Origin of the sequence: Bifidobacterium sp. SO1, from assembly GCF_018555335.1 — a bacterium.
Classification (GTDB): Bacteria; Actinomycetota; Actinomycetes; order Actinomycetales; family Bifidobacteriaceae; genus Bifidobacterium; species Bifidobacterium simiiventris.
The window spans coordinates 1-57671 of sequence record NZ_JAFEJR010000011.1 but is presented as its reverse complement, the minus strand read 5'-3'; the positions used below and the strand labels follow the sequence as shown (position 1 = coordinate 57671).

Sequence of the window (57671 nt, the reverse complement as noted above, 5' to 3'; positions counted from 1 at the left end):
GCTTGACGATGCGCGAGCGCCGCAACAACGGAAACACGCGCGGCGGCTCGAGCGACGCGATCGTCCCGTATCGCGGACGGCGTATCGGCGCAGCCGGAGCAAGACACTCGTACACCTTGGTCGTGCGCCGTTCCTGAAACAGCATCTGGTACGCCCCGCGCAACGCCGGATCACGCACGAACACGACCACACCGGCCGTGAGCCGGTCCAACCGGTGCGCCGGCACGATATCCGGCTCGCCATACCGCTCGCGCAACCGGATCAACGCCGTCTCGCGATACCACATGCCGCGCGGCGTGACGGCAAGAAAATGCGGCTTGTCGATCACAACGATCCCCGCATCCTCGTACAGCACATCAAAGTCAAACGGAATCCGCGGCTCGTCCGTCACCCAGCGATGATGCTGCGTCATTGATCACCCGACTTTCCACAGTTCCAGCGGTGACCGGGAGCGGCCGGGATATGCGTCGCTCAGCCCGGAGCGTGTCGAGCAACATATATGCCAGCCGGCACCGGACCACGCCGGAACTATCTTGCGGCTGAACCGCTACTCCACCGTGACGGACTTGGCGAGGTTGCGGGGCTTGTCGACGTCGTAGCCCTTGAGCTTGGCCATGTCCATCGCGAACAGCTGCAACGGCACCACGTCGACGAGCGGGCTCATCAGCGTCGGGCACTGCGGCCGCCAGAACACGACGTCCGCGTAACGCTCCACGTCCGGGTCGCCCTCTTCGGCCACAGCGATGATGAACGCACCGCGCGCCTTGACCTCCTCGATGCCGGAGATCACCTTGGCATGCAGCACGTTGCGGCCACGTTCGGGCGGCACGATGAACACGATCGGCTCGCCTTCGTCCACGAGCGCGATCGGGCCGTGCTTGAGCTCGCCGGCCGCGAATCCTTCCGTGAACGTGTACGCGATCTCCTTGAGTTTCAGCGCGCCTTCCATCGCCACCGGGTAGCCGACGTGGCGGCCGAGGAACAGGAACGACTTCGCGTTCACCATCTGCTCGGCGGCTTTCTGCACGGCCTTGGTCTGCGTGTCGAGGATCCACTGGATCTTGCGCGGCATGGCCTTGAGCGCGTCGAGCGTGGCGTGGATCTCGTCGCGGAACATCGCGCCCTTGACCTGCGCGAGGTACAGGCCGAGCACGTAGGCGGCGGTGATCTGCGCGACGAACGCCTTGGTGGAGGCGACGGCGACTTCGGGGCCGGCGTGCGTGTAGAGCACGGCGTCGGATTCGCGCGGGATGGACGCGCCCTGCGTGTTGCAGATCGCGAGCACCTTGGAACCCTGTTCGCGGGCGTGGCGCAGGGCCATGAGCGTGTCCATCGTCTCACCGGACTGCGAGATCGCGACGACGAGCGTGCGCGGGGTCAGGATCGGGTCGCGGTAGCGGAACTCGTGCGCGAGCTCGACCTCGACCGGGATGCGCACCCAGTGTTCGATCGCGTACTTGGCGACCATGCCGGCGTATGCCGCGGTGCCGCACGCGATGACGATGATCTTGTCGATCGCCTTGAAGTCATGCTCCTCGATGCGCACCTCGTCGAGGTTCAGGTCGCCGTGCTTGTCGAGACGGCCGAGCAGCGTGCGCTGGACGGCGGCCGGATCCTCGTGGATCTCCTTGTCCATGAACGAGTCCCAGCCGCCTTTTTCGGCCGCGGACGCATCCCAGTCGACGGTGTACGTCTTCGGATCGTCGATCACGTTGCCGTCGAAATCGGTGACGATCACCTTGGCGGCGGAGACGCACACGGCCTGGTCCTGGTCGACTTCGAGCGCGCGCTTCGTGTACGCGACGAACGCGGCCACGTCGGAGCCGAGGAAGTTCTCGCCGTCGCCAAGTCCGACGACCAGCGGCGAATCGTGGCGTGCGCCGACGACGATGTCCGGCTGGCGGCAGTCGGTGGCGAGGATCGTGAACGCGCCTTCGAGCATGCGCGCCAGACGGCGCACGGCCTTGAACAGGTCGGGCTTGCCGTCCTCCGCGATGATCGCATCCACGATCTTGCCGAGCAGTTTCGCGGCGACCTCGGTGTCGGTGCTCGACGCGAACCGGTAGCCTTCGGCCTGCAGATCGAGGCGCAGCTGGGAGGCGTTTTCGATGATGCCGTTGTGGATGATCGCGACCTTGCCGTCCGCGCTGGTATGCGGGTGCGCGTTCACGTCGGACGGTTCGCCGTTGGTGGCCCAGCGCGTGTGCCCGATGCCGACCGTGGCGAGCGGCATCGGATTGCGTTCGATGTCCTCGACGAGGTTGGCGAGGCGGCCGGCCTTCTTGCGCACGGCGACCTGCTCCATGCCGGGGGCGCTCAGGGCCACGCCAGCCGAATCATATCCGCGGTATTCGAGGCGCTTCAAGCCCTGCAAGCACACTTCCAAGGGCTTGCCGCACGCGGTTTCAACGTTTCCTGCATATCCAACGATTCCACACATAGCCCACTACCCTACCGGACGCATGTTGCAACGCGAAACCGCAACCCGCCACATTCACGCGTTCGGCGCAATGGCCGGTCGCACGCGTCATCTGCAGCGGATTCGTCCGCGTCCCGTCAACCACCGAAACAATGGAATCCCCCGCGGCGTACCATGAGGCGCGTGAGTACTGTGCGTATGCGGAATGTGTTGGGGAATGCGGGCACGCAGCTGCGCGACGCCGTGCGGACGGCGTGGTCGACGACGGTGGATGCGTTGCGGGTGCGGACGGCGATGACGGTCGCTATGTGGGTGTCGAATCTGCTGGTGATGGCGATGCCGTCGTTGCAGGTGTGGCTGATCCGTTGGGTGACCGGGCCGGCCGGACTGGCCGGATCGCCGTCGGACGTGCGCGTCGGTGCGGTGATCCTGCTGCTGACGTTGGGTGCGGTGGTGATCGCCGTCTCGTACGAGGTCACGTCGCGTATCCGCGAACTGCTCGTGATCCCGTTGGGCGCGGAATACCGCACGCGCCTGACCCACGCGTTGACCGACATCACGCCCGCGCAGACGCTCGACCGCGCTCTGAACGACCGTATCCGCGCCGCACGCGACGCGATTCCGTACAACATCGCCAATCACTCGTCCAACGCGACCGTCGTCGTGGGCGCCGTGTTCTCCATGATCATGCTCGCCGCGTCTCTGTGGACCACCAGTCCGGTCGCCGCCGTCCTGCTCGGCGCGGCGATCATCCCCGAACTCGTCGCGCAGGCCGCCAACGCGCAGCTCGGCAGCGATCTGTGGCCCTTGCAGGGCAAGTATTCGCGCCGTGCCGCCTATCTCGAGCAGATGCAGGATTATCCGCCGACCAGCACCGAACTGGCCGCCACGCGCGGCTCGTTCTCCATTCCCGAACAGGCGCACGACAGTTACACAGCCATGAGCGGCCTGTGGCGGCGCATCTCCCTGCAGGCATTGCGCGGTGCGGGATTGAGCGCCCTCGCGTTCGCCGTGCTCGCGGGCGGCGCGTTCGCGACGATCATCATCCATGACCACGCCGCACTCACCACGGTCGCGGCCGCCGTGGTCGGCGTGATCACCGCACTGTCGATCACGCGCAGCACGGGCGACGCGTTCGGCGAACTCATGAGCTCCACGCCGATGGTCCTCGCCTACCAGCAGCTCATGGACACGCTGCGGGCGAATCCGACGATTCCCGAAACGCATGGGCCGGTCGGCGTGCGTGCGGAACACGTCACGTACCGGTATCCGGCCGCGGATGATGCGGAAGACAACGGCGATGACGGCAACGTCAGCGACGACGGCACGAACGGCAACGATGCGACGCTGTCCGGCGCGGCAGACACGCCCGCTCACCCCGCGTTGGACGATATCTCGCTCGACATCGCGCCGGGATCGATCGTCGCGCTCGTCGGCGAGAACGGCTCAGGCAAGACGACATTGGCGAAGGTCATCGCCGGCATCCTAGAACCCGGCTCCGGCACGGTCACCCTGCCCCAACCGCACGATTCCACTGTCACGACAGCATTGGGACGGCTCGGCGCGACCAGCATGACGTTCCAGGACTTCACCCGGCTCGAGGTCACCGTGCGCGAGTTCATCGACCCGGCCGGACGGAAAACGGACCGGCAACTCTGGGACGGACTCGCCCGCGCCCATGCGGACACGACCATCGCCGACCAGCCGAACGGGCTGGACACCCAGCTCGGCGCGCAATGGGGCGGCATCGGCCTGTCCGGCGGCCAATGGCAACGACTCACCCTAGCCCGCACGGTCCTGTCCGACCAGCCGCTGTGGATACTGGACGAGCCGACCGCAGCCGTGGACGCGACCGCCGAAGCCGCGATCTACCACGATCTGACCGCCAACCGGCCGAAAGGCACCACGGTGATCGTCATCAGCCATCGGCCGCATGTGCTGGTCCATATGGACCGGATCGTCGTGCTTGATCGCGGCCGCATCGCCGAAACCGGCACGTACGACCAGCTCATCGCGGGTCACGGCATGTTCAGCCGACTGGCGCACGACAGTCTGGAATAGTCGCCTCTATCCGTACGTTGCTGCAGCATCGGCAGCACAACCGTACGTTCATACACCCTATCCGTACGTTTTCGCAGCAGCTTCAGCAGAAACGTACGGAGAAGGCCGCCCGGCGTACGGTTTCGCAGATGACTGTGGCGAAACCGTACGCCGGACGGCCTGTGAGGGTGATCGGCGACCTTCTACAGCACGTGCTGCAGGAAGTCCTTGAACCGGGGTTCGGTGGGGTGGTCGATGATGTCGGGACCGCCCTGTTCTACGACCACACCGCCGTCCATGAAGACAACCTGATCGGCGACCTCGCGGGCGAAGCCGATCTCGTGCGTGACGACGATCATCGTCATGCCCTCCTTGGCGAGCGAAAGCATCACGTTGAGCACCTCGCCGACCAGCTCCGGGTCGAGCGCCGAGGTCGGCTCGTCGAACAGCATGATCTCGGGCTTCATGGCGAGCGCGCGGGCGATGGCGACACGCTGCTGCTGGCCGCCGGACAGTTCGGACGGATAGTAGTCGAGCCGCTCCCCCAGTCCGACGCGCTGCAGTTCCGCCTTCGCCAGTTCGCGCGCCTCGGCCTTGCTCATGTGCTTGACGTGCACGGGCGCTTCCATCACATTTTCGATGGCGGTCATGTGCGGGAACAGGTTGAACCGCTGGAACACCATGCCGAGCTTGGAACGCTGCGCGGCCACGGCCTTGTCGTCCAGGGTCTGCCAGATCTCGCGGCCGTCGGCGTCCGTGCGACCGGTGCGCTTGTAGCCGATCAGCTCGCCGTCGACTTCGATCTCGCCGCCGGTCAGCGTTTCAAGCTGGTTGATCAGGCGCAGGAATGTGGATTTGCCCGAGCCGGAGGGGCCCAGGATCACGGTGACGGTGCCGGGCATGACGGTCATGTCGACGCCCTTCAGCACATGCAACGAGCCGAACGCCTTATGCACGCCGGTGGCCTTGACGGCCGGGACGACACCGGAGACAGTGCCCGTGGAAGTCGTAATGTTATCGGTCATCTCAAATACCACTCCCTCGGCTCACGCGGTCATGCCGGTGAAGCCGGCCTCGTTGATCTTATTCACGTCGTCCTTCGGCTCGCCTTCGGTCTTGCCGGGCAGCGGCGGCTGCTTGCCGCGCGTGCCCATCGCGCGCGCGTCGAAGCCCTTGCCGAAGTGCTTTTCGATGCGCGACTGGATGACCATCAGGATCGACGTGATGAGCAGGTACCAGAAGCAGGCCACGAGCAGCAGCGGAATCGGCTTGTAGATGCGGTTCGCGATCGCGCCGGTGGCGAACTGCAGTTCGAGCGTGAACGGGACGGCGGTGACGAGCGACGTGGTCTTGAGCATGCCGATCGTCTCGTTGCCGGTAGGCGGGATGATGATGCGCATGGCCTGCGGCAGGATGATGCGGCGCATGATGAGCGAACGCTTCATGCCGAGGGCCTGCGCGGCCTCGGTCTGGCCCGGGTCGACCGCCTCAAGGCCGGCGCGCACGATTTCGGACAGGTATGCGGCCTCGTTCAGGGCCAGGCCGATCCATGCGGCGTTGAACGCGGTGATCACATCCTGCGAGTTCACGCTCCAGAACGCGATGTCGGTGAACGGGATACCGAGGCTGAGCTTGGGCACGAGCACGGCGAACAGGCCCCAGAACACGAGCTGCGTGTACACAGGGGTGCCGCGGAAGAACCAGATGAAGAACCAGCTGACGCCGCGCAGCACCGGGTTGATGGACTTGCGCATGATGGCGAGGATGATCGACAGGATGATCGCGACGACCATCGAGATGACGGTCAGTTCGAGCGTGTACCGAATGCCTTCGAGCACGTTCTCGTTGAACAGGTACTTCCAGACGGTCGGCCAGTCGAGCCGCGGATTGGTGATCATGCCCTGGATGAGCATCGCCGCGAGCAGCGCGACGATCACGGCGGCCACGATCGGGCCGGGACGGCGCACGGGCAGCGCGTCGATGCGGTTCGGGATGTTCAGTCCGTCGCCGTCAGCTTGTTTCTTCGCCATATGTATATCAGTCCTTATGTAATATCTCGGCTCCCTCGGCTGAGGGACGTTGCTGTGAAGCAAACGCGGGAGCGTTTGCCAGCAACGTGCGAGCCGTGAGGCGAGCTAGTAAATAGCCAGCCGGAGGCTGGTCCGCAATTGCAGGATGCTGTCAACGTAGCTGACTGGGGGAGGGTCAAAGCCATTGCCTCTTAGTCCCACTTCGCTGATTAAGGGGCAATCAAAAGCAAAACCCTCTTCTCTCCCTCAGTCAGCCTGCGGCTGACAGCTCCCTCATCAGAGGGAGCCGAGTAATAGAGGTTTACGCCAGATCGGTGGGGTTGATCTCGGCCTTGTCGAGCGCACCGGATTCGACGCCCCAGTGCTTGAGGATCTTGCCGTACGTACCGTCGTCCATGAGCTGCTGCATGGCGGCCTGCACGAACTTGTCCATCTCCTCGTCGCCCTTCTTGATCGCGACGCCCTGCTTCGCGGTGCCCTCGACCTCGCCGAGCATCTCCAGCTCGCCGCCGGTCTGGCTGATCGCGTAGCCGCCGACCGGCGAATCCGCGTAGAACACGTCGGCCTTGCCGGTCACCACGCTGGTGGCCGCATCGGTCTGCAGCTTGGTGGAGAGCACCTCGACCGCATCCTTGCCGTCGGCCTTGCACTGCTCGGCGGCCTTGTTGGCCTCCTCTTCCTGCACGGTGCCGGTCTGCACGGCGATCTTCAGGCCGCACAGCTGCGCGGAGTCGACCTTGTTCGGGTTGCCCTTCTTGACGACCCAGCTCGAGCCGGCACGGTAGTAGCTCACGAAGTCGACGGCCTCGAGACGTTCCGTGGTGATCGTCATCGCGGTGATGCCGAGATCGTACTTGGATCCGACGGACGGGACGATCGAATCGAACGTGGACGAGACGATGTCGGTCTTGACGCCGGCAAGCTTGCCGATCGCGGTGGCGATGTCGACGTCGTAGCCGACCGGGGTCTTGCCGTCCTCGGCGAGGAATTCGGCCGGCGCATACGACAGTTCCATGCCGACGGTCAGCTTGCCCGCGCTCTTGACCGCGGACGGCAGCAGCGCGGCGACGTCGTCGTTGGTCTTGACGCCGCTCAGGTCGTAGCCCTCGGTGGTGTTGGTCGCGTTGCCGTCCGCATCGGTGGCGGTGTCGGTGGTGCCGCAGGCCGCCGTGGCGAACAGCATGGCGGCGCTCAGCGCGAGCGCGGCGGCGGTTTTGAGGTTCTTGAACATCATGGTTCCTCTCTGTGTTCTCTCGGTTCTCGATGTGTTTACCGAGTATACAGAGAGGACAGGTTTTTCCTGTTACGAATGATGCCGCGGTTATTTCGATCAGACGAGGCACACTCACCATTGTCATGTCGACCGAGCGAAGCGAGCGGAGAAATCTTCCGGAAGCCAGCCTCCTTAAAGATTTCTCGACTCGGCTTCGCCTCGCTCGAAATGACAGGGGGTAACAGTCACTCCAGTCGAAACGACACGTTCTCGATCACACGGTCGGGTTGATCTCGGCCTTGTCTATCGCGCCGGACTTGACGCCCCACGCGTCGAGGATCTTGCCGTACGTGCCGTCGTCCATCAGCTTCTGGATGGCTTTCTGCACGGCTTCGGCGGTCGCCGAATCGCCCTTCTTGATCGCCACGGCCTCCGGCGTCACGCCGGTGTCGTCGCCGAGCGTCTCCAGCGTGTCGCCGGTCTGCGAGATCGCGTATCCGGCGACCGGCGAGTCGGCGTAGAAGATCGACGCCTTGCCGGACGCCACGGCGGTGGTCACGTCGGTCTGCAGCTTGGACGACTGGATGTCGATCGCGTCCTTGCCGTCGGCCTTGCACTGCTCGTTGGCCTTGTTGACCTCTTCCTCCTGCGTGGTGCCGGTCTGCACGGCGACCTTCACGCCGCACAGGTTCGCGGTGTCGACCTTGTCGGGATTGCCCTTGCGCACGACCCACGTGGAGCCGGCCTTGAAGTAGGTGACGAAGTCGACGGCCTCCATGCGTTCCGGCGTGACCGTGAACGAGGAGATGCCGATGTCGTATTTGCTGCCGACCGACGGGATGATCGAGTCGAACGTGGACGAGACGGTCGTCTCTTTGAGACCGAACACGGCGGCCAGCGCCTTGGACAGGTCAACATCGAAGCCGACGGCGGTCTTGCCGTCCTCGGCGAGGAATTCGGCCGGCGCGTACGAGGTGTCGGTGCCGACGGTGAGCGTGCCGTCGCCGGCCACCGAGTCGGGCAGCAGCGAGGCGATCGCGTCGTCCTTCTTGATGGAGCTCGTGTCAAAGCCCTGCGTGGTCGACGAACCGGAGTCCTTGGAGTCGTTGCCGGACGCGCTGTTGCCGCCGGTATCGGTGGTGCCGCAGGCCGCGGCGGCAAAGATCATGGCCGCACTCAACGTGGCGGCCGCGATGGAACGGATCGAACGTATTCCCTTGCTGTAAGACATTGGATTTCCTCTCTCAGACATGTCGACCGGCGGGTATGTTTCCGGCTAATTCGAGAGAGTACGTTTCCGATGCTACGGTATCGTAAACCGAACACGGATTGTCCACTGTATGGACAATCCGATCATCCACCCGCCTTACCGGGCGCGCATGTTCTTGTAGCGCATGACGCGCAGCGCCTCGCGCTTGTCCTGCTCCTCGCGCAGGGCCTGGCGCTTGTCGTATTCCTTCTTGCCTCGCGCCAGCGCGATTTCGGCCTTGACGCGCCCGTCCTTGAAGTACAGGCTGATCGGGATGATCGTGTAGCCCTTCGCCTCGGACTGGCGGGAGAGCTTGACGATCTCGCGTTCGTGCAGCAGCAGCTTGCGCTTGCGCTTTGGGGCATGGTTGTTCCACGTGCCGTTCAAATATTCCGGGATGTTCGCGCCTTCGAGCCACATCTCGCCGCGGCGGTCGATGGAGACGAACGCCTCCGCCAGCGACGCGCGTCCTTCGCGCAACGACTTGACCTCCGTGCCGGTGAGCACGAGCCCTGCCTCGTAATGGTCCTCGATCAGGTAATCGTGCCGGGCCTTCTTGTTCTGCACGATCAGCTTCGTGCCGGTTTCCTTGGCCATCGTCCCCTCCTTTCGTCATGCAACGCAACAGATCAGAATATCACAGCATACGCGAAGGGGCTTCCTCTCGGAAAGCCCCACGCGACGCGAACGACAAACGGCAAGATGCCGCCAGCAGTTCAGTGCACAAACCAGTACTGGCCGGAGTTGGTCAGCACGCGGCTGTGCATCATGTACAGGCCGCCCCAGTTCATTTCGGAGATGAGGAACGTGCCGTCGGAATACACGGCCTCGACCACGGCGACATGGCCGTACGTGCCGTCGGAACCGTCCTGTCCGGGAAGGAACGACAGCGCCGCTCCGACCTGCGGTGTACGGTCCACGCGCAGGCCATACGAGGGCGCGGTAGCCCACCATTCGCCGCCGTTGCCCAGATAGGACGGCGTGCCGATGCCCATTTCCTTGCGGCGGTTGTAGGCGTACCACGTGCACTGGCCGGCCGCGTAGGCGTTGCCGCTGTCGCCGTTGCTGGTGCCTTGGCCGCTGGACGAGGTGCCGGCGGATGACGAGGAACCGGATGACGACGAGCTGTTGTTGGTCGTGCCGCCCGTATTGGTGGAGGTACCGGCATTGGTCGTGCCGCCGGTCGAACCACCCGTCGACGGCGTGACATCCACGGACGGGGTGACGTTCGGATCGGTGGTGCCCTGTTCGCCGCTGCTCGGCTGCTGCGCGGCCGCGGCCTGCTCCGCCGCGTACTGCTCGTTGAGCGCGTCGATGCGGGACTGGGTCAGCACTTGGCTGGCGGCCTCCTTGGCCGCGCTGTCCTCAAGCTGGTCCTGCAGGCTTTCGAGTTCGGACCTCTTGGCCTCGCCGCTCACGCGCAGCGCCTCAAGTGAGTCGCGCTTGGCCTTCGCGTCGGCGGCTGCGGCCTGGGCCGTGGCCACCGCGTCGTCGGCCTTGACCTTGAGCTGGGCGATGGTAGTTTCGATGGCGGCCAGTCGTTCGCTGCGGTTCATCGACGTGTTCAAGGTGACGGCCGCGTCGGACGCCGCGTTCGACTCGGTGCGCGAGAGCGCGTCTCGCGTCTGCATCGAGTTGACGAATTCCTTGGTGCTGGTCGATCCGGTGACCACGCTCATCACGTCGGACGCGTTCGAGCCGTGCATGGAGTCGCGCGCCATCTGGGCCACGGCCGCGTGCGCGTCGTCGTAGTCCTCACCGGTCTTCGCGATCTCGGCCTCGAGCGTCTGCTTGTCCTTTTGCGCGGCGGCGAGGCGTGCGGCCAGCGCGTCGGCCTCCTGCTGCGCCTGGGCCGCGGCGTCGTTGGCCTTGGTCACGGCGTCCTGCGCGGCCGGGATCGTCGTGTTGGTCAGCTTGTCGAGTTCTACGATCTTGTCGGCCAGTTCGCTGTTGACGCCGGCCAGACGCGAGCGCAGTTCGGCTTCGCGGTCGGCGCTGGCCTGCTGTTCGGCCTGTGCGTCGAGCAGGTCGCTGTACGTGTCGGCGGATGCGATCGGCACCACCGATCCGCTGAGCGCCGCGATCCCCATCGTCAGGCACAATGCCGTCGCCGACATCATCGCGATCGCCGGTCTACCCGCTCGTCTACGCACCATCAACGTATCCTTTCGTCACAAACAGTGCTCACCATAACATACGAATCTGTGTATGCGCTGGGCCGTTCGCGCCCGGCTCGTGACCTATCTCACGGGCGCGCGAAACGTCTCATGCCTTGAGATAGCGGCGCAGCGAGATCATCGACGCAACCATCGACAGCAGGATCGCGCCGGCCACAAGGAACGGCGAGATCATGAGCACGGTCATCTGGTCGACATACGGGATCCACGTGACCGACTGCGCGAGCCAGCCGGTGATGAACGTGCGCACGATCACCGACAGCATCACGCACGACAGTACGGAGCCGACCAGCGACGCGACCGTGCCTTCGAGGATGAACGGCAGCCGGATCGTCCAGTTGGACGCGCCGACCAGCCGCATGATCTCCGTCTCCTTGCTGCGCGATGCCGCCGACATGCGGATCGTGGTCGCGGTCAGCAGGATCGCGACGAGCACCATCACCGCGGCGAGCACCGCCGTCACCACGGTGGCCCGGTTGAGCACGGCGAACACCGGCTCGAAGATCTGCCGCTGGTCGGAGACCTCCTCCACGCCGTCCTGGCTGGAAAGCACTTCGGCGACGACCTGGTACTTCTCCGGATTCTTGAGCTTGAGCCACAACGAATCCTGCATGTCGTCGGCGGTGAGCGTACGGCCCTGATACTCACCGTTCGGATACTGCTTGAGGAACGTGTTCTTATAGAACTCGTCCTTGGACATGTAGGTGATCTTGGAGACCACGTCGGGCAGTTCGTCGCGGATCTTCTGCTGGAGCGCGGTGATTTCGGACGCGCTCGGCGACTTGCCGGACGCGCAATTGGCGGACTGGCTGGTGCCGTCCGGGCATAGCCACACGACGACCTCGACCTGGTCATACCAGCCGGACTTCGCCTTGGTGATCTGCGCCTGCGTGAGCACGGACGCGCCGATGAACAGGAACGAGATGAACGTGACGAGCATGACCGACAACAGCATCGGCACGTTGCGCCTGAGGCTCGTCCAGGTTTCGGACAGGATGAACCGCACTCTCATCGGGTTTCCTCCTTGCTGTCGCCGTCGTTTGCGCGGCCGGTCTGATTCGCGTGATTCGTTTGGGTCGCCGGATCGGATGCGGCGCGGGCGTGCGGCGGGGCCGGCGGCGCGGGCGGCATCGGCGGAAGCGGCACGTCGGGCAGATCGGTCGACGGTTCACGGTCGTCGTGTTTCACGGATTGTTTCACAGGCTGTTCCACAGGCTGCGCGAAAGCCGGCGCAGGTGCCGGCGGCTCCGTGGCGGCGCCGGCTGCCGGAATGGTCTCCGCAACAGCCGACGGCTCGGATGCCTGACGGAGCGCGTCGGCAGCGCCGGCATCGTCCCCAGACCGATCCGAATCGCCGGTCTGGGGACGGGCGGATCCATCTGCCCGTTCGGAACCGACACCGGACTCGGCGTCCCCCTCGCCCGCGTCGGCCTTCGCGGCCTCCTGCTGGGCCGCATACTCTTCGAGCCTGAGTCCCTTGCCCCACGTCAGCGTCGTCTCGACCGGCGCGAACACCTCGCCGTAGCGGCCGGTGCGCCCTGAATGCACGGAGTTGGCGAGCCGGGCGATGCCCTCGTCGGTCTCGTCGCTGTTGATCACCTCGGAAACATGTTCGACGACGCGTTCGGCCTGCTGGGAACGTGTGCCAGTCGTCTCGTCGATCGTCACCGCAGGAACGGACGCCGGCTGCGCGGAACCGGCCACGACAGCCTGCGACTGCTGCGCGTCGGTCATGCCGAGCGCTTGCTTGGACTTGGATTCGACATCGGCGTCGGGGAAGAACAGCGCGGAATCGTAGGAGCCCTGCCGTTCGTCGCGTACGATCTGGCCGGCATGCAGTTCGACGACGCGCTTGCGCATCGAATTGACGATCTCCTCGTTGTGCGTGGCCATGACGATCGTGGTACCGGTACGGTTGATCGCGTCGAGCACCTCCATGATGCCGAGCGACGTGGTCGGATCGAGATTGCCGGTCGGCTCGTCGGCGAGCAGGATCTGCGGATGGTTGACGTAGGCGCGAGCGATGGTGACGCGCTGCTGCTCGCCGCCTGACAGCTCGTGCGGATAGCTGTTCTCCTTGCCCGTGAGCCCCACGGTCTCGAGCACCTTCGGCACGAGCGACTTGATGGTCGAACGGCGCGTGCCGATCACCTCGAGCGCGAACGCGACGTTCTGCCAGACGGTCTTGTTGTTGAGCAGCTTGTAATCCTGGAAGATGAAGCCGATCGAGCGGCGATACTGCGGCACCTGACGGTTGGTGAGGCGGCGCAGGTCGTTGCCGGCGACGTGGATCTCGCCGCCCGTGGCCTCCTCTTCGCGCAGCAGGAGACTGAGCAGCGTGGTCTTGCCGGAGCCGGACGCGCCGACGAGGAAGACGAAATCACCCCGGTCGATGTGCAGATTGACGTCGTCCAGCGCGGGCCTCGTGCCGCGCGGATAGATCTTGCTCACATGATCCAACGAGATGAGTGCCATGATCTTCCTTTGTTATATATGTGTGATGGCTCGCAATACCATCTTGGTTCCCTTGCCGGCCGGCAAGGGAACCAAGAACGAGTTACTCGGCCTCGGCCGCCGCGGCGCGACGCTGCTCGTGACGCCAGCGGATGCCGGCCTCGATGAACGCGTCGATGTCGCCGTCGAACACGGCCTGCGTCTGGCTCGTCTCGTAGCCAGTGCGCAGATCCTTGACCATCTGGTACGGGTGTAGCACGTAGGAGCGCATCTGATCACCCCAGCTGGCCTTGATGTCGCCGGCGATCTCCTTCTTCTTCTTGGCCTCTTCCTCATGGCGCAGCACGAGCAGTCGGGACTGGAGCACGGCCATGGCGGCGGCGCGGTTCTGGATCTGCGAGCGCTCGTCCTGCATGGTCACGACGATGCCGGTCGGAAGGTGGGTGATGCGCACCGCGGAATACGTGGTGTTCACGCCCTGGCCGCCGGGGCCGGAGGAGCAGTACGTGTCGATGCGGATGTCGGTGTCCGGGATGTCGATGTGGTCGGTCGCCTCGACGAGCGGGACGACCTCGACCGCGGCGAAGCTGGTCTGGCGGCGGCCCTGGTTGTCGAACGGGGAGATGCGCACGAGACGGTGCGTGCCGCCCTCGACCGACAGGCGGCCGAACGCGTACGGCGCGTCCACCTGGAAGGTAGCGGACTTGATGCCGGCCTCTTCCGCGTACGAGGTATCCATCACCTTGGCCTTGTAGCCGTGGCGCTCGGCCCAGCGCAGGTACATGCGCAGCAGCATCTGCGCGAAGTCGGCCGCGTCCACGCCGCCCGCGCCGGAGCGGATCGTCACGACCGCGGAACGCTCGTCGTATTCGCCGTCGAGCAGCGTCTGGATCTCCATGTCGTCGAGATCCTTCTGGATCGACTCGACTTCGGTCTTCGCCTCGGCGAGCGAATCGGCGTCCTCCATCTCCTGGCCGAGCTCGACGAGCGTCTCCACGTCGTCGATGCGCTGGCTTGCGGAGTTCAGACGGCGCAACTGGGCCTGCGCGGCCGACAGCCGGCTCGTGATCTTCTGCGCGTTCTCCGGGTCGTCCCACAGGCCAGGCTCGGCCGCCTGCGTTTCGAGATCCTTGATGTCGGCCTTGAGCCGGTCGACGTCGAGTGCCTTGGCGATGGACTCGTACTTGGCGCGAGCGTCGCCGATTGCTTGGGAATAATCAAATTCTGCCATCGTATACCACCATATGTGTCGTTGCTGATGTATCCGGTCGTTTTCCTAGGTGCGCACAATATATGCATGAAAAACGCATATCCCTCGTTGGGCATGCGCGGGCAAAGGTGCGTCAAAGACCGGCGTAGATAGCCGGGATGACAAGGCTGAGCAGCATGGCGGCAGCGACGACGATGCACACCGCGCGCATGATGTTGCGACGGCGGCGTTCGCGCTGCTCCCGTTCAGTCTTGTAATCGTTCACAGTCCGCCATTGTAACGACTCGCCCGGATTTATGACGCGCACGAATTAAGCTGGAGGCATTATCACATGATCTGATAAGGAGCACTCAATGGCAAACGAACGCACCGCATGGGGTTGGGGCCTGGCCTCGGTGGACGCGGCCGGCGCGACGCTGGACGTCTGGTATCCGAAGCTCGAGCTGGGCGCGGCGCCCGCCGAAGCCGACCGTCCGAACCACGGGTTCGGCACACTGGTCCACGACACGGCCGACGCGCGCGGCGTGCGCCGCATCCCGGTGTTCACCGTCGGCGACCTCGACGCGCCGATCGCCGACGCCGCCGACGCCTACCTGCGCTTGCACCTGCTGTCGCAGCGTCTCGCCAAGCCGAACACGGTCAACCTCGACGGCATCTTCGCACGACTCACCAACGTGGTGTGGACGAACTACGGCCCGTTCGCGGTCGAGGACTTCGCGCTGCGCAAGATCGACGTCGAATCCGCGGCGATCACCGCAGCCGACGCGTTCGCCGCCCAGGTCGGGCTGCCGACCGCCGCTCCGGCCGCGATGGTCACCGTCCTCGCGCTCGACAAGATCCCGCGCATGATCGACTACGTCACCCCGTCCGGCGTACGCATCGGCGACGCCGACCGCGTCCGTCTCGGCGCGCATTTGGCCGAGGGCACGACCGTCATGCACGCGGGCTTCGTGAACTTCAACGCCGGCACGCTCGGCGTGTCGATGGTCGAGGGACGCGTCTCGCAGGGCGTGGTCGTCGGCAACGGTTCCGATGTCGGCGGCGGCGCGTCCATCATGGGCACCCTGTCGGGCGGCGGCAAGCTGCGCAACTCGATCGGCGAGCACTCCCTGCTCGGCGCGAACGCGGGCATCGGCATCTCGCTGGGCGACAACTGCGTCGTCGAGGCGGGCCTGTACATCACCGCCGGCACCAAGGTCACCGTCTACGACAAGGCCAAGGTCGCCGCCGGCGAACCGCTCGACGTCGTCAAGGGCGCCGACCTGTCCGGCAAGAACAACATCCTGTTCATCCGCAACTCCGTCACCGGCCGCATCGAGGCCCGCTACCGCAAGACCGGAATTGAACTCAACGAAAAGCTGCATAAGAACTGAATGGTGAATAACGGAGCATATACCGCCTAGGGACGAAAACGGCACGATGATGCGTGCGGTATCAAGACGCACCGAGGGAAGGCGCACTGCAGTGCGTTGACCGAGGAGCAACGCAGATAACGCACCATCATCGTGCCGTTTTCGCTACCATTCGTGGCGCTGGTAGGCTATGCGGGTCGTATCGGTGGGGCGGTCGAGGAGCTGGATGAGACCGCAACGGGCGAAGCCGCTGGTCTCGAGGACGTGTTGCATGGCCTTGTTGTTGGGATGGGTGTCGGCGCGCACGTTGCCGTAATGCTTGAGCGCCCAGCGGATGCAGTCGCGGGCGGCGTGCTTGACGAGTCCGGACGAGGCGATGCGGTGGATGGTCACGTAGGTGTCGTCGTCGAGCCATGCGCCGTCGATGTGCGCGTAGGTCGGGTCTTCGCCGGGGCACAAGGCGAACTGCGCGAGGATGCGTTCATGGCCGTTCGCCATGTCGACGAGCAACATGGTGCGTCCGTGCGCGATGTCGTCGCGTACGACCTCCTCACGCGGGAACGTGTTGCCCCACTGGGTCGGATTGCCGTTGCGGGCCATGAGTTCGCGCGCATGGGCGTAGATCTTCTGCATCTGCGGAAAATCACGCATGGTCGCATGCCGGAACCGACGGGACGACGTAACGGCTGACGCTTCGGAACCCACAACTCACCTCATGCTCGAACGGAACGTAACTGAGCCGATAGGCTACCACGTCTGCGGCACAATCGGCGCCGCGCATATCACCGATCCGAGGGCGACGGCCCGGCATACGCTCACCGTCCGACCGTGACCGTCATGGAGACGTGGCGCAGCGCGGGGTCGAGGTCGCGCGCCGCAGACAGGTCGAAGACCGGCCGCCCGTCGATGCCGAAGTGCACGCGGTGGATGCCGTCGCAGCGCAGCCGCGATTCGTACGAGGTCTCCCCGTGGTACGAGATCATGAGGTTGCCCTCGGGGTCGACGAAGAACGCGTTGTGCCCCGGACCGCACACGCCGTCGATTGACCGGAATGTGAGCACCGGCACGTTGCGTTTCGTCCAGTTGCCGGGATCGGTCAGGTCGTCGCCGACCTTGGCGGTCAGCAGCCCGAGCGCGTACAGGTATCCGCAGGCGTCGCCGCCGGAGTAGGTCAGGTAGACGGTGCCGTCGGCGATGAACGAGTTCGGCCCTTCGTTGTTGATAGTGCCTTCCGCGTTCTCCCAGCCCAGCATCGGCCGCGACAGCAGCACCGGCTCGCCGGTCAGTCTCCACGGCTCGTGCCGGTCGACCGTCGCGATGTACAGCATCGAACCGGTGTCGAGCGTCTCGCCGATGTGTTCGCGGTACGACCAGACCATGTATCCGACGCCGGCCGATTCGATGTAGGTCATGTCGAGGCTGATCGCGTTCGGCGCGAGCGGACCGCCGTCACGCCGGCGAACCGGCATCGGATCCTCCCAACTGGCCGGGTCGGTGGGCGGCATGTCGGCCTTGAGATGCATCACCTGGCATTGCGGCGCCCATTCGCGCCCGCCGACCGCGAACAGGATGTACGCTTCGTCGCCGATGACGTGGAATTCCGGCGCCCAGAATGTCTGGATGAGCCCACGCGACTCGTCGTACGGCACGATGAGATGTTCCTCGATGCCGGGCGCGAACAGCGCCTGCGGCGTGTCGGCCTCGCGGATGTACAGGCCGACGTCGTCGAGGTTGTCGTTGGTGGCGAGGAAATAGTACCGGCCGTTCCACGGGAAGATCACCGGATCGCCGTATCCTTCGGCCAGCGGGAACGGGTACCGCCGGTCCGTGACCTCGCCGTCGATCCGGTACGTGCCGGGACGGTCGAAGTCGATGCCGGACGTATCCCAGGCGACCGTCTTGCGTGCCGTCGAGCCGTCGGAATAGACCGCCGTGGCGCCTATCCCGTCCAGGTCGTCCGCCCGCGCGGCCCTCACTTTATCCGGCACGCGCACCGCCACGTTGGCGAGCGCGTCCCAATGCCGTCTCATGCGGTCGAGCACCGGCCGTTCCACGTCGACGGCGTCACCCAAGGCCACGCCGTACGTCGAGCGCACGTAGTCGCTGATTTCGTCCGGTGTGATGTCGAGCAGACCATGGTCGGAGAAGTCGATGAAGTCGTCGGTCGTCCAGCATTGGACGCCACCTATAGACTGCTCGCTGCCGTCGTTGCTGACCGGGCGCGCGAGGATGCCGTATGTGCCGCCTGGCTGGCGGAACAGCACCGGATCGACGACGCCGCGCGATCGGATGGTGTTGTCGGGTGAGATCGTGCCTTCGATGAACAGCATGCCGTAGTCGTCGTGCAGCGGATGGAAACGGCCGTCGCCTTCGCTCCACGCGAAGTGGACGCTGTTGGCCAGTCCGGCCGGGTACCTGCTCGGTTCGATGCGGCGCGAGTATGCTTTGAGGCTGACGGTCGGCATGGTGTAGCGCATGGGTGCTCCTTTGCTGCGATGCATGATCTTCTTCGTACTGCTGTTGCGTATCGGTTGACGATGACCGGTCACGTCGGCCGGCGGTCGAATGACGGAGACCGGTCGCCGGTCAGGTTACGCTCACTCGGATGATGCGGTTGTCCGCCCGTGCGGTCACGCGGATGTACCGGGCCCGCCACTCGCCGCGGCATTGGTATTCGCCCGCCCTGCCGGTCGGATGCACTGCCACCGATTCGTATCGTTCACCGTCGAGCGACAGGCCAATCATGGCGAGCGGCGAACCGGTCGCGTGTATGCGGATGGCCGATATGGCGGTGTCGCCTTCCAGATCGACCTTGATCCACGGTTCGGGTTCGGGTTGCGGCCGCCACCAGCCTTCCGTGGCGTCGGTGACGTGCGAGGGCTCGTGACCGGGCATATGGGAGCTGGAGAAGACCGGATGGTTCCGTGCAAGATCGGTATTGTCCGATGGCCGATCCGATGCCGTGTACCGCAGTTCGTCCGCGCCCATGAGGCGTGGCGGCGGGACCATTGCGATCGGCTCGCGCGTGCAGGCGGGAGCGTCGACCGTGACGGCGACGGATGCGGGGGCGAGTCCGTCCGCCGTGGCCGTGATCACGTTGGCTCCCCCGTGGTATCCGCGGAACGTCACCGCTCCTTCGCCGTCCAGCAGGGTGCGTCGTTCAGGGCACAGCGTCATGTCCTTCCCGGTCGGGAGCAGGCCGGGTCCGTCGACGTGCAGCGTCACGGTGCGCTCGTCGGCCACGGGTTCGCCGTCCGCGTCGCACAGGACGACGTGGAGGAACGCGTCCTCCTGCCCGTTGCCGGCGATCGTCGTCCGGTCCGCGGTCAGGACGATCCGTTCGGCCGGCCGTCGCGGTTTCGGCGCCGGCGCGGGGATGCCGCGCAGGCGGGCCCGATACCAGTGCCACGCGTTTTTGGGCAGACGGTAGTAGTCGATCATGCCCATGCGGCCCATCTCGCCGAGGATGCTGCCGTGGTCGAAGCCGCACCACAGGGCCTTGCCGCTGCGCCACGGATAATCCGTTTCGGCCCCGTCGGAGAAGTTGCCGTCATAGCGTCCCGGACGGTCTTCGATGCGGCTGCCGTATTCCGACACGAGATTCGCGAATCCCGGGTCGGGGAACAGCGTCGCCCCGTCCCCGTTGTAGCCGGTCACGTCGCCGATGCCGCCGAAATCGCCGCGCTGCGCGCCGCCCACGGCCGCCGGACGGGTGGGGTCCAGCTCGTGGACGCGGTTCACGAGCCGTCGCACGAGGCCGCGGGCCTGGTCCATGACCTGATCGTCGGAGAAGAACGGCTCGTTGCACACGCTCCATGCGATCACGCTGGGATTGTTGCGATGCTGGCCGATCATTTCCTCCAGCGTCGTCAGGCAATGCCTCTCGAACGGTTCCTGGTCCCGCTCGTGCGGCGGATATCCGCTGGCCGTCCACCATCCTTCGACGTTCGGCCCGCCGGTGCCCCAGAAGCACAGTTCTGACCAGTACATCACGCCGAGACGGTCGCATTCGTCGACGAAGAACGGATGGTGCGGATAGTGCGATCCGCGGATGAAGTTCATGCCGCAGTCCTTGATCATCCGCACGTCCCGGCTGATGGACGATCTGGTGACCGCATCTGCCCAGCCGCCCTGGTCCTGGTGCACGTTGGCCCCGAAGATCCGCTCGTGCCGGCTGTTGAGGAAGAATCCCTCGTCCTTGTCGAATCGGATCGTCCGTATGCCGAACGTCGTCCATTGGCGATCGACCAGCTCGTCGCCGCGGTACAGGCTGCTGCGCAACCGGTACAGGTTCGGATGGTCGAAATGCCATAGCCGCGGGTTTTCGACGCGCAGCCGTTGCCGGATCCCGACATCGTCCGCTCTGCCGTCGCCGACGGCCGTATCGACCGGGGATTCGCACACGGCCACGCAACGGTCGCCGAAGAACGCTTCCGAACGCAGCGTCAGTCCCTCATCCCGAACGGCGATGCGGATGGATGCCGATATCGTGGCCTCGCGTTCGCCGAGCCGTTCCGTGGTGACGGTGACGCCCTGCCAGCGCAGGTGCGACGGTTCGACGACGTGCAGGTATACGTCGCGGTAGATGCCGCCGTTGAACTGGTGTTCGCCGGCCCGCGGCGCGACCTGCGGCTGCCAGAGGTTGTCGACGAGCACGGTCAGTCGGTTCTCGCCGGGGACGATCACATCGGTGACATCCACGCAGAAACAGGTGTATCCGCCGACGTGGCGGCCGGCCGGCACGCCGTTCACGATGATGTCGGCGCGTTGGAAGACGCCGAAAAACTCCAGCAGGAACCGTTTGCCGGCCCAGTGCGGCGGAACCGTCAGCGTCCGCGTGTACGTTCCGTACCCGACGTAGAAGTCGTTGGTCATCTCGTACGGTATGCCGAACGAGTGCGGCAGCCCGATGTCGCTCCAGTCGTCGCACGGTTCCGCACGGTGGTCGCCGTAGCGGAATTTCCAGTCGTTGTTCAGCAGCAAGGTGGCACGCATGGGGCATGCTCACTTTCCGTGCAAGACTGTCGGATCGACGGTAATGCGCTGACCGGCGGTGAACAGGACATCGACGAAGGCGCCGGACGGGCCGGTCAGGCGGACCTCGCCGTCGCGCAGACCGGTCAGGATCAGTTCGCGGACGCGGCCGTCGCGCCAGCTCAGGTCGACGCTCGCGCCGGCCTCGAGCACGACGCCATGCGCATGCCCCGATGCGAGGGCATCCGGCAGCGCCGGCAGCACGAACGCCTCGTCGCCGTAATCCTGTAGCAGCGTCTCGTACATGGCGGCCACGGCGCCGAAGTTGCCGTCGATCTGGAATGGCGGATGGTTGTCGAACAGGTTGTCGAGCGTGGAATCCGCAAGCAGCCTGACGATGTTGGACCACACCTGGCCACGGTCGCGCAGACGTGCGTAGAGCGCGATCACCCACGCCTTGCTCCAGCCGGTCGCACCCGATCCGTGTTCCATGCGCCGCTTGATGAACGCCGCGGCGGCCTCGGCGAGTTCGGGCGTGCGGTCGACGCGGATGTCATGCCCGGGGAACAGAGCGAATAACGGCGAGAAATGTCGGTGGCCGGGTTCGGTATCGGCCCGGTCGCGAGGCCATTCCATGATGCGCCCGTCCGCGCCTATTTGGGTCGGCCGCAGTCCCGCCAGACGTTCGCGGGCATCCGCGGCGAGATCGTCATCGTCGCGGCCGAGATCGTGCGCGACGGCGAGGTATTGACCGAACAGGTCATGCAGGATCTGATTGTCCATCGTCGAGCCGATGCACAGCACGCCGTCCCGTCCGTCCGCGGTCCGGTACGCGTGTTCCGGCGACAGGCTCGGCCCGACGGCCCAGTATCCGTCCGCATCGCGGATCATGGTGTCCGTGAAGAACAGCACGGCGTCGCGCAGCACGTCGAAATACCTGTCGATGAATGCGCGGTCTCGCGTGTACCGGTAGTGTTCGGCGATGTGCAGGCTCAGCCACGCGCCGCCCAGAGGCCAGACCGACGCCGTCATGCACGCGTCCTGCGGCGCGCAGTCGCCCCAGATATCGGTGTTGTGGTGCGCCACGAACCCACGCGCGCCGTACATGGCGCGGGCGACCTCGCGACCGCGCGCGTCCATCCGGCGAACATGTTCGAGCAGCGGCGTGTGCAGTTCGCCAAGTCCGGCGCGTTCGGCGAACCAGTAGTTCATCTCCGCGTTGATGTTGATCGTGTACTTCGATCCCCATGCCGGCTCGTAGTCGCGGTTCCAGATGCCCTGCAGCGTGGCCGGCAGGCTGCCCGGCCGGCTTGACGAGATCAGCAGGTAGCGACCGAACGCCAGATACGTCTCCCACAGGCCGATGTCGGTGCCGCCGTCGGCGACACGACGCAACCGCTGCGATGTCGGCAGCGATTCCAGCGACGGATCCTTGATATCGTCGTCGAACGTGATCGCGCCGCGATCGTACAGTGCGCGGTAATCGGCTATGTGACGGGCACGCAGCTGCCCGTATGAGCGTGCGCTCGCCGCGTCGAGCGCGGCCATGCACCAGCCGGCGGGATCGCTCGTGCGGAATGTGGTGCGTCCGGCGATCAGTACCGTCACCGATCGTGCGTCCGTGACGTCGATCGTCACTCCGGTGCGTGCGGCCTCGCCGTCGTCTGCGATCACGCGCACGGCCATCTCGTAGCCGATGCCGTCCGCGCCGCCGTTGACGCCGTGCAGCCGGATCGTGCGGTCGTCGATCGGTCCCACGCCTTCGCATCGCCAGATGAGCCCGTTGTGCACGTCGTTGCGCGACGCCGTGACCGTACAGGAGAACGGCGTCTTGCCGTCGACCGACTCGATGCGATAGACGAGCACGTCGTCGGGGTTCGATGCGAAGCATTCGGCATGCAGCGACGGATCGCAGCCGAAGTCCTCGACCATTGCGCTGTCCGAACCGCCGGACATGCGGTCGACGAACGCCACCGCCTCGTCCACGTCAAGCCCGCGGCGAACCGCGGGAGCGCCGGCTCGACCGCCGTCAGGACCGCCGTCGCCGCCATCGTCACCGGCATAGTCCGGAAAATCGATCCACACATCGCCCAATGGCTCGTAGTGGCGCATATCCGGCACCGTGGAGTACAGGCTGCGCTCGGCCAGACGTTGCGCGCCCTCGACGTCGCCGTCGAGCAGCAGCGAGCGCACGCGTCCGACGGTGCGGGCCGCGTCGGGGTTCGACCGGTTCATCGGACCTCCCGACCATACCGAGTCCTCGTTGATCTGCAGGCGCTCGCGCCGCGCGCCGCCGTGGATCATCGCGCCGAGGAACCCGTTGCCGACTGGGATCGCCTCGTTCCAGTCGTGTGCCTCGCGGTCGAACAGTATCGTGTGCTTCATTGTCGTCTCCAGCCTTTCGTCATCATTGTCCGCCGTAATCCCCGTGCAGTCCGGTCAGCCCGTCGAGGATCGAGCCGACTGCCCATGGCATCAGCGCGAACCACGTGCTGGCCACGTCGCCGTTCGGGTAATGCTCCTCCAGCAATCCCTGGCTGTAGCAGAACCGTTCGGACATCCACCCGACCTTGCCGTAATCGTATTCCCCATCGACCGTGTTGTAGGTCTGGCAGCTCCACGCTATGGTGTCGTCCATACGCGAACGCACGTATTCGTCGTCGCGCACTCTCAGGTAGTAGTCCATGTCGCCGATGACGTTGCTGGACATGGGGTGGATGTGGGGGTTGCAGGTCGACGTGATGCTGCCGCCGCAGCTCGACCAGCCGACGTGGCTGAGCGGAGGCACGTTCACCGGGGAGTTCCAGCAGAATTTGAACGTGAACTCATAGCATAGGGCGTCGCGCAGATGGTCGAGGTACAGGTCGTCCCCGGTGATCTCGTGCAGACGACGGACGGCTTTGACGTAGGCGAGGATGCCTTCGGAGTCGACGGCTTTCGCGGTGTCGAGCGGGGCTCCGTAGCATTCCACGCGCCGCACGTACGCGTCGTAATACCGTCGTTCGGAGCGGCAAAGCCCGTCGAGATATCGCCGATCGCCGGTGATGAGCGTCCAATAGGCGCCTGCAGCCAGGCACCACGCTCCGGCGAAGGAATCGTAGTCGATGCCGGCGCCGGTGCGTTCGCTGAACAGGTATGGGTATTCGTCGTCGCCGTTGCGGCCGCGTTCGAATACTGTGATGACCCGTCCGGCGAAGTCCAGCCAGTCGTCGTGCGCGCACGACCGGAATTCCAGTTCGTTGCGATAGCAGTCGAGGATGTAGTACACGGCCTGTCCGTCGAGGTACGAGCTGTGGCCGGCGGACGGCAGACGTTCGAACCACCATCCGTGATTGCTCCACGCACCGCGTCTGACCGCATCGTATGGCAGTCCGCTGGCGGGGTTCAGGCTGTGGTGCACGATGTCGTCGATGCAATCGATGGCATGGCCACGCATGATGTCGTCGTTGAGCCGCAGCGCCGCGGACAGCATCGGTCCGGCCGCGGCCATGCCGTTGGTCCAGCTGACCGATCCGAGTTCCTGGTATTCGATGCCGTTCTTTCCCGGCCTGTCGGCGATGTCGTGATGGTTGTCGAATACGAAGCCGGCGTACATGTGGCGGTCGGCCAACCACGCGTCATGGTCGACGGCCGTGCTCAGGTCGCGTACCGCACTCTCGACGGATCCGATGGCACGGGGCGGCTGGTGGAATCTGCGGTAGGTGTGTTCGATGGCACGTTCGATGCCGAGTTCGTCGCCGGCTGGATAGTCGAACACGTCAAGCCGGATGGCGACGCTTGCGCCCGGCTGCAATATCAGGCAGTTGTCTCCCAGCGGAGCGCGTTCATGCACATTGGACGAGCTGACGAACAGCCACGGCGCGTTCTCGTATCCCAGGGTCGCGCCAACGGACGGCGTGCCGGAGACACTGCCGTCGTCGCAGCTGTAGCCGGCGTATTGCGCGAATGTCGGTTCGTCATCGGATTGCGACGGAACGGCCCTCGGCTCCCAACCGTGCAGATCGCCGTCGCCGGATTCGACCAGATACGGGCTGGCGCACAGGCCGACGACACGCGTGCCGTCGAACGCGAGCGCGCACGGGTTCGACAGCCGGTCACCGCGCACCATCCACCACGATGATGCCGGGCATGACGGTTCGCCGGATCGCATACGCGGGAATCGTTCCGGCACGGCGAGCGGGGCTTCGCCGCGGTTGCGGCCGTACATGAACCCCGGCAGGAAGAACCGCAGGTCGTCCGGACTGATCGTGGCGGCAAGTGGCAGATCGATGCGGACCACCCCGCGGAACGTCGTATCCGCCATATTGGTCACGTTGACCGTATACGCGGTTACGTCAGGCTCGTGTCCGGCCGTCGCCGGCCGGCAGGCCACGGCAAGACCGCTCGTTTCCAACGGCCGGTATGCGGTTCCTTCATCTGCTTGGTTTCGTACGGCAAAGGTCAGCATCGTCGCTCCTCGGTGTCGATATGGATTCGGCCAAGACCGATACCGGTCAACGATGATCGGCATCGATCTCGGCCGTGGTTCAGGATCGGGGAAAATCACCACACCCTGATGCGGTTATGGCCCGGCGTGAGCGATTCCAACGGACCGGCGTGGCGAGTCGCGTCGACGGCGCGCTCTCCGGTCATGTCCGTGTCGAGCACGTACGGCGTGCCGTCGGCGTGTTCGTAGAGTTCCTCGACGATGCGGGGCGTGCCCAACGTCGCGGTGGTCACGACCGGCACGTTCGAGGCGGCGACCGCTTCGGGCACGTCGCACTCGAGGTACAGACCGTCGTCCGTTTCGATCAGCGAGATCGGCATGGCCGCATCGGCCGCCGTCTCTCGCGCATCGAACCCGCCGAAGTACGGCAGGTCGGCCGCATTGCGTGTGGGAGAGCCATTGACCGTTCCGTCGTCCGTCGCCGCCTGAGCGCCGGTCAGATACAGGTTGCCGCCCGCGTACAGCGGCTGCAGCGGGTTGCGCTCATCACCGCTCTGCTGCGGATCAAGCCACATCTGGCGTACGCGCTCGCTGTATTCCGGCTTGTCGACCGGGTGCTCGGCGTACTCCTTCAGTCCGAACGCGCCGATCGGGGCCGATGCGAGCTGCGGCGCGAACACGTTGTTCAAGTAGCGTTCGTCGCCGCCGGAGACGACCGCGCAGCCGGCCACCTCGGTGACGTGAGGGAAGTGGTATGGAGTAGGACGGTCTGGCACAATGTGTGTCTCGATGGACCCGCAGATAAGGTTGTTGACGAACGAGCCGCCTTGCGAATAATTCTGGAGCATAATATCAGAAGCAAAGATATTGTTATCAACTACGCATGGCCCATGAGTAACCTCGATCATCAGGTCGCGCACGTTGCGGTGGAATACGTTGCCGGTCACGCGCGTGCCCTGCGCTTGCCAGTCGAGCCACATGCCCAGCGAGCAGTCATGGATGTTGTTGCGGGCGATGACCGTGTCGAGCGCCGCGTGGAACTTGATGCCGGCGACCTCCCAGCCGAAGAACTCGCGTTTGAGGCCGATGCGGTGGATGTGGTTGTGTTCGACGAGACTGAACGCGCAGCCCATGTGCCCGACGACGCCGTTCTGCCCGCAGTCGTAGATGTCGTTGTTCCGCACGATGTGCGAGCCGACCTGGTCTCGTTTCCAGCCGACGCGTAGCCCCTTGAACACGGCTTCGAGCTGGTACTGATGACCGGTTTTACGATCAGTACGCCACCATTCGTTGTCGCCGGAGGAGAGCTCCTTGCCGAGGCTGACGGCGCTGAATTTCGCGTCGTGCAGCACGTTGTCCTCGATGATCCAGCCGCACGACCAGTTCGGGCCGACCATGCCCCACTGCCGCGAGGTGGGCGGCGCCCAGTCGCATGCGGCCTGGCACATTTCGAAGCCGCGCACGGTGATGTAGTTCACGAAGTTGCGCGACGGGAAGAAACATGTGCGGCGCACGCTGATCTCGGTCAGCTCCTCGTTGGGGTCATAATCGTGGAAGTTCGCGGTAATCGTGGTCGTGCCGGAGGCCGCGTCCACGCTCGCATGCCACACGTAGCGCGTCTGGTCGGGGTCGATCACCGGGCAGTCGAATCCGAGCGCGTTGTCCTTGACCGTCGTGCGTTCGACCGGCTCGTACACGTCCGCAAGATCGGTGACCTCGTAGAACGACCGTCCGTTGAGGTACACGTCGCCCAGATGCTTGATCGGGTCACGTCCGCGTTTGGGAGATTCGAGCCAATCTCCGAAGATGATCTCGGCGAACGGGTTGAAGTCGCCGAACATCGAGTTGGGCACGCTCACCTGCCATACGGACGGGTGGCCGTCGACCTGTCGCCATCCGGTGATCCGTTCGGAACCCTTGATGACCGGACGCCGCTCCCCCGGCGCGCCTTGGTAGACAATGCGATTCTGATCGCTTAGGCCGCCGCGCGCCGGGTCGACCGACTCGCGGTAGACGCCTTCGTGCACGGTCACGGTGTCGCCTGCGACCGCGAGCGCCGCCGCGCGCGAGATCGTGGCGAACGGGTGCGTCGCGTCGCCGATGTTGGTGTCGTCGCCGTTGATGCCGACATGGTATTCCGTCATTGGAATCGCTCCTCATATATTTGCGTATCTTGTATGGTCGTCGTCGCGACTATCTGCCGGCGTCGATGCCGGACGCCCCGATGAACCGGAAGTCAGAGAAAACCGCGGTGCCGCCAGCCGTCACGGTCGAGTAAGCGAACAGTCCGATGCGGCAGCCGATGAAATAGTCGAGCGTGTAGTACAGCCGGTACGTGTCTCCCAGCCGCCGCCATGGTCCGCGCGCTTCATAAGAGGTCGTGTCGAACGTGCCACCGTCCGGACCATCCGTGTCATCGACGGTCCGGTAGAAGAACGTGACCGTGTCGTTCATGTCGGTGAAGTCGTACTCGGCGCGCAGTCTCACCAGCGGTCGTTCAAGCGTCGCGGACGCACTTTCCGCGGCGGATGATTCCCAGTCCCCGTCGCCGAACGTTGTGCCGTCGCGGTACGGCTTGAACCGAATGGTCAACCGCGTGCCTCCAGCCGTCCGTTCCACACCGATGAACCGGTAGTAGCCTTGGAACGCCGCCAGTCCCGCGGTGTCTCCCTCGTGCAGTCCGGTCACGTCGAGCGTGACCTCGGCGGCACAACGCGGTCCGATGGTGCGCTGAGTGAGCGTGTTGCGCGCATGGTTGATGTTCGAGACGATGCGGTCGGTGCGCAGTATCAGCGATCCGGGCCGTTCGGTCAGCGACCATGCGCCGCGCTCGGGATTATGGTTGAACTGCCAGAACGGTTTGAGATCGGTCAATTCGACGTCCGTCTTGCCGTCGCGCGGCTCATAGCGGAAATCGTCGCCGCCGTTGAGCGGCGCGTACCGGTGACCCGCCCGTTCGGCCGTCACGCCGGTCACGCTCACTTCGATCGGTACACGGCCATGGTCGCCGAGAATCGGGAATCCGTCTTCGCCGAAGCGCATCGGCATGATCGTCAATGCGCGGCCGAGCGCGCCGCGGTCGTGCATCATGAACGCGTACCAGTCACCGGCGGGTGTGTCCACCATGCCGCCTTGCGCGTCGCCGAGCCCGTGGAAGCCGAGGTCGTCGTCGAGGATCTCCCGGGCGGTGAATTCGCCGTCCAACGAGTCGGCGACGAGGCAAGCTTCGGTCTTGCGGTGGTTCGGCGGGAAATGGCAGGTCCACACGTAGTAACGGCCGTCATGCTTGTAGATGTGGCAACCTTCGTAGCCGAGTCCAGAACGCGGGTCGTCCTCGGCAATGATGCGGTCGAGTCCTCCCGGCTTGGGCCGGCTCAAATCGGGTTCGAGTTCGGTCAGGTGCAGCTGCATGTTGCCGTAGACGATGTAGACGCGACCATCATCGTCGTAAAGCACGCTGTTGTCGTGGTAGAAACCCTCGATCGTGCGTTTCGTCCAAGGCCCGGCCGGATCGCGGGCTTCGAGCACATAGGTCCGGTGCGTGTCGTTGGCCACGAACACGATGCGGTATGTGCCATCGTGGTAGCGCAGCGAGGGTGCCCACATGCCCTTGCCGTACGCGTTGCGGCCCGGCTCGTCGAGCCGTTCGGCCGGCGTGTCGTCCAGTTCGGCGTAGGCATGGGCGAGGAATTCCCAGTGCACCAGATCGTAGGAACGCAGGATGTCGCATCCGGGCATGAGGAACATCGTGGTGGTGGCCATGTAGTAGGCGTCGTCGACCCTGATGATGTCGGGGTCCGGGAAGTCGCCGTTGATGACCGGGTTGATGCCGGTCACGGTCGTGTATCGTGTTTCGTTCATCGCTGTTTCTTTCTATCGGTGCCGCCGTGTCATTTACCGGTAGATCAGACGGCCGTGTTCGTCGGGGATGCCGCTCATGCGCAGGAAGTAGGTGTTGATCTGGTCGCGCCATTCGACGGCGTTGCGGCGTTGGCGTTGCAGGCGTTCGGCCACGTTCGAGAATGTCGCCTCGTCGATGCGCCCTTCGAGTGCGCTCCAGCGTCGGATGTACTCGTCGACCGTGTCGACGCCGGCGAAATGCGTGTCGTAGATGTGCTGGATGACGGTTTTCCCGCTGTGCAGCACATGCGTGTACGGCACGTGGTGGAAGAACAGCAGCATGCCGTCGGGGCAGGTGCCCGCGTCTTCCAGCGTGGCGGCGATGCGCGGCGCATACTGGCCGATGTAGCCGGTTCCGGTAGCGACGGTGCGGTCGACGCCGGTGCCGTCGCGGTCGGAATAGTGGTAGGTGCCCCAACGGTCGTATTCAAAGTCGTTGATGCCGACGCCGTAGTGGTTCTCGCGTTTGACCATGAATCCGACGCCGAGCGGCGCCGCATAGGATTCGTAGGTTGCGTTGGAGGTGTCGAGGATCCATTCGATCGTGTCGCGCGCGTCGGCGTCGGCCCGGGCGAACGTGAGCGAGGTCCATTCGCGGGCGATGTCGTCCGCGGTGAGCGAGCCATCCCAGCACATGCGGCCATAGCCGTACAGGTTGGCCTGGGCGAGCCTGTGCCCGGTCCAGTTGTCGTCCATACCGACGTTGGCGACGGCCGCGTAGCCGACGTTGCGCCGGTCGACGGCGGCGAGCGGCAGATATGCGGGAACGGTCACGGCCGCGTCCGCATCGTATCCGGTGTCGGTGGCAAGACTCGCCAGCCATTGCGGCAACGCGTAGTTGATGTCGATCTGATGACCGAGGTATTCGGCGGCGATCTGGAACTCGACGATGAGGTTGGTGTGCCGCATCGCGCCGATGAGCGGGCTGAGCGGTTCGCTGGGCTGGAAGTCGATGGGGCCGAACTTGACCTGCAGGATCGCGTTGCGGGCGAATCTGCCGTCCAACGGGCGGAACGTGTCGTAGGCGGCGCGGGCGCGGTCGAGCGTGCGGTCGCGCCAGTCCATGTGGCAGTCGTAGACGAACGCGCGCCAGATCACGCGTCCGCCGTGCGGTTCGAACGCACGGGCGAACATGTTCGCGCCGTCGGCGTGGTCGCGCCCATAGGAGAACGGCCCCGGCTCGCCTTCGGAGTCGGCCTTGACCACGAATCCGCCGAAGTCGGGGATCGTGGCGTAGATGTCGTCCACGGTCTGCCGCCACCAAGCGTTGACGGCCGGGTCGAGCGGGTCGCAGGTGTCGAGTCCTCCGATGATCCTCGGCGCGGCGAAGTTGACCGACAGGTACGTGTCGATGGCGTACGAGGAGAAGATGCGGGCGATCTGCGCGACGCGGTCGAGCCACGGGTGGACGATGAGCCGGACCGCCGCGCCGCGCACGTTCACGTTGTTGAGGCTGACCGCGTTGATGCCAACGGATGCGAGGAACCGGGCGTACCGTTCGATGCGGTCCATGTCGCCGCGGAACACGTCCGCATCGGTGCGCTCGGGGAATTCGGTGAACTCACGGTGCTCATTGCTGTTCCACCGGCCGAAGAAGATGGATTCACCAGCGTAGCCGCGTTCGACCGAACCGTCGGTCTGGTCCCAGTGGTCGATCATGCGGATCGGCTGAGATGGGATGCTCACGATGCGACCGTCGATCGTCTCGCCGAGCATGCGCCGGCGCAGCCAATCGTAGAAGCCGTAGACCAATGCGCGCGTGGTGTTGCCCGTGATCTCGGCGGCGCCGTCGACGGCGTCGATCACGAATCCCTCATCCGATTCGAGCACGGACGGCCGTGCGATCAGCCGCACCGTCGCATCCTGCGGGTTCGCGGCGCACGGTCGTTCGAGCAGTTCGGCGATGTCGGCGCGGATGCGCAGCGACCGCCGGTCCTCACCGACCGCGGTCACGTCGAGATAGAACGAATCGTCGCGAACCGCGTCGCGGACTACGTCCGGCTCCAGCCACATATGATCGATCATAAAAACTCAACTCCTCTTTGTTGTAGATGACGAATATCGCGGACTATGGAACGATTCAGCGGGCCTGGACGCCGGCCAGGCATCCGACGAATCCTCCGGCATGCTCGGTGCTCAGGAACCGTGCATCGTATGAACGCAGCGTCCGTGAACGTTCGCCGGGCACGCCGTCGCGCAGGACATGCAACGAACCGTCCTGCCCCGGCAAGGCCTCGGTGTCCAGCGCGAACACGTCCAGCCGGTTGCCGTGCAGACGCAGCCCGACCGCCTCGCCCGCCCGCAACGCGAACTGGTCCCATGCCGGTTCGTCGCCGTCGACGCGATGCACCACGACGATCGGCCCGTTCTGCGATGCCTTCGCCTCCACGGTGGCGTAATGCCCGGTGTCCTGGCGCAGCATCAGCGCGTTGCCCGGCACGATCGCGCCGGACCAGTCCATATCGTCGACCGGCTGGAACCGGTATGCGCCGGCAGCCTGCACGCGGATAGCCGGCACGTCGTCGCCGGCCGTCGCAACATCATCCGTCACGCCAAGACGCTCACATTCGCTGTCCGAAACCGATTCGACCGCAGCCGCGCGTCCATCTTCGTCAACGTCCACCCGCAGCCATGACGGAACACGGCCATAGCCCGGCGCGACCGTCGGCCAGCCGGGATCCTGGCCTTCGCCCGGCAACGGCTCGGGCAACGTATCCTGCGAATCCTCATAATCCCAACGCACCGGCGCGACGAACGTCTCACGGCCCAGATAACTGCGCCGCTCCCCCGGTCCGCCTCCTAACGTCTGTCGCACGCCGAGACAGGTCAACATCCAACCGGCTTCAGGATGATGCAGCAGATCGGCGTGGCCGATGCACTGCACCGGCTCGGCCGATCCCAGATGACGGTGCGTGACGATCGGATTGCGCTTGCACGCGCGGAACAAGCGATCATAGTCGCCCAACACGCTGCGCTCCCCCTCACGGGCCGGGCGAATGGCCACGCCGCGCGCCGCGCAGTCGTGCGCAAATCCCTCGATCGCCGCAGCAAAACCGTCAGGCGCAAACGCACGCATCATCATCTCGCTGTGCTCGAACGACGTACCGCCCTCCGCGGTCATCAGATACACGAAGTCGCCCACCCGGTACAGGTGAGGCCCCTCCGCCCACACCGCATCCAGACCGTACCCGCGCCAGATCACCGTGCGCTCGCCGGCGATCGTCCAGGTGTCCGGGTCGAGCGGCGCGGTCCATACTTCGGTCTGACCGTCCCAATGCGAGTCGACGGCGGGACGCGTCTGCGTCCACCAGACTTTGCCGTCCCGGTCCTCGAAGATGTCCGGGTCGATGCCTTCCGCGCCGCTCACCCAGAATGGTCCCTGCCACGGGCCTTCGAGCGTGTCGGCGGTGATGATGAAGTTGCCGCCGGCCGTGTCGCATCGCGCGAGTTCGTCACCTAGACCGGCGGCCTCCGCATGATCGCGGTCGATGCGGGTCGTGGTGCATGCGATCACGTATCGGCCGCGGATGCGACGCAGGGTCGGCGCGTACAGGCCTCCGGAGTCGGCTACGCCGTCGAGGAACAGACGGCGCGCCATGTCTTCGTCGACTGCGTCGGCGACGTGCGTCCAGGTCGTGAAGTCCCGGGTCGTGTGGATCGGCAGTCCGGGGATGAGCTCGAACGACGAGTTGACGAGCGCTACCTCGCCGCGCGTCCCGTCCCAGATCCACGAGGGGTCGGGGTGCATGCCGTGCAGGACGGGGTTGTGGATGAATCGGGTGACTGCCATGTGATTCCTTTGATCGTGACCGAGTCCGGTCGGCGGATACGTTTCATTCACCAGTCGCGCCGGTATCGGCCGGCGAGCGCGAGCATGGCGAAGGCGTAGAGGAAGTTGTCGTAGTATCGGCGCGGGCCGATGCGCAGGGGCGTGTTCCACAGCAGGTCGACCCATGCGCGCGCGTTGCGTTCGGCGTCGGGGTGCCGGCTCGGATCGGCGTGGATGGCGGCGAGCGAGCCTTCGGCGGTGGCTGCGATGAAGCCGACCGGGTGCAGGACGCGTTCGTCGGCGACGGGCGTGCCGTCCACTTCGTAGGCGCAGGTGCGGTCGTGGGTGAGGAAGAAACGTTGCAGGGCGGCCACGCGGTCGCACAGCACGGGGTCGGTCACGCCGTTCCAGCTCACGTCGAGTCCGATGTTGCCGGCGGTGCGGTAGGCGTCGGAGTAGAACCAGTCGTGGCGGCCGAACTGCGCTTCGGTGTGCGGCGTGCCGTCGTACAACGAATATTCGGGATTCAGGCCGGTCGTCTCGTCGCAGGCGCGTTCGAGATACGCGCGGCTCGCTTTCGCCGCGGTCTGCCAGAATGCGCGGTCCTCGTCGCCGACGTATTGCGAGAACACCTCGTAGAAGTGCGGAAGATGGTACGAGGGGTCGGTCCATTCGGTTTCGGGGATGAATTTGATGAGATGGTTGTCGACGTTCCACATCGGGTCCCCGGCTTCTTCTCGTCCCTTGTGCACGCAGTGGTGCAGCAGTTCGCGCGCCTGGGCGACGTAGTCGTAGATGCCGTCGCGGCTGCCCCATCGGCGTGCGGCGAGGAACAGGTCCATCGCGAAGTATTCCTCGCCGTCCGGGGCGGGGCCGCCGGCGCGTTCGGAGCCGTCGGGTTTGACCGACCATGAGAAGTAGTGCACGTGGTGTCCGTCGGCCATGTACATGTGCTTCATGACCCATCCCCACAGCTTGTCGAACACGTCCTGCCGGTCGTATTGCACGGCGAGCATCATCGCGTAGCTCATGCCTTCGGTGCGCACGTCGTCGTTGCCGGTGTCCATCACGTAGCCGAGCCCGTCGTCGGTGTCCCAGTAGACCTTGTCCGGTCCTTCGAAGATCGCGTGCCAGACCTGTGCGAGTCGCGCGTCGATGTCGGTCTGCGCGTATCCGCACTGCGCGAACATGGATGGTGACGACGTTGTCATGATTGGTTTCTCCTTGGTTGGCGTCTACCGACGTGTCTGAACGATGATGGTCTGCGTGGCCGAACGCATGCCGGGCGCTTGTGCCGACAGCACGACGCGCCCCGGCTCGCCGGTCATGCGCACCATGACGCTGGCCACACCCTGATACAGATGGATGGTGTCGCTGTCGTACGGCTCATTGCCCATCAAATCGCCGTTGTCGACGGCGACGATGTCGGCCGGTCCGGCGATGCAAAACCGCACCGGAGCGAACTCGCGGAATACCGGATTGCCGTCCGCGTCGAGGCATCGGACGGACAACAGCCTTTCGTAGCCGCGTTCCGATGGCAGTTCCACCGTTTCCGGCAGAGGCTCGCGCCTGGTCGGATCGGCGAATTCCAACGTCACGGCGGGCGAGACCGGCGTGCGCGTGACCTCACGGCAGACCTCGCGCCCGTCGCGATAGCCGATGACCGTGAGCGTGCCGGGCTGGTAAGGCAGGTATCCGGTCACGGCGCGGTTGGCGAACTCACGTACCGGTCGAACGTAAATCTCGCGCTGGTTCACCAGGATGCGCACCTCGTCGCAGTTGGTGGCAATCAGGTACGGCACGACGCGCTTGCGGTATTGGGGAAATTCCCAGTGTCCCACGAACGGCGGAATGTCCCAGTGCTCCTTCACGTTCTCGTCGGGCTGCGAATAGTCAGCGACCATGATATGCGCGAACGGTTCTGCGTCCGCACGCCAGTACGAGCGCATCAGCCAATATCCGGCCTTCGGCACGCCGTTGGTGCGGATCAACGCGCCCGACCAGCCTTTTGACGGCCAGCCCATCGACTCGCCCAGATAATCGAATCCGGCCCAGATCGCACCGCCGATCACGTACCCGGCACGTTCCGGCACAAGATTCGGGTTCTCGCTGATATAGTCCTGCATCTGTGATTCATGGCCCATGAACCACTGGTAGGTCTCCGAACCGAAGATCGGCTTGTCCGGCACGGCCGCATGTATCTTGCCGTACCACTGCTCGGCATAGTTGAGCACGGTCACGTCGGTAATATCGGCGATCAGTCTGATGCGGTCGACACGCTGGTCGGGATCGTTGATCTCCTGGTCGGCGGGTGCGTCGTCGGTGGCTTGGATGATGCCTTCCGACGCGGTGACGTCGGCGGACTCGGTCTGGAAATGCGGGCTCATCGCGCAACCGACCGGGCGTCCGGTGTCGTCGAGCCGATGCGTCTCATCGACCAGCTCACGCAGGATAGCCAGCATCGAACGTTTCGCCTGGTTCTCGACTTCGTTACCCACGCCCCACATGACGATGCTGGGACGGTTGCGATCCCGGAGGATCATGGCGGCCAGGTCGGCGCGCCATCCATCCTCGAAGAAACGACGGTAATGGCCCGACTTCCATTTGTCGAACGGCTCGGCATAGACGTAGAAGCCCATTTCGTCAGCCAGGTCGAGCATCTCTCTGGCATGGGCATGGTGCGCGAGGCGCAGGCCGTTGCAGCCCATGGTCTTAAGCTGTTCGAGCCGGGCACGCATCAGCTCCCGGGTGGATGCGGATCCGACGCATCCGGCGTCCTGATGCAGGCACACGCCGCGGAAGATCGTGCGGTGTCCGTTGACGATCATGCCGTGCTCCGGGTCGAACCGCACGTCACGCAGCCCGATGCGCAGATCGATGCCGTCGATCACGCCGTCCATTGCAGTGCCGTCGGTCCCGCACGTTCGACCGGCGGATGCCAGTGTGAGCGTCAACGTGTACAGGTATGGCGTTTCGGCGCTCCATAGCCGTGCGTCGTCCACGTGCAGCGACAGTCGACCACGGTCCTGTGTTTCGGCCACGGTCCTGCCGTCGGCGTCGCGCAGCGTGGCGATGACGATCTCGTCGGAATACGGCTCGATGCCGGCGTCAATGTGCAGGTCGGCGGTGCGTTCGCTCCAGTCGACGTGCTGGCGGACGATCACGTCGCGCTCGTCGAGATGGCGTTCCGGCAGTTCCATCCAAGTGACGGTTCGGTAGATGCCTGCACCGCTGTACCACCGGTCGGTCGGAGATTCGACGTTACATGCCCTAACGAGGATGTCGTTGTCTCCTTCGACGATCGCGTCGGTGACGTCGAGCCGGAACGGCGAATACCCGTAATCCCACCCGCCGACGGAGACGCCGTTGACATTGACGCGCGCGTTCTCGTACACGCCGTCGAAGTCGAGATAATACCGATATCCTTCCCGTTTCTCGTCGATGCGGATCGTACGCCGGTACCAGCCGATGCCTTGCCATTCGCGGAACGCCTGGTCCACGCCCCAGTCGATGCGATCATGCACCGGACGGTTGATGACGAAGTCATGGGGAAGATCGACACGGCGACCGGCTCCGGCATCCGTGGGAACCGCTCCCTGGGAGAACTCCCAGCCGTCCATGACCGACATGCGCGTCGCGCTCATGTATCTATCTCCTTTTCATCGGGTCATATCATTTGCCGTATCCGGATGCCGCTAGTCGATGGACATGGAGAACGGGGTGGCGAGCAGGCCGGCCGAGTTAGAGAGTACCGGCGTGGGCGTGGGCTCCCACAGGAAGCGCAGACTGGCGTCGCGGCCGGGAACGGTACCGAGCGGCAGATCGATGGCGATGCGGTCGCGGGCGATGATGCGTCCTTCGAACGTGGCGACGCGCGGCAGCCCGGCTCCGTTCACGACGTCGAACCGCAAGGGGCCGAGCGCGTGCAGCCCGTCGCCGACGTGCGTGAACCGCACGACGAGCCGGTTCGCTTCGCTGCGCGCCCAGCACGGCACCGGTCCCATCGGCTCGCCGTCACCGCCGTAGGCGAGCGACTCGGCCGCCACGGCCATGCGTTCGGCCACGGTTTTCTTGTCAAACGGGTGCAGGTCGCTGTCCTCGCCCGCATCGTAGGTCGTGACCATCGCCGTGTTGTGCACGGCGAGCGCCTTGCGCTGTTCGTCGCGCAGGTACAGCCACGACGAGGGATCGTCGAGCTGGTAGTTCGGCAGCTGCGCGTAGATGAACGGGAACTCGCCCTGATCGAACAGGCGACGCCAGTCCTGTACGAGCGACGTCTGCAGGTCCGCGTACCCGTACGGATGCCAGCAGTTCGACTCGCCCTGATACCACAACGCGCCGGTCAGACCGAGGCGGCGCAGCGGCACGATCATCGCGTTGTAGTCGCCGACCGGTTCCATGCGGAAGAACTCGTCGTTCGGTTTGACGGGCATCCATACGCTGCGACGGAACCGCCAGGGGCCGAGCGAGTCCACGTCGATCACACCGTCGGTGGAGGCCGCGTCGAGATTGGCGTGGTCGGTCAGGTCGCGTTCGAGCGCGTCTCCGACGATGATGAGATGCCGCTTGCCCTTGGTGAATCCGCCCATGGCGCCTTCGACCTTGAGCCGTATCGCGAGGGTGAACGTGTGCGGCAAGGCACCGATATCGTAGTCTCGCGGCGGATACTGATAGAACGTTTCGCCGATCAGGCGTCCGTCAAGGTAGATGCGGTCGGCGTCGTGGATGGTGCCGAAGCGCAGCTGGGCCGGTTGGCCGGCGTACCGTTCGGGCACAGTGATGCGCTTGCGCAGCCAGATGATGCCGGGCGATTGCAGTTCTGGACGATCCGATTCAGTGAGTTCCATCGTGTCCCAGTCGGAGTCGTCGGCATCCGGCGATTCCCAGTGTTCCACAAGTCCACGGTCCGCATCGTCGGCTTCCTTGTCGTACGCCGCTGCGGCCGCGGTGAACAGCCGCTGCTGGCGTTCCACGTAGTCGGTCGTGTACTTGTCGAAGTCGTCGGGCAGCGCGCCCATCGATTCGAGTCGTTCGCGGCTCATCCATGTTTCGATCTTGCTGCCTCCGACCGCGGTGTTCACCAGTCCGATCGGCACGTTGTGCGTTTCGCGCAGTTTCTTGGCGAAGAAGTAGCCGATCGCGGACATGTCGGCCGGCCGGTCCTTCGCCGAAACGAACCACTCTCCCGCATCCAGGTCGTCATGCGCGTGCTGGAAGTCGAAGACCTGCGGCACGTTGAACCAGCGGATGCCGTCGTCATCGGCGTCGTCCAGCAGATGCGGGGCCTCGTCGGCGATGCGCTCCATGCGCATCTCCATGTTCGATTGTCCGGCAAGCAGCCATACATCGCCAAACAGCACGTCATGGATGACGCCCGTCGTCTCGCCGTCCGTGACGGTGATCGTCGCCACGGTGCCGGCCGGCTGCGCGGGCAGCGCAACTTCCCAGCGGCCGTCTGCGGCGACGTCCGATTGTACGGATACGGACGACTCGGCCGTCGTCAGCGTCGCCGCGATCGTACGGCCCGGCCCGGCGGTACCCCAGACGACGACCGGCCTGTCACGTTGGATCAGGCAGTGGTCGGATACCAGAGGTGTGATGTGCAGCGTCATGACTGTGCTCCTTGGACAGGATTGAAACGGATTCGGCCCGGCAATGTCCGGATGCCGGGCCGAACGTGATATCAGAATTCGATGGTCGTGGATTCGGGCGCAAAACCAAGCAGTTGTGCGGACCTGGCGTCGGGCTGACTGACGCCGGCGTAGATCGCGAAACGGTTGCCGTCGACGATCTGCTTGCCGTCCTCGTCGTAGACCGTGAACGCATCCGGATCGACCGGCACCGTAACGGTCGCGTTTGCGCCTGCAGCGAGATCGACCGGCTGAAATCCGGCGAGCTGCCAGTTACGCGGGGCGAGCGTCGAATCGAGGTTCTTGACGTACACCTGCACGATCTCGCGTTCGTCGCGACCACCCGTGTTTTCGAGTGTCAGACTCACGTTCGCGGTACGGCGCTCGCGGTCCACGTCCACGTTCATGTCGCCGAGCGCAGTGGTCGAATACGTCAGGCCGTAGCCGAACGGGTAGAGCGCCTCGTCTTCCAGGTATCTGTAGGTGCGTCCCTTCATGGAATAGTCCTCGAAATCGGGCATGCCGTCGCAGTTGCGGTAGAACGTGACCGGCAGTTTGCCGGACGGCGCGGCCTTGCCGAAGAGCACGTCGGCCACAGCGTCGCCACCCTGACCGCCCGGATACCATACCTGCATGAGCGCGGCGAGATTCGGATGGTCCTCAAGTCCGTCGAGGCTCAACGCACTGCCAGCGGCGAGCAGCACGATCACCGGCTTGCCGACCTCAAGCAGTCGTTCGAGCAGATGGCGCTGACGTCCCGGCAGACTCAGATTCGCCTTGTCCCCGGCGCCCATCGAGTTGCCGGCGTCGCCCTGTTCGCCTTCGATGGTGGCGTCGAGGCCGAGGACGGCGATGATCACGTCGGAATGTTCGGCGTTGATAACCGCTTCGGATTCGCGCTCGTTCTCTCGCGACAGGCCGGATTCGGCGTGTATGCCGAACAGCGAGCAGCCGAGGCCGGAATAGACGCGCACGTCGTCGCCGCACGCACGTTCGATGCCTTCGAGGATCGTGGACTTGTGGCTCGGCCGACCGAAGTAGTTGCCGAGGATCGCCTGCACGGAGTCGGCGTTCGGACCGGTGACCGAGATCGCGTCAAGCTTGGATTTGTCGAGCGGCAGGATGCCGTCGTTCTTGAGCAGCACGAATGTCTTCGGAGCGAGCGAGCGGTTGAACGCGCGGTGTGCGGCGGAGTCGTTGGCCGCGTAATCGATCTGGTCGTATTCGCAGTCGTCAGCGAACATGCCGAGGCGAACGCGCGTGGCATACAACGCCTCGACGGCGCGCGTGACCTCGTCCTCGCTCACGAGGCCGCGTTCGATGGCCTCCTTGGTGGCACCGGAGCAGTGGCCGGCGCACAGGTCGAGTCCGGCCCTGATCGCGTCGGCCATCGTTTCGGCCGCGTCCTTCGTGTAATGGTGGTTCTCGTGCACGTCCTCAAGCGCCATGAAGTCGGAGACGACGTGACCTTCGAAGCTCCACTGGCCGTAGAGGTGGTTCTTGAGCAGATCGTCGTTGACGGAGCACGGCTGACCGTTGGTGGAATTGTACGCGGTCATCACGCATTCGACGTCCGCCTCCTCGACCGCCGCCTTGAAGGCGGGCAGATAGGTTTCGGCCATGTCCTTCTTCGAGGCGACCGCGTCGAACTCGTGCCGCTTGGCCTCCGGGCCGGAGTGCACGGCGAAATGCTTGGCCGTGGCGGCGAGCTTCAGATACCTGCCGTCGCCCTGCAGTCCGCGGATGAACGCGACGCCGAGACGGCTGGTCAGGTACGGGTCCTCGCCGTACGTCTCCTGCCCCCGCCCCCAGCGCGGGTCACGGAAGATGTTCACGTTCGGCGACCAGTAGGTCAGGCCCTTGTAGATGTCACGATCGCCATGCGCCGAATACTCGTTGTACTTGGCGCGGCCTTCCTCGGCGATCACCTCGGCCACGCGCTTGAGTCCGGCGTCGTCGAACATGGCGGCCATGCCGATGGCCTGAGGAAAGACGGTGGCGACGCCCGCGCGGGCCACGCCGTGCAGCGCTTCGTTCCAGTAGTTGTATTCGGGGATGCCGAGCCGTTCGATGGCGGGAGCCGTGTAGTTGAGCTGGCCGATCTTCTCGTCGAGCGTCATCTGCGCGACGATGCGCTTCGCCTGTTCGAGCGCCTCGGCGTGGGTCATCTGAGTCATGGTGTCGATCCTTTCAGCCCTTGACCGCGCCGATCATCACGCCCTTGTTGAAGTACTTCTGCAGGAACGGATACAGGATCAGCAGCGGGAGCGTGGAGACGATGATCACGCCGTACTTGATCTGGTCGGCGACCTGACGGGCCTGCTGGGCGGTGTCACCGAAGGTGGCCGTGTTCTGCGCGGACTGGTTCGACAGCAGGATGGACTGCAGAACCACCTGCAACGGCTGCTTGTTGGTGGTGCGGATGTAGATGAGGCCGGTGAAGTAGTCGTTCCAGTGGCCTACGAAGTAGTACAGCGCGATGACGGCGATGATCGCCGAGCTCAGCGGCAGCACGATCTTCCAGAAGTACCCGAAGTACCCCAGGCCGTCGATCTGCGCGGCGTCATGCAGGTCCTCGGGAATCGAGGTTTCGAAGAACGAGCGGGCGATGATCAGGTTCCACACGGACAGCGCACCGGGCAGGATGAACACCCACATGGAGTCGAGCAGGCCGACCTGCTTGTACAGCAGGTAGCTCGGGATGAGGCCGCCGGAGAAGAACATCGTGAAGGTCAGCAGGAACAGGATCACGCGACGCGGCTTGAATTCGCGGCGGGACAGGCCGAACGCCATCGGCAGCGTGACTGCCATGTTCAGCGCGGTGCCGACGAACGAGTAGATGATCGTGTTGCGGTATCCGCTCCAGATGCGGGCGTCTTCGAAGATGCGCTGGTAGCCGCCCATCTGCACGCCGCGCGGCAGAAGCAGCACCTTGCCGGTGGCCACGAGCTTGGGGTCGGAGATGGACGCGATGATGATGAACCACAGCGGATAGAGGATCGCGAGGATCACCGCGACCATCAGCACGGCGATGACGATGTTGACGATCCAGTCGGAGACGGTCTGCTTCTGACGAACGTGCTTGTTCCACGGAATGTCTGCGGATGAGGCCTTCGGCGCGGCGATGGTCGCGGGCGCCTGGACTGCTTGGGTGCTCATGATGTGTCTCCCCTTAGAAGATGCTGGTTTCCGAGGTCTTCTTGGCGATGAAGTTCGCCAGGACCAGGAAGAAGAAGTTGATGACCGTGTTGAACAGGCCGATGGCCGTCGAGTAGGAGAACTGGCTCTGCTGGATGCCGATCTTGTACGTGAAGGTGGCGATGACTTCGGAGGCCGGCTGGTTGAGCACGTTCTGCATGAGGTAGACCTTCTCGAAGCCCACGGAGAGCACGGAGCCCATGTTCATGATGAGCAGGATGCCCATGGTCGGCAGGATGGTGGGAATGTCGACGTGGCGGATGAGCTGGAGTCGGCCGGCGCCGTCGATTTTCGCGGCCTCGTACAACGCGGTGTTCACACCGGACAACGCGGCCAGATAGATGATCGAGTTCCAGCCGACGTGCTGCCAGACCTCGCTGATCCAGTACAGCGCGGTGAATGCTTTCGGCTCGCCCATCAGGCTGTGGCCGGGGAAGAAACGGCCAATGATGCCGGTGTTCGGGGTGAGCAGGATGTTGAGCATGGAGACGATGACGACGGTCGAGATGAAGTGCGGCATGTAGGTGACCGTCTGGATGAACCCCTTGACCTTGGTGCTGGACACTTGGTTGATCATCAGGGCGAGGATGACCGGGAAGATGAATCCCATAACCAGCGTCCACAGACTGATGCGCACGGTGTTGGTGATGACTGCGGTGAAGTTCGGGTCGGTGAAGAACTGGTTGAAGTACTTGAACCCGACGAACTTGCCGCCGGTGATGCCTTTGCGCGGGTCGAAGTCGCGGAAGGCGAGCTGAATGCCCCACATCGGCACGTACGAGAAGAACAACACGAAGCAGCAGCCTGGCAGGATCATCAGCCAGATCTGCCAGAATCGCTGGAAGTGCCGCGCCAGTCGCACGGGCAAAGGCTGGCTTCGCTGGATGGCGATGTTGTCTGGGACGGATGACGAGAGGGCTACGGCGGATTGCGCGCCACGTTGCGCTGTCTTTCTCATGGTTGGTCTTTCTTTTGCAGAAGTTGTCGATTCAATCGTGGAATGACCGCGGAGACGCGGATGACCGTGTCTCCGCGGCATATGGGTGGAGCCGTGTCGGCGTTACTGTTCGTCCGGGAACAGCGGCAGTGGATCAGTCACCTGGTCGTCGTATGCCTTCTGCCACAGGTCGAGCATCTCGTCGAGGCCGGCGGCCTTGACCTGCTTGACGTAGTCGTCCCATCCGTCCTCGACGCCGCCGTTCTGGATCCAGTTACCGGTGGTGGTCATGACGTAGGTCATCACGCGGTTGTACAGGTTGCTCAGCGTGGTGCCGTCCTCGGTGCTCATCTTCACGTAGACCGGCATGTAGCTCTTCTCGTTGACGTGGCGCTGGGCCGCTTCGAACGGCGCGTCAACGGCCTTGTTGCGGTCCACGTCCACGTCGCCCTTGATCACGATGTCGTCGGGAATGTAGGTGGTCATGTTGATGGTCGGCGCGATCTTGAGATCCGGGTCGTAACGGGACGGATCGACCGTGTATTCCTTGTCACCGGTCTTCTTGATGTAGTCGGTGCCGTAGTTGATCTGCAGCGCCATGTCGGTACTGTACATCTTGTCGACGATCTTCCAGATCGCTTCCTTATTCGGAGCATCCTTGGCGACCGCGAGCGTGCCCTGACCGTACTTGGACGCCTGCAGGGAAGTATCCCAGACCAGGTCGTCGTCGGACATGGACGAATCGTACTTCAGCGGCCCGAGGGCGACGTACTGGTCGGCAATATCTGATCCCATGGAGTAGGCGTTGGCTTCGATGGCGACGCCAACGGAAGCGGTCGTGCCCTCGCCCTGCTTCTCGGAGTCATAGGAGGAATCCTCGTGGGTGAGCGCGTCAGCGGGCAGCAGGCCCTTGCTCATCAGCGTGTGGTAGAACTCGATGGCGACCTTGTAACGGTCGTCGGTCAGCCACGCCTTCACGGTGCCGTTCTCGACGTAGACGCCTTCCTGGCCGGGGGCGGTGTTGAACGAGGTCGGGATGCCGGTGTCGTTCATGATGACGAACGGATCCCACCAACGGTAAGACGTGGTCGCGAACTTACGGATGTCCATCGGGATCTCGTCGGCTTTGCCGTTGCCGTTCGGGTCCTCGGTCTTGAACTTCTCGAGCACATTGATCAACTCGTCCCATGTGGTCGGCATGTCGAGGCCGAGCTTGTCGAGCCAGGTCTTGTTGATCAGACGGCGGTGCACGGACATGCCGCCCTGCACGTTGCTCTGGCCCATCACGTAGATATGGCCTTCAAGATCGGTGACCCACTTCTTGAGCGTGGGCTGCTCGTCGAGCATCTTCTTGACGTTGGGCATCTGGTCGAGATGCTGGCTGAGATCCTCGAAGTACGGATACTGGCTGACCGCATCGGAGTAGTACAGGCCGTTGATGGAGATGTCGGCAACGTCACCGGCGGCAAGCGCGGTGGCCTTCTGCTGGTCCCATGCGGTGGTGGAGACCTCCTTCCATGTGATATGGCAGTCGCAGGCCGTTTCCAACTCGTCGGTCCATTTCATGTCCTTCATGGCCGCCTGGTTATCCCACTTGAGGACCTGGATTTCCACCTCGGGCTTGCCGTCCGAGGCGAGGCGCTTGCCGTCGCCTTCGGAACTCGACCCGCAACCGGCCAGAATGGTGAGGGCCGCGCAGGCCGCCGCTGTAATGCTAAGCATTCGGGCTTTGCCACTTCGTCGTGTCATTGCACTCTCCTTTGTGCGAAAATTTTCTCTCCGTTCTCGATATCTCAAGAACAATTCATTTATACAACTCGGCATATGCATTCGTCAAACAACCGCAAAACACCGTTCTCGAAACTTTTTTCGAGAGAATCTCTTATGCTAAAACATTGAAAGTAAGCCGTTTACAGTCATACACACGCATCGAGATTGCCATCACAGGCATCATAAACAACGACTCTTGTGTACAATCATTTTTAGAAGTTTTTTCGAAAATTTCATCTCAACGAGGAGGTGCCCACATGCCACAATCCACGCGCATCAGACCATCGGCAAGCCAGTCCCGGTCGAGAAGACGCCCGACGCTGACCGAAATCGCCAGCCAGCTGGACGTCTCCGTGGCCACGGTGTCCAAAGTGATCAACGGGAAACCCGACGTGGCCGACGCCACCAGAAACCGCGTGCAGGCCGCGCTGGACGCGATGAACTACGCGAAAAGCAGGTCCTCGACATCGCCGCTGATCGACGTGGTGCTGGAGCGGCTCGACAACGTCTGGGGACTGGAAGTCATCATCGGCGTGGAACGGGCCGCCCGCAGCCATCGCCTCGGCGTGGTGATCACGGAGACCCGAGGCGTCAGCGACGACCCCTCATTCTGGGTGGATGCATGTGTGGAGCGCAATCCGATCGGCGTGATCCTGGTGCTGAGCGATCTCGCCGAAGACGCGGCGCAACGACTGGCCGCCCGAAACATCCCCTACATGCTGCTCGACCCCTCGGGAGATCCCGACCCGGGCTCGGCATCCATCCGCGCCGACAACTGGAGCGGCGGGTTGGCAGGCACCCGGCATCTGCTGGATCTCGGCCACACGAACATCGGGGTCATCACCGGCCCCTCATCCATGCTGTGCTCACAGGCGCGACTGGCGGGGCATCTGGCCGCCATGGCGGAACGCGGGCTGTCCGTCGACGAATCGATGATTCTGGAAGGCGACTTCACCACGACATGTGGACGCGAGCTGGCGGCGAAGCTGCTCGCCCGCACGCCGCGCCCCACCGCCATCGTCGCCGGCAACGACCTGGAGGCCATGGGCATCTACGACGCCGCCCACACGTTCAACCTGCGCATCCCCGACGACCTGTCGGTCATCGGATTCGACGACGTGCAGACCTCGGCCTATATGGGGCCGCCGCTGACCACGGTGCGCCAGCCCATTCGCGAGATGTCGTCGGAGGCGGTCGACCTGCTGCTGCGCTGGGACGAACGTGACACGCTGATGACCAATCTGACGCTGCCCACCACGCTGATCGTCAGAGGCAGCACCGCGCCATCGCCCGACGAATGATCCGATCAGGCCTGGGGTGCGCCGGTGGTCTGGCGCACCTCGAGCCTTGGCGTCATGACGATGCGGCGTTCCGATATGCGCCGCCCCTCGTCCTGCTGGGCCTTGGCGTTCATGATCATCTTGACCGATTCCTGCGCGACGCCGAGAAACGGCTGGTGCACCGTGGTCAGCCCCATACCCGCTACTGGAAACACATCGTCGAAGCCGATAACCGAAAGCTCCTCGGGCACCAGCACCCGAAGGCGGGCCGCCGCATGCAGGATGCCGATGGCCGTCAGATCGTTGAACCCGAAGATGGCGGTCGGCGGCTCTGGCATCCGCAGGAAACGCATGGCGGCATCGAATCCGGCCTCCGACATGAAGTCGCCCGTCGCGACCAATGCCGGATCGAGCTGAAGACCAGCCTCACGCAGCGCCATGCCAAGCCCCGCCATACGCGCAGCCGACGATTCGGAATCATCGGGCCCCGACACGACCGCGATGCGCCGGTGCCCCAACCCGACAAGATGCCGGCCGGCGATCAATCCGCCGGTCCAATTGTCGACGCCTATGGAAAGCGTCTCCTCGCTGGAGCCACGATTCATGTCGACGATCACGAACGGGATCCACCGGGATCGGAACAGCTTGCGTTCCTTGTCGGTGACATCGGGAAGGTCGACGATCACGCCCAGCGGGTTGCGACGCAGGATCTGCAGGAACAGCTCATAGCGGTCTGCTCCAGGCTTTGTTTCACTGACCGTCACGCCGGCGCCCATCGCTTTGGCCTGCGAGGTCGCTCCCCGCAGGAACTCGACCAAGCCGTTGCCATCCCCATACGGCAAGATCAGTTCGACGGTGGACGACATCTTCGCGTCAAGCTGCCTCTTGCGGCGATACCCGACCTGTTCCAGCACCTTCTCGACGTTCTGCCGAGTGGCGTCCGATACGCCGTCACGTCCGTTGACCACCTTGGACACCGCGGCGATCGACACGCCCGATCGCTGGGCGATCTCAGCCAACGTGACTTTTCGCTCTGCATTGCCTGTCATAACCACCTCAGTTAATAGAAAATTTTCGTTCTTGTTTCAGTATAGCGAAACCTCGCAATCAGTCAGGCAATCCTTCATATTCCAGCAATACATGCTGATAGACATCATTCTTGACACAGGTTCCCCAACTGATAGCATTACTCATGTCGATATTTTTCTAAATTTAAAAGAAAATTTTATATCAGCGGCCGTCATCCGGCATTCATCCGGGGCGCGAACCGCCGACGACGGAGTCCCCCGGAGCCCGACCGTCCGGTTCGCCGCCCATCGTCATCAGGCAAAGGAGCAAGATGGTAGCACGACAAGTCATCACCCGATACGGGGCCATCGAGGGCCTTGCCCTCGAGGATCCGAACATTACCGCATTCAGGGGCGTGCCGTTCGCCGCTCCCCCGGTCGGCGAGCTGCGCTGGCGCGCCCCGCAGCCGCTTCGGCCGTGGGACGGCGTGCTCAAAGCGCATGATTTCTCGCCGATCAGCATGCAGCCGATGAGCGGCCCGGACGAGTTCTATGGCAGGGAGTGGGGCGTCGATCCCGCGACACCGCGCTCCGAGGACTCGCTCTACCTGAACATTTGGACGCCCGCGCTGCGAGGTTCCGGCGACGAGGTCGGATTCCTCGGCGCAGACAACCCGCGATTGCCGGTGCTGGTGTGGATCTACGGCGGCGCCTACCAGTGCGGCACCGCTTCGGAGAAGGAGTTCGACGGAGCGTCGTTCGCACGCCGCGGCATCGTCGTGGTGACTGTATCCTATCGTCTCAACGTGTTCGGCTTCTTCACGCACCCCGGTCTGCGGCATCCCACCGAACCGACCGCGAACTTCGGCATGCTCGACCAGCAGGCGGCCATCGCTTGGGTCAAGAACAACATCGAGGCGTTCGGCGGCGACCCCGGCACCATCACCGTCGCCGGCCAGTCGGCCGGTTCGGCCAGCGTACTCGCCCAATGCGCGTCCGCATCGTCAGACGGCCTGTTCCAGCGCGCGATCATGCAGTCCGGCGGCGGGCTCGGCGTCTTCAACGAGCACCTGTGGTCGCTGGCGGAATCGCAACGCAACGGCGAACGGTTCCTCGCTTCGCTCGGCGTCTCGTCGATCGACGAGGCCCGATCGATCCCCGCCGCCGAACTGCTCGACGCGGCCTGTGCATTCCCGGTACCACCGGACTCCGGCCGCGAAGGCGACTGGCCGATGCTGGTCAACTGGATCCCCTGCGTCGACGGTCGGTTCCTCACCGACCAGTATGGTGACGCCCTGCTTCATCCGCACAGCGAGCGCCATCATCGTCGCAAGCTGCTGATCGGCAACACCACCGGCGAGTTCACCGTCCCCGGACCGAACGGCACGCCGGTGCCCGAAGGCGAGCTGGGCAATATCAGGCTGGCGAACGCATGGATCGAAGCCGGCGACCCGAAACCGTTCTTCTACCGGTTCGACGTGCAGATGCCCGGTGACGACGCCGGCGCGTTCCACTCTTCCGACCTGTGGTTCACGTTCAACACGCTGCACACCTGCTGGCGTCCGTTCTCCGGCTGGCATTACGACCTGTCCGCCGCCATGTGCGACTACTGGGCGAACTTCATCCGCACCGGCGACCCGAACGGCAGCGGGTACGACGGCACGCCGCTCCCCCGCTGGGATGCGTTCGATCCGTCGCATCCGCAGGCCATGCGATTCGGCCGCGAATCCGGCATGGAGTCTCTGGCCGGTTGATCGCCGGCCAAAACGAATGCGGGGTGTGACCGTTGTGCCTGTTGCAACGGTCACACTCCGCACGACCATCTATGCCCGAGCAGCGCCGCGGGCACGTCACTGCGTCCGGATTCCACCAGCAGCATCGCCTTCCTGATGGAATCCGGACGCGGCAACGGCCATCAGCGTCCGCTTTCCATGAGCAGTGTCATCTTCCTGGAGGAAAACGGACGCCGCGAAGGCCGCAGGCGTCCGTTTTTCTCCAGCAGCCGCCGATCCGAGGAGATTTCGGACGCTTCAGTATGCCGGCTCGGATTCGGCTAGAACTCGTGACATCCTCGACGAATCCGGCCCGCCAGACAGCGGCACCGACGAGATCGCAACCCGCTCAGTGGGTCGCGATCTCGTCGACCTTGGTGACGTGGCCGCCGAACTGGGCCCTGAGGGCCGTCACGACGCGCAGGATGTCGTCGGCCGCGCCGCGCGAATCCTGGCGCTGCCACAGGGCCGCGGCGGTGGTCGGCGTGGGCACGCCGAGTTCGAGCGCCGCCTCGACCATCCACTTGGCCTCGCCGGACTCGTTGGCGACCGGCGGCACGTTGTGCAGCGTCGGATCGTCCTTGGTCGCGTTCTCGAACAGGTCGAGCAGCCAGCTGGCGACGACCGAGCCGGAGCGCCACGAGGCCATCGTCTTGGCCGGGTCGGTCACGTATTCGCTGCGCATCATCGTGGCGAAGCCCTCGCCGAACGCCTGCATCATGCCATATTCGATGCCGTTGTGCACCATCTTGGCGAAATGGCCGCCTCCGACCGGGCCTGCGTGCACGAGACCGTACTCGCCTTCCGGCTTCAACGTCTCGAAGATCGGCAGCACGGTGGCGTAGTCCTCGGCCGAGCCGCCGACCATGAGCGCATAGCCGCGTTCCGCGCCCCACACGCCGCCGGAGACGCCGCAGTCGAGAAAGCCGATGCCACGTTCGGACAGCACGGACGCATGTTCGCGGTCCTCGGTGTACTTGGAGTTACCACCGTCCACAACGATGTCGCCCGGCTCGAGCAGCTCGCCGAGCTTGGCGCTCGTGGATTCGGTGGGCACGCCGGCCGGCACCATGACCCACACGACGCGCGGGGTCCTGAGCGCGCCGACGAGCGCCTCGAGCGAGTCGACGTCGCGGCCGGAGTCGGGGTTCATGTCGAAGCCGACGATCTCATGGCCGCCTTCGCGCAGCCGCTTGACCATGTTGCCGCCCATGCGGCCGAGTCCGATCATTCCCATTTGCATGATGGTTGCACCTTCCTTGGTGAATATGTGATGGGTGAATTGGTTGGGTGAGATTTACAGTCCGAGCGCGGCGACGACCGCCGCGGCCTCCTGGTCGGGCGTGGTGCCGTGGCCGATCTCGACGTCGACGTGTACCTCGTCCGAACCCGGCTCCTCGAGGATGTCGAACTGGGACTGGAGCATGCTGGTCTTCATGAAATGGCCCTGGCGGTGCGACATGCGCGCCAGCACCTCGTCGTAGGTTCCCTTCATGTACACGAACACCACGCCCGGCCTGCGCAGCTTGTCGCGGTACACCTTCTTGAGCGCGGAGCAGGTGACGACGGCCGGCTCGCCCGCGGCCACGCGCTGGTCGATCCATGCGGCGAGCGCGTCGAGCCACGGCCAGCGGTCCTCGTCGGTCAGCGGGTGGCCGGCGGCCATCTTCTCGATGTTGGCCTTGGGGTGGAAATCGTCGGCTTCGGCGTATTTGACGCCGAGTTTGGCGGACACGTGCTCGGCGACGGTTGTCTTGCCGCAGCCGCACACGCCCATGATGATGGCGATGGGTTTGGTGTGCGCGAAGTAGCCTTCCGGAATGGTGTTGGCCGAAATGAGATCAGGCCGCTCGTCCGACTGTGCGGACCGCGACGCGACATCCTGGGTCTGAGCCGAAATCTCGGTATTCGTCATCTGACGCTCCCTTGATATGATCGCGCAACCACGCGCTGTTTTGCATGACGTTTTATTTATCGACGTACATTTCGTATGCCTTTTCATACTATATCACATCATTTGGAATACGCAATACGAAATATATGCGACTCACCCATTACGTATGCCAATACGAATGACCTACGTTGCTTTTGTATGTGCGATACTTGACGGTATGACTGTCAATACGACCAACGACAGCGGACGCAACGCGGACCGTCCGCTGCACGACCGCCTGCTTGAGGAATGGGGCATGGCCGTGGTAAGCGGCGACATCGCCGTCGGAGAACGCTTGCCCGACCCCGCCATGGACGGCGACACGCCGCCGTCGCGCACCGTGACGCGCGAAGCCACGAGGGTGCTGGAATCAATGGGGCTGGTGAGCGTCAAACGCAAGACCGGCGCCACCGTCAACCCGATCGAGCAATGGAACATGTTCGACCCGCAGGTCATCGGATGGCGACTGCGCGGCGCCCATCGGCTCGACGCGTTGCACGAGCTCTCCCAGCTGCGCGCCGCGGTGGAACCGATGGCCGCGCGACTCGCGGCGAGCGCCGCCACGCCCGACCAGTGGGCGGCGCTGACCGAGGCCGCCATCGGCATGGTGTCGCATTCGAATCATGCCAACGGCCCGGATTATCTGGACGCCGACATGCGCTTTCACCGCACGCTGCTGCAGGCGTCCGGCAACCGCATGTTCGCCGAGCTGGGCGACGTGATCGCCTCGACGCTGAGGGGACGCACGCAGCACGAGCTGATGCCGCAGACCGCGGACCAGACCGCGCTGAATTTGCACGCCGAGATCGCCGCGCTGATCCGCAAAGGCGACGGCGAGGCCGCCGAGACGGCGATGCGACGCATCGTGGACGAATCCGAGGCCGCCATCGTGCGCCTCGCCACGGCCGACGAACGCTGAGATCCCGCCGCACACGCAGCCCGCAACCGGCATGACGACGCCCGGCTTCCATCGCAACGGACGGAACGCCGGGCGTCGTCATGCCGGACTCCCGACGGTCGGGAACCGAACCGGCCATCGGTTCAGATCAGACGACCTTGCGCTCGAACGGATCGGAGCTGATGCCCTTGGCGAGGATGTCCTTCGCCCATTCCTTCGCGGTGAACAGGCTGTGGTCGCGGTAGTTGCCGCAGCTTTCGATCGTCGTGGCCGGCACGTCGTCCCACGTGGCCTGGTAGGCGATGAACTCGAGTGATTCCTTGAGCGCCTTCGCCACGTCCTCGGTCGAATGCGTGCCCCAGGTCAGCAGATGGAAGCCGGTGCGGCAACCGAACGGCGAGCAGTCGATGTAGCCGGGGATGCGTTCGCGCAGCAGCACGGCGATCGTGTGCTCGATCGTGTGCAGGCCGGCAGTCGGGATCGCGTTCTCGTTCGGCTGGACGAGACGCAGGTCGTAGTTCGAGATCACGTCGCCGTTCGGGCCGGTCTGCGTATCGATGTAGCGCACGTACGGGGCCTTGACCTTCGTGTGATCGAGTTGGAAGCTTTCGACGACTGGCTTGTCGGCCATTTCAGACTCCTTGTCTTGAGGATGATGTCCGTCTCCTATTGTTCCACCATCGACGGCGTTCATGGGGCGGATCGGCAAAATCGCTATAGACGCTGCTTATAAGCGAGGACGCTTCCGCGCTGCTCGCCGGCACGTCGTTCCTCTGTCGGAGGGGCCACGTCACGCAGCGTCCGGGATCATCGTCCCCGCATAACCAGCGCGCGACGCTAGTCGCCGAACCCGGCGATCGCCTCCATGAACCGTTCGCCGTATTGCTTGAGCTTGCTTTCGCCCACGCCGTTGACCCCGAGGAACCGCTCGTCGGTGGTCGGTTTGACGCGGGCCATGTCGCGCAGGGTCTTGTCGGAGAACACGATGTACGGCGGCTTGCCGATCTCCTGCGCGATGTCGCGACGCAGGGCGCGCAGCCGCTGGAACAGCGCCTCGTCGGCCTCGCTGACCGGCTCGAACGAGCCGAGCGCCGGGCCGGACGCGACGGTCGCGGCGCCGAACCGGCCACTGCTCGCGGCGCCGGAACGGCTCGATGCCGCCCGTTCCACGCGTTTGATCTCGTAGTGGAAGTCCGGCGCGACCGTTTCCGCGGCCCGCTTGCCGAATCCGACGATCGGCAGTCGCCCTTCGGACACGAACAGGAATCCGTCGGTCGTCATCTGACTGAGCACATCGCGAACGCGCGCTTCGGGCGTCTGCTCCAGTCTTCCGTAGCTCGGGCATCGGTCCAGTCCGCGGGCAAGCACGTCCTGGGCACGCGAACCGCGCAGCACGGCGACGATTTTTCCCGAGCCAAGCCCCTGCCGCATCGGCGTGCGCGTCGGCTGGTTCCGATCGTCGTAGTCGTACATCACGTCGTGCACGCACCGGCTGATCGCGCGCGCGATGTCGGTCACGTCCAGCGTCTCGAACGTGCTGTCGCAGTTCGTGCAGCCGCCCTTGCATTTCGCGGCATCTCCGTTGCCGTTCGCGTCGCCGGTGCCACTGCCGGCCGGTGCGGTTTCGCCGAAATAGCGGGTCATGTACGTGTGCAGGCAGTCCGTGGTGCGGCAGTATCCGATCATGGCGTCGAGCAGACGACGTTTGTTGGCGCGGTTGATCTCCTGCTCCTCGGGCGTCATGCGATCGTTCTCATAGTCGCTGTCGAGCAGACGGCGGCGGGTGACGATGTCCGATTCGTTCCACAGCAGCGTGCAGCGGCTCGGTTCGCCGTCACGGCCCGCGCGGCCGGCCTCCTGGTAATAGGCTTCGATCGATTCGGGCATGTTGTGATGGATCACGTAGCGTACGTTCGACTTGTCGATGCCCATGCCGAACGCGTTGGTGGCCACGACCACGGGGATGCGGTCAGTGACGAAGTCGCGTTGGGCCTGGTTGCGTACGTCGGCCGGCATGCCGCCGTGGTAGGCGACAGCGACCGGGCCGAGGCTGTCGAGACCATCCGCCACGCCGCCGGCCGCATCTCCCGCCGCGCGCAACGCCGGCACGGCCCGGTTGATTGCGGCGGCCAGCTCCTCGGTCGTCTTGCGCGTGGCGCAGTACACGATGCCGGATTCGTCCGGGTGCGAGGCGATGTAGCTTGCCACCCATGCGGCCTTGCGCTTGGTGTCCATGCGGATCACGTCGAAATACAGGTTCTCGCGGTCGAAACCGGTGACGGTGACCTGCGGATTGCGCAATCCCAGCATGCCGACGATGTCGCGGCGCACGCGTTCGGTGGCGGTGGCGGTGAACGCGGCGACGACCGGGCGGGCGGGCAGATTGGCGATGAATTCGCCGATGCCAAGGTATGAAGAACGGAAGTCCTGGCCCCATTGGGAGACGCAGTGAGCCTCGTCCACGGCGATGAGGCTGACGGGCGTACGGGCGGCGAAATCCCGGAACCGATCGGTGTCGAGGCGTTCCGGGGCGACGTAGAGGAGCTTCACGTCGCCGCGGGCGGCCTGCGCGAGCACCATGCCCTGCTCGTCGGGGCTTTGCGTGGTGTTGATGAACGCGGCGGGGATGCCGGCGTCGGTCAGGGCGTCGACCTGATCGCGCATGAGGGAGATCAGGGGCGAAATGACCACGGTGATGCCGGGCAGGAGCGTGGCCGGAATCTGGTAGCACACGGATTTGCCCGCGCCCGTGGGCATCACGCCGAGCACGTCGCGTCCGGCGAGGATCGCCTCGACCAGGCCGGATTGGCCGGGCCGGAACGAATCGTAGCCGAAATACTGTTTGAGCGCCCCCAGCGCCGCCGCGTTGTCTGTCATGCCTCCCAAGTGTAGGCGATGGCGGGCGATCCGGGCATGTCGCGGGCTGGCGCACAAGCCATGATGGCACTATGCGAAAAGTCTCCCGGCCGTCGTCGCAAGGGGAACGGTCGGGAGACTCGGGGCCGATACAAGGACCGACGTCAGATCGCCTTGAACGCCTGATCGAGGTCGGCGATCAGGTCGTCGGCATCCTCGACGCCGACCGACAGGCGGATCAGGTTCGCCGGCACCTCGAGCGTAGTGCCCGCCACGGAGGCGTGGGTCATCGCACCCGGGTGCTCGATCAGCGATTCGACACCGCCAAGCGATTCGGCGAGCGTGAACACCTGCGTCGCACCGGCGAAGCGCTTGGCCGCCTCGAATCCAGCCTTGATCTGCACGGAGATCATGCCGCCGAATCCACCGTGCATCTGGCGTGCCGCGATCTCGTGGCCCGGATGCGATTCGAGGCCCGGGTACCACACGCGTTCCACCTCAGAATGGCCTTCAAGCCACTGCGCGATCTTCAGCGCATTGCGACTATGCTGCTTGACACGCAGGTCAAGGGTCTTGAGTCCGCGGATCTCCAGCCACGAGTCGAACGGCGAAGGCACCGCGCCGGCAGCGTTCTGCAGGAACGCCACCTCGTCGCGCGTTTCCTCGTCGTTGAGCACCACCGCGCCGCCGACCACGTCGGAGTGCCCGCCGATGTACTTGGTGGTCGAATACACAACCACATCTGCACCTTCCGCGAGCGGGTGCTGCAGCACCGGCGAGGCGAACGTGTTGTCGACCGCGACCTTGACGCCATGCTCGTGCGCAAGCGCCGCCACGGCCTTGATGTCGGTGATGTTGAGCAGCGGGTTCGACGGCGTCTCCACCCAGATGTACGCGTAGGGCTTGGTCTTGAACGCCGCAGCCACCGCGTCCAGATCGGTGATGTCGACCACGTCGAGGCCCACGCCCCACGGCACGAACACCTTCGACAGCAGTCGGTAGGTGCCGCCGTACACGTCGTTGCCGAGCAGGATGTTGTCACCGGGCTTGATGGTCGAGCGCAGCAACACGTCGATCGCAGCGAGGCCGGAGGAGAACGAGAGCGCGTATTTCGCGCCTTCGACGGAGGCGAGCTGCGCGTCGAAGCTGTTGCGGGTCGGGTTGATGGAGCGGCTGTAGTCGTAGCCGTGGCGCAGTCCGCCGACGCCGTCCTGCTTGAACGTGGAGGTGGCGTAGATCGGCGTGACGACCGCGCCGGTGGTCGGATCGGGTTCCTGGCCGGCGTGGATGGCGCGAGTGGCGAGCTGGGATGCGGCAAGTGCGGCGGCGTTGGTGGAGATGGTCATGGTCGGTTCCTTTCGAATGTCCCTCTTGCGAGGGTAATGGTGTGATTCGGTTTGTGTGGTGGCGTGGCTATCGGAGTTGCCGATAGCGCGTTATGTGTGGGGTCGAGCTGACGGTTCGCCCGCTCACAGGTATTGCGCGGCGAGCGCGGGCCGGCTGGTCGCCTCGACGATGTCGCCGTAGCCGTGGTCGCGCATCCAGTCGTCGTTGAAGATCTTCTCCAGGTAGCTGCGGCCGGAGTCGGGCGCGAGCACGACAACGAGCTGGTTCTCGTCGAGCTGCCGTTCACGCGCGTATCGCACGGCTGCGGCGACCGCCATGCCGGACGATCCGCCGACGAGCAACCCTTCCTCCCCCGCGAGCCGGCGCGTCATGAGGAACGCGTCGTGGTCGTTGACCTTGACGATGTCGTCGGTGATGGTCCGGTCGAACGCCTTCGGATAGAAGTCCTCGCCGACGCCTTCGATGTCGTACTGGTGGACAGCGCTCATGTCGCCGCCGGCGGAGTAGATCGAGCCTTCCGGATCGGCGCCGACGACCGTGACCGCGCCGTTCGACGCGTCCTTGAGGTAGCGGCCGGTGCCGGAGATCGTGCCGCCGGTGCCGATGCCGGCCACGAAGTGCGTGACCTGGTGGTCGGTGGCCTGCCAGATTTCCGGGCCGGTGGTGGCGTAGTGGCTGGCCGGCCCGTTCGGATTGTCGTACTGGTTGGGGCGGAACGCGCCGGGGATGGTGTTGGCGAGCCGTTCGGCGACCTGGTAGTAGGACCGCGGGTCGTCGGGGCCGGCGTCGGTGGGGGTGACGACGATTTCCGCACCGTACGCGCGCAGCACGGCGCGTTTGGATTCGCTGACTTTGTCGGGCAGGGTGAAGATGGTGCGGTAGCCGCGCTGCTGGGCGACGAGCGCGAGGCCGACGCCGGTGTTGCCGGAGGTCGGTTCGACGATCACGCCGCCGGGCTTGAGTTGGCCGGAACGTTCGGCCGCGTCGATGATGCGTTCGGCGATGCGGTCCTTGGACGAGCCGCCGGGGTTGAGATATTCGACTTTGACGGCGATGGTGGCCTTGATGTCGTTGGCGACGTGGTTGAGTTTGACGAGCGGGGTGTTGCCGATGGTTTCGGCGATGGAGTTGTGGACGGTCATGGTCGGTTCTCGTTTCTTCTGCGGGGAATGTTCTGGTTTTCGCGATATGGATGAGATAGGAGAGGTTCTGGCTCATCGGCCAACGCCGCAGGTATGAGAAACGGGATTGATGATTTTCGATGGCATGTGTGATCGGTTGAGCTGATACTGTCTTGAACCGATACCGTTTGCGATCACAGACCGATAATGGTACGAAACTACCATACACAAACAAAGTGGGATGATCGAAAAAGAATGACCCTTATCTCAAGTTATGCGTTGTCAACCGCTTGCCAATGCCCGATGTGGGCAGCACGGTTAGCGGCAACAACAACACAAGAGATTCGTCATGTCTAACACCATACCACCCACCCCAACCCCCAGCGTGTCGCCCATCTCATATCCTGACACCGGCCCATCATCCTGGCCAAGTGCATATGGCGCTGGCAAGACATTGATAAACGATGCGCAAGCAGCGCCGGCCGGCCAAATCCGCCCCTATTCGCGTATGATGCCGGCGGAGCCTCGGCTCCCTCAGCCGAGGGAGCGTCGCGGCATGTCAGTGCCGCCACATCCAACAACCACCGTGTTTGGTTGTTTGATGGGTTGAGTGGCGACGCTGACGCTCGCACCATGCGTGGTGTTGTTTGAAAACCTACGCGTGGGAGCGGACGTGGCGTGTTAGCGCGTGCCTCGTCGGATGGCTCGT

At 64.4% G+C, this 57671-nt stretch carries 40 protein-coding genes (1 of these 40 running past the window's edge); 5 read left to right on the top strand and 35 right to left on the bottom strand.

Annotated elements, in window-relative coordinates:
* Positions 1-412 carry the 5' portion of a pseudouridine synthase gene (locus JS541_RS09440; RefSeq protein WP_214374210.1) on the bottom strand. The gene continues 320 nt to the left of window position 1, outside the view, so only the first 412 of its 732 coding nucleotides appear in the window; its start codon is at positions 410-412; its stop codon lies beyond the left edge, outside the window.
* A 135-nt stretch (positions 413-547) separates the two neighbouring features.
* Complete coding sequence (gene glmS, locus JS541_RS09435) at positions 548-2440, bottom strand: glutamine--fructose-6-phosphate transaminase (isomerizing) (RefSeq protein WP_214374209.1); 1893 nt, start codon at positions 2438-2440, stop codon at positions 548-550.
* 177 nt (positions 2441-2617) lie between these two features.
* On the opposite strand from glmS, the gene JS541_RS09430 reads away from it, so the two are divergent.
* The gene (locus tag JS541_RS09430) at positions 2618-4480 is read left to right on the top strand and encodes an ABC transporter ATP-binding protein (RefSeq protein WP_214374208.1); all 1863 of its coding nucleotides are present in this window, start codon (positions 2618-2620) and stop codon (positions 4478-4480) included.
* Positions 4481-4662: 182 nt separating this feature from the next.
* On the opposite strand, the gene JS541_RS09425 is transcribed toward JS541_RS09430, so the two are convergent.
* The 10 genes from JS541_RS09425 to JS541_RS15015 all read right to left on the bottom strand — a co-directional run bounded on the left by JS541_RS09425 (position 4663) and on the right by JS541_RS15015 (position 15057).
* Positions 4663-5484: an amino acid ABC transporter ATP-binding protein gene (locus JS541_RS09425; protein WP_214374207.1), complete on the bottom strand. Its 822-nt coding sequence runs from the start codon at positions 5482-5484 to the stop codon at positions 4663-4665.
* A gap of 21 nt (positions 5485-5505) precedes the next feature.
* Positions 5506-6489: an amino acid ABC transporter permease gene (locus tag JS541_RS09420; RefSeq protein WP_214374206.1), complete on the bottom strand. Its 984-nt coding sequence runs from the start codon at positions 6487-6489 to the stop codon at positions 5506-5508.
* A 301-nt stretch (positions 6490-6790) separates the two neighbouring features.
* On the bottom strand, positions 6791-7720 hold the full coding sequence (locus tag JS541_RS09415) for an ABC transporter substrate-binding protein (RefSeq protein ID WP_214374244.1): 930 nt from the start codon (positions 7718-7720) through the stop codon (positions 6791-6793).
* 256 nt (positions 7721-7976) lie between these two features.
* Positions 7977-8933 carry an ABC transporter substrate-binding protein gene (locus JS541_RS09410; protein WP_214374205.1) on the bottom strand — a complete coding sequence of 319 codons (957 nt, stop codon included), beginning with the start codon at positions 8931-8933 and terminating at the stop codon, positions 7977-7979.
* Positions 8934-9068: 135 nt separating this feature from the next.
* The gene (gene smpB / locus JS541_RS09405) at positions 9069-9548 is read right to left on the bottom strand and encodes an SsrA-binding protein SmpB (RefSeq protein WP_214374204.1); all 480 of its coding nucleotides are present in this window, start codon (positions 9546-9548) and stop codon (positions 9069-9071) included.
* Positions 9549-9667: 119 nt separating this feature from the next.
* Positions 9668-11041, bottom strand: coding sequence for a CHAP domain-containing protein (locus JS541_RS09400; RefSeq protein WP_236036780.1), 1374 nt, complete (start codon positions 11039-11041; stop codon positions 9668-9670).
* A 175-nt stretch (positions 11042-11216) separates the two neighbouring features.
* Positions 11217-12140 (bottom strand): permease-like cell division protein FtsX, encoded by a 924-nt coding sequence (gene ftsX, locus JS541_RS09395; RefSeq protein WP_214374202.1) that lies wholly within the window; start codon positions 12138-12140, stop codon positions 11217-11219.
* Positions 12137-13603, bottom strand: coding sequence for a cell division ATP-binding protein FtsE (gene ftsE / locus JS541_RS09390; RefSeq protein WP_214374201.1), 1467 nt, complete (start codon positions 13601-13603; stop codon positions 12137-12139). Before ftsE ends, ftsX begins: the two co-directional genes overlap by 4 nt.
* 82 nt (positions 13604-13685) lie before the next feature.
* The gene (gene prfB, locus JS541_RS09385; protein WP_214374200.1) at positions 13686-14813 is read right to left on the bottom strand and encodes a peptide chain release factor 2; all 1128 of its coding nucleotides are present in this window, start codon (positions 14811-14813) and stop codon (positions 13686-13688) included.
* A gap of 112 nt (positions 14814-14925) precedes the next feature.
* Positions 14926-15057, bottom strand: a complete 132-nt coding sequence (locus JS541_RS15015; RefSeq protein WP_338023534.1) for a hypothetical protein — start codon at positions 15055-15057, stop codon at positions 14926-14928.
* A gap of 88 nt (positions 15058-15145) precedes the next feature.
* On the opposite strand from JS541_RS15015, the gene dapD reads away from it, so the two are divergent.
* The gene (gene dapD / locus JS541_RS09380; protein WP_214374199.1) at positions 15146-16165 is read left to right on the top strand and encodes a 2,3,4,5-tetrahydropyridine-2,6-dicarboxylate N-succinyltransferase; all 1020 of its coding nucleotides are present in this window, start codon (positions 15146-15148) and stop codon (positions 16163-16165) included.
* Positions 16166-16309: 144 nt separating this feature from the next.
* On the opposite strand, the gene JS541_RS09375 is transcribed toward dapD, so the two are convergent.
* From JS541_RS09375 to JS541_RS09300, 16 genes are all read right to left on the bottom strand, one after another.
* Positions 16310-16795, bottom strand: a complete 486-nt coding sequence (locus tag JS541_RS09375; protein WP_214374198.1) for an N-acetyltransferase — start codon at positions 16793-16795, stop codon at positions 16310-16312.
* 164 nt (positions 16796-16959) lie between these two features.
* The gene (locus tag JS541_RS09370) at positions 16960-18621 is read right to left on the bottom strand and encodes a family 43 glycosylhydrolase (protein WP_214374197.1); all 1662 of its coding nucleotides are present in this window, start codon (positions 18619-18621) and stop codon (positions 16960-16962) included.
* A gap of 109 nt (positions 18622-18730) precedes the next feature.
* Positions 18731-21139 carry a glycoside hydrolase family 2 TIM barrel-domain containing protein gene (locus JS541_RS09365; RefSeq protein ID WP_214374196.1) on the bottom strand — a complete coding sequence of 803 codons (2409 nt, stop codon included), beginning with the start codon at positions 21137-21139 and terminating at the stop codon, positions 18731-18733.
* Between the two features lie 9 nt (positions 21140-21148).
* Positions 21149-23503 (bottom strand): glycoside hydrolase family 95 protein, encoded by a 2355-nt coding sequence (locus tag JS541_RS09360; protein WP_214374195.1) that lies wholly within the window; start codon positions 23501-23503, stop codon positions 21149-21151.
* A gap of 22 nt (positions 23504-23525) precedes the next feature.
* Complete coding sequence (locus tag JS541_RS09355; protein ID WP_214374194.1) at positions 23526-25565, bottom strand: hypothetical protein; 2040 nt, start codon at positions 25563-25565, stop codon at positions 23526-23528.
* A 95-nt stretch (positions 25566-25660) separates the two neighbouring features.
* The gene (locus tag JS541_RS09350) at positions 25661-27688 is read right to left on the bottom strand and encodes a right-handed parallel beta-helix repeat-containing protein (protein WP_214374193.1); all 2028 of its coding nucleotides are present in this window, start codon (positions 27686-27688) and stop codon (positions 25661-25663) included.
* Positions 27689-27737: 49 nt separating this feature from the next.
* Positions 27738-29405, bottom strand: coding sequence for a glycoside hydrolase 43 family protein (locus tag JS541_RS09345; RefSeq protein ID WP_214374192.1), 1668 nt, complete (start codon positions 29403-29405; stop codon positions 27738-27740).
* Positions 29406-29438: 33 nt separating this feature from the next.
* Complete coding sequence (locus JS541_RS09340; RefSeq protein WP_214374191.1) at positions 29439-31469, bottom strand: alpha-glucuronidase; 2031 nt, start codon at positions 31467-31469, stop codon at positions 29439-29441.
* A gap of 55 nt (positions 31470-31524) precedes the next feature.
* On the bottom strand, positions 31525-33234 hold the full coding sequence (locus JS541_RS09335) for a glycoside hydrolase family 43 protein (protein ID WP_214374190.1): 1710 nt from the start codon (positions 33232-33234) through the stop codon (positions 31525-31527).
* A 47-nt stretch (positions 33235-33281) separates the two neighbouring features.
* Entirely contained in the window at positions 33282-34424 is a 1143-nt protein-coding gene (locus JS541_RS09330; RefSeq protein WP_214374189.1) for a glycosyl hydrolase family 8, read from the bottom strand.
* A gap of 24 nt (positions 34425-34448) precedes the next feature.
* The gene (locus JS541_RS09325; RefSeq protein ID WP_214374188.1) at positions 34449-36857 is read right to left on the bottom strand and encodes a glycoside hydrolase family 2 TIM barrel-domain containing protein; all 2409 of its coding nucleotides are present in this window, start codon (positions 36855-36857) and stop codon (positions 34449-34451) included.
* A 51-nt stretch (positions 36858-36908) separates the two neighbouring features.
* Complete coding sequence (locus tag JS541_RS09320; RefSeq protein ID WP_214374187.1) at positions 36909-38825, bottom strand: sialate O-acetylesterase; 1917 nt, start codon at positions 38823-38825, stop codon at positions 36909-36911.
* A 71-nt stretch (positions 38826-38896) separates the two neighbouring features.
* Positions 38897-41020: a glycoside hydrolase family 3 C-terminal domain-containing protein gene (locus JS541_RS09315; RefSeq protein ID WP_214374186.1), complete on the bottom strand. Its 2124-nt coding sequence runs from the start codon at positions 41018-41020 to the stop codon at positions 38897-38899.
* A 13-nt stretch (positions 41021-41033) separates the two neighbouring features.
* Positions 41034-42002: a carbohydrate ABC transporter permease gene (locus tag JS541_RS09310; RefSeq protein ID WP_214374185.1), complete on the bottom strand. Its 969-nt coding sequence runs from the start codon at positions 42000-42002 to the stop codon at positions 41034-41036.
* 13 nt (positions 42003-42015) lie between these two features.
* Positions 42016-42999 (bottom strand): ABC transporter permease subunit, encoded by a 984-nt coding sequence (locus JS541_RS09305; RefSeq protein WP_214374184.1) that lies wholly within the window; start codon positions 42997-42999, stop codon positions 42016-42018.
* 102 nt (positions 43000-43101) lie between these two features.
* Positions 43102-44727, bottom strand: a complete 1626-nt coding sequence (locus tag JS541_RS09300; protein ID WP_214374183.1) for an extracellular solute-binding protein — start codon at positions 44725-44727, stop codon at positions 43102-43104.
* Positions 44728-45005: 278 nt separating this feature from the next.
* Here JS541_RS09300 and JS541_RS09295 point away from each other — a divergent pair, with 278 nt between their 5' ends.
* Positions 45006-46049, top strand: coding sequence for a substrate-binding domain-containing protein (locus JS541_RS09295; RefSeq protein WP_214374182.1), 1044 nt, complete (start codon positions 45006-45008; stop codon positions 46047-46049).
* A gap of 5 nt (positions 46050-46054) precedes the next feature.
* Here JS541_RS09295 and JS541_RS09290 read toward each other — a convergent pair whose 3' ends face one another.
* On the bottom strand, positions 46055-47047 hold the full coding sequence (locus JS541_RS09290) for a substrate-binding domain-containing protein (protein WP_214374181.1): 993 nt from the start codon (positions 47045-47047) through the stop codon (positions 46055-46057).
* A 320-nt stretch (positions 47048-47367) separates the two neighbouring features.
* Here JS541_RS09290 and JS541_RS09285 point away from each other — a divergent pair, with 320 nt between their 5' ends.
* Positions 47368-48789, top strand: a complete 1422-nt coding sequence (locus tag JS541_RS09285) for a carboxylesterase family protein (RefSeq protein WP_214374180.1) — start codon at positions 47368-47370, stop codon at positions 48787-48789.
* 367 nt (positions 48790-49156) lie between these two features.
* Here the strand turns inward: JS541_RS09285 and gnd are convergent, their stop codons facing one another.
* The gene (gnd, locus tag JS541_RS09280; protein WP_214374179.1) at positions 49157-50050 is read right to left on the bottom strand and encodes a phosphogluconate dehydrogenase (NAD(+)-dependent, decarboxylating); all 894 of its coding nucleotides are present in this window, start codon (positions 50048-50050) and stop codon (positions 49157-49159) included.
* A gap of 54 nt (positions 50051-50104) precedes the next feature.
* Complete coding sequence (locus JS541_RS09275; RefSeq protein ID WP_240539312.1) at positions 50105-50722, bottom strand: gluconokinase; 618 nt, start codon at positions 50720-50722, stop codon at positions 50105-50107.
* Positions 50723-50918: 196 nt separating this feature from the next.
* On the opposite strand from JS541_RS09275, the gene JS541_RS09270 reads away from it, so the two are divergent.
* On the top strand, positions 50919-51659 hold the full coding sequence (locus JS541_RS09270) for an FCD domain-containing protein (protein WP_214374178.1): 741 nt from the start codon (positions 50919-50921) through the stop codon (positions 51657-51659).
* Positions 51660-51786: 127 nt separating this feature from the next.
* Here the strand turns inward: JS541_RS09270 and JS541_RS09265 are convergent, their stop codons facing one another.
* The 4 genes from JS541_RS09265 to JS541_RS09250 all read right to left on the bottom strand — a co-directional run bounded on the left by JS541_RS09265 (position 51787) and on the right by JS541_RS09250 (position 56983).
* Positions 51787-52269, bottom strand: a complete 483-nt coding sequence (locus JS541_RS09265) for an S-ribosylhomocysteine lyase (protein ID WP_214374177.1) — start codon at positions 52267-52269, stop codon at positions 51787-51789.
* A gap of 206 nt (positions 52270-52475) precedes the next feature.
* Positions 52476-54515, bottom strand: a complete 2040-nt coding sequence (locus JS541_RS09260) for a RecQ family ATP-dependent DNA helicase (RefSeq protein ID WP_214374176.1) — start codon at positions 54513-54515, stop codon at positions 52476-52478.
* 143 nt (positions 54516-54658) lie between these two features.
* Entirely contained in the window at positions 54659-55840 is a 1182-nt protein-coding gene (locus JS541_RS09255; protein WP_214374175.1) for a cystathionine gamma-synthase, read from the bottom strand.
* Positions 55841-55963: 123 nt separating this feature from the next.
* Positions 55964-56983, bottom strand: coding sequence for a pyridoxal-phosphate dependent enzyme (locus JS541_RS09250; protein WP_214374174.1), 1020 nt, complete (start codon positions 56981-56983; stop codon positions 55964-55966).
* Positions 56984-57671 lie beyond the last annotated feature (688 nt).

What these genes read in the sequence shown, in the direction of transcription:
- glmS (WP_214374209.1), bottom strand. Translation starts at nt 2,440, where the DNA reads ATGTGTGGAATCGTTGGATATGCAGGAAACGTTGAAACCGCGTGCGGC.
- JS541_RS09430 (WP_214374208.1), top strand. Translation starts at nt 2,618, where the DNA reads ATGCGGAATGTGTTGGGGAATGCGGGCACGCAGCTGCGCGACGCCGTG.
- JS541_RS09425 (WP_214374207.1), bottom strand. Translation starts at nt 5,484, where the DNA reads ATGACCGATAACATTACGACTTCCACGGGCACTGTCTCCGGTGTCGTC.
- JS541_RS09420 (WP_214374206.1), bottom strand. Translation starts at nt 6,489, where the DNA reads ATGGCGAAGAAACAAGCTGACGGCGACGGACTGAACATCCCGAACCGC.
- JS541_RS09415 (WP_214374244.1), bottom strand. Translation starts at nt 7,720, where the DNA reads ATGTTCAAGAACCTCAAAACCGCCGCCGCGCTCGCGCTGAGCGCCGCC.
- JS541_RS09410 (WP_214374205.1), bottom strand. Translation starts at nt 8,933, where the DNA reads ATGTCTTACAGCAAGGGAATACGTTCGATCCGTTCCATCGCGGCCGCC.
- smpB (WP_214374204.1), bottom strand. Translation starts at nt 9,548, where the DNA reads ATGGCCAAGGAAACCGGCACGAAGCTGATCGTGCAGAACAAGAAGGCC.
- JS541_RS09400 (WP_236036780.1), bottom strand. Translation starts at nt 11,041, where the DNA reads ATGGGGATCGCGGCGCTCAGCGGATCGGTGGTGCCGATCGCATCCGCC.
- ftsX (WP_214374202.1), bottom strand. Translation starts at nt 12,140, where the DNA reads ATGAGAGTGCGGTTCATCCTGTCCGAAACCTGGACGAGCCTCAGGCGC.
- ftsE (WP_214374201.1), bottom strand. Translation starts at nt 13,603, where the DNA reads ATGGCACTCATCTCGTTGGATCATGTGAGCAAGATCTATCCGCGCGGC.
- prfB (WP_214374200.1), bottom strand. Translation starts at nt 14,813, where the DNA reads ATGGCAGAATTTGATTATTCCCAAGCAATCGGCGACGCTCGCGCCAAG.
- dapD (WP_214374199.1), top strand. Translation starts at nt 15,146, where the DNA reads ATGGCAAACGAACGCACCGCATGGGGTTGGGGCCTGGCCTCGGTGGAC.
- JS541_RS09375 (WP_214374198.1), bottom strand. Translation starts at nt 16,795, where the DNA reads ATGCGTGATTTTCCGCAGATGCAGAAGATCTACGCCCATGCGCGCGAA.
- JS541_RS09370 (WP_214374197.1), bottom strand. Translation starts at nt 18,621, where the DNA reads ATGCGCTACACCATGCCGACCGTCAGCCTCAAAGCATACTCGCGCCGC.
- JS541_RS09365 (WP_214374196.1), bottom strand. Translation starts at nt 21,139, where the DNA reads ATGCGTGCCACCTTGCTGCTGAACAACGACTGGAAATTCCGCTACGGC.
- JS541_RS09360 (WP_214374195.1), bottom strand. Translation starts at nt 23,503, where the DNA reads ATGAAGCACACGATACTGTTCGACCGCGAGGCACACGACTGGAACGAG.
- JS541_RS09355 (WP_214374194.1), bottom strand. Translation starts at nt 25,565, where the DNA reads ATGCTGACCTTTGCCGTACGAAACCAAGCAGATGAAGGAACCGCATAC.
- JS541_RS09350 (WP_214374193.1), bottom strand. Translation starts at nt 27,688, where the DNA reads ATGACGGAATACCATGTCGGCATCAACGGCGACGACACCAACATCGGC.
- JS541_RS09345 (WP_214374192.1), bottom strand. Translation starts at nt 29,405, where the DNA reads ATGAACGAAACACGATACACGACCGTGACCGGCATCAACCCGGTCATC.
- JS541_RS09340 (WP_214374191.1), bottom strand. Translation starts at nt 31,469, where the DNA reads ATGATCGATCATATGTGGCTGGAGCCGGACGTAGTCCGCGACGCGGTT.
- JS541_RS09335 (WP_214374190.1), bottom strand. Translation starts at nt 33,234, where the DNA reads ATGGCAGTCACCCGATTCATCCACAACCCCGTCCTGCACGGCATGCAC.
- JS541_RS09330 (WP_214374189.1), bottom strand. Translation starts at nt 34,424, where the DNA reads ATGACAACGTCGTCACCATCCATGTTCGCGCAGTGCGGATACGCGCAG.
- JS541_RS09325 (WP_214374188.1), bottom strand. Translation starts at nt 36,857, where the DNA reads ATGAGCGCGACGCGCATGTCGGTCATGGACGGCTGGGAGTTCTCCCAG.
- JS541_RS09320 (WP_214374187.1), bottom strand. Translation starts at nt 38,825, where the DNA reads ATGACGCTGCACATCACACCTCTGGTATCCGACCACTGCCTGATCCAA.
- JS541_RS09315 (WP_214374186.1), bottom strand. Translation starts at nt 41,020, where the DNA reads ATGACTCAGATGACCCACGCCGAGGCGCTCGAACAGGCGAAGCGCATC.
- JS541_RS09310 (WP_214374185.1), bottom strand. Translation starts at nt 42,002, where the DNA reads ATGAGCACCCAAGCAGTCCAGGCGCCCGCGACCATCGCCGCGCCGAAG.
- JS541_RS09305 (WP_214374184.1), bottom strand. Translation starts at nt 42,999, where the DNA reads ATGAGAAAGACAGCGCAACGTGGCGCGCAATCCGCCGTAGCCCTCTCG.
- JS541_RS09300 (WP_214374183.1), bottom strand. Translation starts at nt 44,727, where the DNA reads ATGACACGACGAAGTGGCAAAGCCCGAATGCTTAGCATTACAGCGGCG.
- JS541_RS09295 (WP_214374182.1), top strand. Translation starts at nt 45,006, where the DNA reads ATGCCACAATCCACGCGCATCAGACCATCGGCAAGCCAGTCCCGGTCG.
- JS541_RS09285 (WP_214374180.1), top strand. Translation starts at nt 47,368, where the DNA reads ATGGTAGCACGACAAGTCATCACCCGATACGGGGCCATCGAGGGCCTT.
- gnd (WP_214374179.1), bottom strand. Translation starts at nt 50,050, where the DNA reads ATGCAAATGGGAATGATCGGACTCGGCCGCATGGGCGGCAACATGGTC.
- JS541_RS09275 (WP_240539312.1), bottom strand. Translation starts at nt 50,722, where the DNA reads ATGACGAATACCGAGATTTCGGCTCAGACCCAGGATGTCGCGTCGCGG.
- JS541_RS09270 (WP_214374178.1), top strand. Translation starts at nt 50,919, where the DNA reads ATGACTGTCAATACGACCAACGACAGCGGACGCAACGCGGACCGTCCG.
- JS541_RS09265 (WP_214374177.1), bottom strand. Translation starts at nt 52,269, where the DNA reads ATGGCCGACAAGCCAGTCGTCGAAAGCTTCCAACTCGATCACACGAAG.
- JS541_RS09260 (WP_214374176.1), bottom strand. Translation starts at nt 54,515, where the DNA reads ATGACAGACAACGCGGCGGCGCTGGGGGCGCTCAAACAGTATTTCGGC.
- JS541_RS09255 (WP_214374175.1), bottom strand. Translation starts at nt 55,840, where the DNA reads ATGACCATCTCCACCAACGCCGCCGCACTTGCCGCATCCCAGCTCGCC.
- JS541_RS09250 (WP_214374174.1), bottom strand. Translation starts at nt 56,983, where the DNA reads ATGACCGTCCACAACTCCATCGCCGAAACCATCGGCAACACCCCGCTC.